The following is a 46,870-nucleotide window of genomic DNA, read 5'->3' on the forward strand; positions in this document are numbered from 1 at the left end:
GGGGGCGGCTCCGGCGGCGGCGGCGCCGGGGCCCGCTGGGGGGGGGGGGCGGGTGTGCGTCCCCGGCCCGCCACCGTCGGCCCCGGGCCGGCCGATCCCGGGCCGGATCTCGATTCAGTCGAACGCGGCGGCGAACATGCCCGGCTGGTAGGAGCCGCCCCGCTGATGCACGATCACGGCGAGGCGATTGGCCGCGTTGATCAGGGCGACCAGCGCGACCAGCGCGGCGACCTGATCGTCGTCGTAGTGCTTGCGCACCTCGGCCCAGGTCTCGTCGGACACGCCCTGGTAGGCGTCGGCGAGCCGGGTGCCCTCCTCGGTGAGCGCCAGCGCGGCCTGCTCGGCCTCGGTGAAGACGGTGGACTCGCGCCAGGCGGCGACCAGGTTGAGCCGGACCGCGCTCTCGCCGGCCGCTGCGGCCTCCTTGGTGTGCATGTCGATGCACCAGCCGCAGCCGTTGATCTGGCTGGCCCGCAGCGACACCAACTCCTGCGTGGCCCTGGGCAGCGGCGACTGCTGGATTACCAGGCCGGCGTTCGCGAACCGCTTGGCGAACTTTCCGGCGACCTCGTTGTCGAACAAGTTGAATCGGGCGTCCATGCTTCCGTCCTTCACTCCTGGAATTCGGTTGGACGAACACGAGATGCCGGCGTGCAGCGCCATGTGACGGCGCGGCCGGGGTGACGACTGCCACAACCGGAGGTGTCACAGAACGGTCCGGTCCGGCATCTGATGGGTGACGCAGTCGCGAGGAACAGGAGCCACCCATGGTGGGTACGCCGCAGACCGCCGCCGACGATCGCCCGGACCCGGCTACCGAGGCGTTCCTCGCCCACCGCAACCTGCTCTTCACCGTCGCGTACGAGATGCTCGGCTCGGCCGCCGACGCGGAGGATGTCCTCCAGGAGACCTGGCTGCGGTGGGCGGGCGTCGACCTGGGCACGGTCCGGGACCGGCGCGCCTACCTGGTCCGCATCACCACCCGCCAGGCACTCGTCCGACTGCGTACGCTCAGCCGCCGCAGGGAGTCCTACGTCGGCCCCTGGCTGCCCGAGCCGCTGCTCACCGCTCCGGACGTCGCCGAGGACGTCGCGCTGGCCGACAGCGTCTCGATGGCGATGCTGCTGGTGCTGGAGACGCTGGCACCGACCGAACGGGCGGTGTTCGTGCTGCGCGAGGTGTTCGACCTCGGTTACGACGAGATCGCCGAAGCCGTCGACAAGAACCCCGCCGCTGTCCGTCAGATCGCCCACCGGGCACGGGCACACGTCGCGGCGCGCCGGCCCCGCCGCGTCGTCTCCGCGGCCGAGACCCGGTACGCGCTCGACGCGTTCCAGCGGGCGGTCGAGACCGGCGACCTGCAGGGCCTGCTCGACATCCTCGCGCCGGACGTGGTCCTGCTCGGCGACGGTGGCGGCATCAAGCAGGCAGTCCCGCGGCCCATCCTCGGAGCCGACAAGGTGGCCCGCCTACTGGCCGGCGGGTGGGGCAAGGTCGCGGGCAGCACGTCGTGGCGGCCGGCACAGGTCAACGGCCACCCGGCGCTGATCGTCCAACTCAAGGGCGAGATGGACACGGTCCTGGCCGTGCGCATCGACGGCGGCCTCATCACCGGAATCTACGCCGTACGCAATCCCGAGAAGCTGTCGCACATGGAACGGGAGACCGTCCTGAGCCGGTGAGCCGGAATCGGCAGGGGTAGGTGACGCCGCTCGGCGGACGCAATTCGCCTCCGGTCCAGCTTGATATCGTGCCCCGTGCGTCCTTACCTCTGGCTGTTCGCCGGCGGCGCGTTGGGTCTTGCGCAATCAGCAAGCGGAGCCCGCATCGTCCTTCGTGACGCGCTTGACGCGGAGGCGATGTACGGCGGCGGAATGGATGTCGTCCTGCTGCTGATGCTGGTGGGTACCTCGGTGACCGGCGCGGCCGTTCTGTTCGCCGCCGGTGGGCTGCTGGTGCGTCATCGGGTCAGGCCCGGCCGCGCCCTGCTTTATCTGTGGACCGGTCCGATCCTCGTCCGGTCGGCATATGGCGGCTTTCTCGTGAGCGCCCCGAACGACGGTGGCCCGTTTCCGGCCTGGGCTGTCGTAACAGAGGTCGTCGCCGGTCCAGCTCTGGTTCTGACGGTGATCGCAGCAACGTGGTTGCTGTCTTGCGGTCCAGCCGTACGCGGCGACTCCACGGCCTGCCGCCCTGGCCTCGGCCCCGGGCCGAGTTGCGCAGGCACGTGGAAGGCCTGATCGGCGAGTACGTGACGCACGTCCGTACCAGTGCGACCCGCAACCGCCCCGCACATCGAGAAGTCGGCATCCGGGCCACGGTGAGCACGGCAGTTCTCACGCGTGGATCTGAGCGAAAGCTCCCTATCTGGTTCACCAACTACGGATCAGATGCCCGGCCGCACCGCCTCGCGCAGGGCGACAGGTGGTCGGTGGGTAGCGCACACCGCGCGCCGCCGGGCAGTGGCCGGTCACAGAAGACCCAATGGCACACGCCCTGCTGGTCCTCGGCTGAGACGGTGACCCCGCCGGGCTCGACGCGGGCGCCGAGCCGGGCAACATGCTCTTGAGATGGCGCAACCGATTCACTAGGTTCGATTGATAGGCGCGATCAGGGACCGTTTCAAATCCGGGAGAGTGACCCCATCGCACACATCGAACTAGGGGTGGACGAGGCCGAGTTCCCGGGCATCCGCGGGCCGCTGAGCTTCCGGCCGGAGACCGGTCAACCGTTGCTGGAACTGGTCGAGGTGCTGCTGCGAGGGCCGCACCCGCTCACGCCCGGCGAACGGGAACTGATAGCCGCGTACGTCTCCGGCCGCAACGAGTGCACCTACTGCTGCTCGGCGCACTCGGCGTACGCGGCGGCGCAGCTCGACGAGGGAATGACCCTGGTCGACCAGGTGCGCGCCGACCTGGACAGCGCACCGGTCTCCGCGAAACTCCGTGCCCTGCTGCGCATCGCCGGGGCCGTCCAGTTCAGTGGGCGTGAGGTCACCCCCGAACTGGTCGAGGCCGCCCGAGTCGAGGGCGCCACTGACCTGGAGATCCACGACACGGTGCTGATCGCGGCGGCCTTCTGCATGTTCAACCGGTACGTCGACGGCCTCGGCACCCGACCGGCGGCTGACCCCGGGTGGTACGCGCAGGCGTCCGAGCGCATCGTCCACGCCGGCTACCGCCGGGTCCTCTGACGCCGAGCCGACCGGCGCCACCGGCCCGAACTGAGCTGGGTTCTGTTCATGCGCCGTCTGCGGGCGGTGATGCCCAGGTCACGCCGACGTCGCTCTCACGGCCGTCCTCGCGCGCCGAGTGGCCGTGAGGCTCATCCGGCGATGGGCCTAGAAGTCCGTGGTGAAGCGCAAGATCGGCATAGGCCGGGCGTGCTGGTCGGGACCACGGCCGGTGTGGTGCCCTATGCTCGGCAGATGGGCGGGGCGGCGGAGCAGATGCGGCAGTTCGGGCACGATGAGGTGCTTTCGCCGCTGGCCGCGATTCCAATCGAGTCGATCGAGCACGGAGAGGTGTTCACCCGCCGCTGGGTCGTTGACCTGGTCCTTGACCTGGCTGGCTACACCGCTGACCGTGACCTCGCCGAACTGGTCGCGATCGAGCCGGCCTGCGGAGGCGGCGCCTTCCTGGCTTCGATGTCAGCCCGAATCAGTTCCTCATGCCGCAAGCACGACCGGCCACTTCTCGACGCGAAGGACGCCCTACGCGCCTTCGACCTGTTGGAACCGAATGTGGCGGCCAGCAGGCGGCTGGTTCGGGACGTTCTGGTCGATGAAGGCTGGCCCCTTGATGAGGCGCGCGAAGTGGCGGCGGCGTGGGTGCGGCAGGGCGACTACCTCCTCGATGCCTACCTCGATGAGAGCGTCGACTTCGTGGTGGGCAACCCGCCGTACGTACGGCTGGAGGATGTGCCGGCCGATCGGATGCTGGCCTACCGCGCCGCGTGTTCCACCATGACCGGCCGGTCCGATCTCTATGTCGGCTTCTACGAGCGTGGACTGCGCTCCCTGAAACCGGGCGGGGTGCTTGCCTTCATCTGTGCCGACCGTTGGATGCGCAACCAGTACGGCCGGCATCTGCGGGAACTCATCGCCACCCACTACAGCGTCGACGTCACCCTGACGATGCATGACGTGGACGCGTTCGAGACGCAGGTTGCCGCATATCCCGCCGTTACCGTGCTGCGCCGCGCCCCGCAGGGCACCGCTGTCGTGGCGGACACCCGGCGGGCCTTCGGGCCACAGGACGCCCCGGACTTGCTCGAGTGGATCGCCAACGCAGAGTCCGAGCCTAGGGCGAACGAGCGGTACGAGATCGCCCGGCTGCCTCACTGGTTCGGTGGGGGAGGATCCTGGCCATCCGGGTCTCCCTCACGGCTCGCCCTGATCGAGACATTGAACGAGCGATTTCCTCCGTTGGAAGACGTAACAACCGGTACCCGGGTCGGCATCGGCGTGGCGACGGGCGCGGACAGCGTCTTCATCACCACGGGCGCAGATGTCGAGCCGCGGCGGCTGCTGCCGCTGTCGATGGTCCGTGATACGACATCCGGCACCCTTTCCTGGTCCGGTCACTACCTCGTCGACCCTTGGGACGCCGACGGGCAACTCGTGGACCTGGACGGCCTCCCACGCCTGCAGGCGTACTACCAGCGGCACGCTGCGGCCCTGAAGCGTCGCCACGTCGCCGGCAAGCGGCCGGCGCACTGGTACCGCACGATCGACAAGGTGGACCACTCCCTGGTCGACCGCCCGAAACTGCTTTTCCCGGACATGAAGACCACCATCCACCCCGTCTTGGACGAGGGTGGCTTCTATCCGCACCACAACCTGTATTACATCGTCTCCGATGCCTGGGACCTTCGTGTCCTAGGTGGACTGTTGCTTTCCCGTGTCGCGCAAGCATTCGTGGAGGCGTACGCCGTTAAGATGCGCGGTGGCACCCTTCGATTCCAAGCCCAGTACCTCCGCCGGATCCGCGTTCCGCGGCCCGAGACGATCCCGGCCGCCGAGCGCGCCGCGCTAGCCGCCGCATTCGACAGGCGGGATACGCAGGCGGCGACGAAGGCTGCCCTACGCGTGTACGGGATTTCGGATCTGGAGGCTTCGATCAATGGACCAACGTGCGTTCGAGGAGGCGGTGCGTAGCTCCTGGGTGGTTCGGGAGTCGCAGGCCGCAAAGAAACTGCTCTCGGGCAGGTCCGACACCGGAGGACGGGGCGCGGTCACCGGCGGTGCCCATCTCGACGCGCTGACCGAACTGCTGGCGAATGTTTTCCGCGACGCCGGATTTCCGTCGGACGACGTGCGTTGTAAGTCCGGAGTCGAGCTGCCCGGCTACTTCCGGCCGACCAAGCAGTGGGACTTGGTGGTGCTTCACGAGGGCGAACTCTTCGCGGCCATCGAGCTGAAGTCCCACGTCGGCCCCTCGTTCGGCAACAACTTCAACAACCGGAACGAAGAGGCGATCGGCAGCGCGGTCGACGTGTGGCATGCCTACGAGCACGGCTTGCTCGGGCCGCTGAGGCCATGGCTAGGTTACGTGCTCCTGCTCGAAGAAGCGGAGGGGTCGACCCGCACGGGGAGGCCCAGAAGCGGCATGTTGCCGGTCGACCCGGTCTTCGCGGACACCTCCTACCTGGATCGGTACGCAATTTTCTGCAAGCGCCTGATGGACGCTGGGCTCTACGACGCCACCTGCCTCGTCACGTCGTCGCGCGAGACGGACGCGCCGATTCGCCAGCCCGATCCGGAAATTGGCTTCGCTGCCTTTGTCGGTGCCATCACCGCCCGCATCGAGCAGGTCACCGTCCCACGCCAGAGACGCAACTAGTCCGTCGTCGGCTTCGCCGACGGTGCTCGTTGAGGCGATGCGGAGGAGACAGCGATGCAGAGTGACACCCATCCGGATTTGCTCCACTATGCCTACCGCGTCACGTGGTCGGCCCAGGACGACGAGTTCGCTGCCACCTGCGCCGGTTCCCGTCCCTCTCGTGGCTCGCCTCCTCCAAGACGGCTGCTCTGCAAGGACACCAAGAGTTATTGCGGGAAGTCATGGCCGACATGCGGGAGCAGGGCGAGCAGGCGCCGTAGCCGAGCCCTGACGCCTCGAGATCAGTCGACCGTGGGGAGCTTCGGGCCGAGGACGTCGTCGGCGTCGACGATCGTGTACGCGTACCCCTGCTCGGCGAGGAAGCGCTGCCGGTGGGCCGCGTACTCGGTGTCGATGGTGTCGCGGGAGACGACCGTGTAGAAGTGCGCCTGTCGCCCGTCGGCCTTGGGCCGCAGGACCCGGCCGAGCCGCTGCGCCTCCTCCTGCCGCGAGCCGAACGTGCCCGACACCTGGATCGCCACGGCCGCCTCGGGCAGGTCGATAGAGAAGTTGCCGACCTTCGAGATGACCAGCGTGCGCACCTCGCCGGAGCGGAACGCGTCGAAGAGCCGCTCCCGTTCCTTGTTGGTGGTGGAGCCCTGCACGATCGGCGCGTCCAGGTATTCGCCGAGCTGGTGGAGCTGGTCGATGTAGCCACCGATGACGAGCACCTGGTCGTCCGGGTGCCGGTCGACAAGCGCCTTGACCACGGGCAGCTTGGTGCGGGCGGTGGCCGCCATCCGGTAGCGCTCCTCGGCCTCCGCCGTCGCGTACGACATGCGCTCCGCGTCGGTGAGCGTCACGCGTACCTCGGTGCACTCGGCCGGGGCGATCCAGCCCTGCTGCTCGATGTCCTTCCACGGCGCGTCGTACCGCTTCGGGCCGATCAGGCTGAACACGTCGCCCTCCCGGCCGTCCTCGCGTACCAGAGTCGCCGTGAGGCCCAGCCGGCGACGGGCCTGGAGGTCCGCGGTGAAGCGGAAGATCGGCGCGGGCAGCAGGTGCACCTCGTCGTAGACGACCAGGCCCCAGTCGCGGGCCCCGAACAGGTCCAGGTGGGTGAACGTGCCCTTCTTGCGCGAGGTGAGCACCTGGTACGTGGCGATGGTGACCGGGCGGATCTCCTTGCGCTCGCCCGAGTACTCGCCGATCTCCTCCTCGGTCAGCGACGTGCGCGCGATCAGCTCGCGCTTCCACTGCCGGCCCGCCACCGTGTTCGTGACGAGGATCAGGGTGGTCGCCTTCGCCTCGGCCATCGCCGCCGCCCCGACCAGCGTCTTGCCGGCGCCGCACGGCAGCACCACGACGCCCGACCCGCCGGCCCAGAACGCCTCCACGGCCTCCCGCTGGTACGACCGCAGCGTCCACGGCTTGCGGCCGTCCTTGCCGGCCTCGGCCAGCTCGATCGGGTGCGCCTCGCCGTCGACGTAGCCGGCCAGGTCCTCGGCCGGCCAGCCGAGCTTGAGCAGCGCCTGCTTGAGTCGGCCCCGCTCCGACGGGTGCACCGCGATCGTGTCGTCGTCGAGCTTCGCGCCGAGCATCCCGGCGAGCTTCTTGCTCTTCGCCACCTCGATCAGCACCAGCCGGTCCAGCGCCCGCAGGACGAGGCCGTGCGCCGGGTCGTTGGCGAGCTGGAGGCGGCCGTACCGGTCCATCGTCTCGGCCACGTCGACCAGCAGCCCGTGCGGCACGGGATAGCGGGAGTACTTGATCAGGGAGTCCACCACGCCCTCGGCGTCGTGGCCGGCGGCGCGCGCGTTCCACAGCCCGAGCGGGGTCAGCCGGTAGGTGTGCACGTGCTCCGGGGAGCGCTCCAGCTCGGCGAAGGGCGCGATGGCCATCCGGCACGCCTGCGCATCCGGGTGGTCGATCTCCAGCAGCAGGGTCTTGTCCGACTGCACGATCAGGGGTCCACCGCTCACGCCAGTGCCTCTCCTCCACCTCGGGTCGCCGGCTGTCCGGGAGGCGACTGACCCGCCCAGGCCGACCCACCAGTGTTGCACGCAGCCGGGTGACCGCAGAAAAATCTGGTCACCTGGAGCAACCGGAGCGGTACTCGCAACGTCTAGCAAAGGGAACACCTGTCAGGGGAGGCAGCATGAAACACGTCCGGATCAGCAGCCGGCTGCTCGCCCTGGCAGTGGTCACGCTGGTCGGTGCCGGTGCGTGCACGTTCGATCCGCAGGCCGGTGGCGGTGGGGGCGGGGGACCCGTCGCGGCCGGGGCTGCGGAGCGGGTAACGGGGGCGAGCGGCGCGCCCGGGCCGGACCAGCGGGCGCAGCCGACCACGGCGCCGCCGAAGCCCAAGGTCAAGCCGACGCGGAGCACGCCGCAACCGACGCGCCCCACGGTGAGGCCGACGCGCCCCGCGACGAAGCCCACCGCGTCGCCGTCCGTCGCCGGGTGCCCGCAGGGCGAGCACCAGCGCGAGGTGGAGGCGTACCTCGCCCGGCTGGGCGGGTTCGGGCGGGTGACCGTCGACGGCCGGCAGTCCGCCGCCGACTGCGCCGCCATCAAGAAGTTCCAGAAGCGGTACGACATCCGCCCCGCCCACGGCCGCGCCGGGCCCACTACGTACGACGTGGCGAAGCGGCTCGCCACCACCGACACGGCGCGCTGCCGGGCCGGCTCGGGCACCACCTTCTGCATCGACCTGACCCGGCAGACCACCTGGGTCATGCGCAACGGCAAGGTGCTCGTGAAGCCGACCGTCACCCGCACGGGCATGCCCGGCTACCGCACCCCCGCCGGCACGTTCACGATCAACTACCGCAACGTCAAGGAGTGGTCCGACCCGTACGAGGTGTGGCTGCCGTACTGGCAGCACTTCACCCAGGGCATGGGCTTCCACCAGACCACGACCTACCTGCACGAGAAGTCGATCGGTTCGCACGGCTGCGTCAACCTGCTGCCCGGCGACGCCGTCCGCTACTGGGAGCTGGGCAAGGTCGGCAGCAAGGTGGTGCTGGTGGGGCGGCGCCCCGGCACCTGAGCCGCCCGGCCGCCCACGCCACCCCGAGGTCGCACAACTCGTCCGATCGGGGTTTTATCCCCTGTCACTCCCGCCACGGCGGTGTCACGCTGGATGCCAGGCGTCGAACCGGACGGGGAGGCTGGAGATGACGGTCGACCGTGAAGTGATACCGGAGCACAGTCCCGCGCCCGACCGGTCGCCCGTCGAGGAGGTCTCCACCGCCACCGTCGTCGCGTACGGGGTGGCGGCGGTGGTGCTCGTCGGCTGGTTCCTCTTCGGCTGGCTGGTGCTCGAACAGGGCTTCGTCGACTCGGTCGGCGAGTCGGCCGGCGCCGGGTTCACGCTGCTGCTGATCGTCTCCGTCATCGGGACCGTACGCCGCAGCCGGCGCTGACCCGAACCGCTCAGTCCTCCAGCACCGCCGCCGTGATCCGGTGCAGGGCGAACGTGTGCAGCATCTCCGTCCTGTCGTCCTCGGCGCGCAGGTAGCCCGCGCCCATCGAGACCGGCCGGACGAGCCGGGACGCGGTCGCCCCGTGCGCGTCGACGTACCCGACCCAGACCCGCGCCCGGTCCCGGATCGCCTGCTGGAGCACCGCGAGGGCGTCGCTGTGGGAGGGCACCGGCGCCGGACCGGTGCGCCCGACCCCGCCCCGGACCACGGCCGGCGCCCGTCGCGCGGCCCGGGCCGCGGCGTCGCCCCGCCGGATCTGCTCCACCACGCCGAGCAGGCGGGGCATGGCCAGCTTCGGTGTGGTCAGCGGGTCGAGCGTCCGGGTCGTCACCGGCACCCGGGCCGGCGCCCGCCGGGTCTTCGGGCGGGCGAGCACCGCCGACCCGCTCGCGTCCTCCGGCACCGGGGCGTACCCGGCGTCGCGCAGCACCATCAGCATCCGACCCACCTGGTACGGCGTCGACAGCACCGTCGGCGCCAGCCGGCGCAACGCCAGCGGCTCCAGCCGCCGGTCGGCGAGCACCTCGGTCAGCAGCGCCTCGTCGTCGCTGCGCACGTACGCCCCGGCGGAGCCGACGCGCAGCCCGCCGTGCTTGCGGGCCACGTCGTCCACCAGGTACGTCAGCCCCTGCGGGACGGGGGTGCGGGACCGCCGGCGGAACAGGGTGTGCAGGTCGTCGGCCGAGTAGCCGGCGTCCAGGGCCCGGCGCACGCTGGCCGGGGTGACCCGGTGCACGCTGGCCCCGCCGGCAGACTCGTGCTCCGCCACCACCTCCAACTCGGCGGCCAGCGCCGGGTCGGGCGGGCCGGGCACCACGACGGTCAGGTCCGCCTGCACGAGGAAGTGGTCCACCGGGGCGGGCAGCAGCGCGTCCAGCGCGCGTACGGCGCTCGTCGGGTCGCCGCTCTCGGTGTCCGCCCGCAGCCCGAGCGGGTCGTCGCCGCCCCGCTCGTCGGCGGCGGTCACGTCGGCGAGCAGCAGCCGCCCGTACGAGGTGAGCGCCCCCAGCCCCGTCACGCCCAGCGTGGCCGCCTCGACCAGCACCTCCCGGTGCGCGGCCTCCCGTCCCCGGCTGCGCCGCGGCGCCCGCCAGTCGAGCAGGGCCAGCACCTCCTCGGGGGTGGGCCCGGTGGCCGGCTCCAGGTCGGCGAGGACCTCCAGCACGGCCCGTCGGGCGGCCGGCGCGCCGGCCCGCTCCGCCTCGGCGGAGAGCACCGTGATCGGCCGGTCCCGGTCGTCGCGCTGCCCGACCAGCCCGGCCTGCCGGGTCATGGTCAGCCAGGCCCGGGCGAGCTGCTCCCAGCGCTGCGCGAGCGTCCCCGCCCGCCACACCTCGTACCCGGCGGTGGGCAGGACCTGCTGGTCGGCGCCGTGCCGGGTGGTGGTGGCCCCGGGCAGGTCGACCTCGCCGACCAGCCCGCCCGCGTACGCCGCCTCCAGCAGCAGGGCCGCCGTCGACTCGTCCACCCCGACGGCCTTGGCGAGCCGGCGCAGGTCACGGACGCCCAGGCCGCCCGAGCGCAGCACCGGTGCCGGTTCGGCGGCGAGCTGCTCCAGCAGCGCCTCGGTGTGGCGTACCACCTCCATGGTCTGCCCGGCCCCGGCGGAGTCGGCGGCCTTCGGCTCGCGCGGCGCGGTGGCCACGGGCGGCGGGCTGCTGCGCAGCGGGCCGAGCGGGCCGCTGTCGCGGCGCAGCAGCAGGCCCACCTCGCGGGGCAGTTCGACGGTGCCCGTGGCACCGGCCCGGCCGCCGGAGACCGGCACCAGCAGGTGGTGGTCGACGAGCCAGCGCACCGGCGAGCCGGTCGGCACGCCGCCGTTCGTCGGGTCCGGGGGCAGGTCGGCCTCCGCACCGAGCGGGGGCGCCTGCAACGCGCCCGCCGGCACGCTGCCTACCGGCGGTCCGGCGGCCAGCCGGTCCAGGATCGCCCGGGCCGAGGGCGGCGCGGCCAGCAGCGTCCGCCGCAGCTTCGCCGGGTCCGCGCAGAGCGCCGCCGCCCGCGGGCCGAGCTCCGCCGCCGGTCGACCCAGGCCCGCCGGGTACGGGGAGACCTCGTCGACGCTCGCCACCACGCGCAGGGCGCTCTCGGGGCCGTACAGCACGAAGAGCGCGCGCAGCCGGTTCACGGCGGCGCGGACGGTGGTGGGGGCGGGCGGCTGCGGCCCGGCGGTCGCCATGGCGAGCACCGCGTCGGTGGAGGTGGTCTGCTCGGCCGCGTCCCGGGTCAGCCGGGCGGCGTCGAGCATCAGCAGGGTGAACTGGTCCAGCGCGTCGAGGGCGCGGGCCACCGAGACCCGCGACTGGGCCCGGGTGGCGAGCGCGGAGACGTCGGCCGGCACGGGCACGACGAGGTCCGGCCGCAACTGGAGGAGGGCGGCGAGCGACTCGTCGGGAAGTGACCGCAGGTGGTCGGCGAGTGAGGTGGTCATCGTCGTTCCACGCTAGCCCGGCAGAGGGTCCTCCCGCCCCTCGGACGTCCGGCTGACCCGGGGTTGGGCGGGTACGTTCTCCCGCATGGCAGCGCTGACGGTCGGCTTCGACCTCGACATGACCCTGGTCGACTCGCGTCCCGGCATTGCCGACACGTTCCGGGCGTTGACGGCCCGCACGGGGGTGCACGTGGACGCGGCGGCCGCCGTGGCGCGGCTCGGCCCGCCGTTGCGTACGGAGATCGCCCGCTGGTTCCCGCCGGAGCAGGTCGACGAGGCCGTCCGGACGTACCGCGAGCTGTATCCGGCGTACGCGATCACACCCACCGTCCCGCTGCCCGGGGCGGTCGCCGCGATCGACGCGGTACGCGAACGCGGCGGGCGGGTGCTGGTGGTCACCGCCAAGCAGGGCCGCCTGGCCCGGCTGCACCTCGACCACCTGGGCCTGGTGGTCGACGAGGTGGCCGGCGACCTGTTCGCGGAGGGAAAGGCGACCGCCCTGCGGCAGCACGGCGCGACCCACTACGTCGGCGACCACGTGGCCGACATGGTGGCCGCGGGAGCGGCGGGCGTACCCGGCATCGGGGTCGCCACGGGCCCGTGCACCGCCGACGAGCTGCGCGCGGCCGGGGCGGAGGCGGTGCTGGATGATCTCACCGGATTCCCGGCGGCGCTGGACGGCATGATCCGGCTAGCCTTGGAGCGGTAGACGTCTCAAGCTCAAGCGAAGCAGGGGTTCTCAGGTGCCGACGGGTCGAGTGAAGTGGTTTGACGCGGCCAAGGGATACGGATTTGTCACCAGTGACGAGGGTGGCGACGTGTTCCTTCCCAAGGGCGCGCTACCGACGGGTGTCACCGACCTCAAGGGCGGTCAGCGGATCGACTTCAGCGTGGTGGACAGCCGCCGGGGCGCGCAGGCGATGGGGGTCAAGCTGCTAGACGCCCCGCCGTCGATGGCGGAGCTGCGCCGCCGGCCGGCCGAGGAGCTGCACGGCCTCGTCGAGGACATGATCAAGGTGCTGGAGGCGAAGGTCCAGCCGGACCTGCGCCGGGGTCGCTTCCCCGACCGCAAGACGGCGCAGAAGATCGCTCAGCTGGTCCACGCGGTCGCCAACGAGCTGGAGGTCTGAGGCACCAGCCCGGCGTCGGCGGCCCGGCCGAGCAACGCCTCGACGGCGGCGAAGCCCGCGTCCCCCAGGTCGGCGGTGAACTCGTTGACGTAGAGCCCGATGTGGCGGTCCACCACGTCGGGCTCCATCTCCTGGGCGTGGGCCAGCACGTACTCCCGGCTGGCGGCCGGATCGGCCCAGGCCTGGCGTACCGACTCGCGGATCCACCCGGCGGCGGCCTCCGGGTCGACCGCGCCGCGCCGGGCCAGGATGGCACCGAGGGGGATGGGCAGGCCGGTGTCGGCCTCCCACCACTCGCCGAGGTCGACCAGGGCGGTCAGGCCGTGCCGTGGGTAGGTGAACCGGGCCTCGTGGATGACCAGCCCGGCGTCGTACCGTCCGGCCGCGACGCCCGGCATGATCTCGTGGAACGGCACGACCTCGATCCGCGCCGGGGGCCGGTCGGCCGCCCAGAGCCGGAAGAGCAGGTACGCCGTCGTCCGGTCGCCCGGCACCGCCACCGTGGCGCCGCTCAGGTCGGCGCGCCCGGGGCCACCGAGCCGGTCGGGCTGGAGCCGCCCGGGCCTGCCGAGGTCGTCGGGCTGGCCGAGCCGGTCGGGCTGGCTGGGGCCGTCGGGTCGGTCGGGGTGGTCGCCGCGGGTCAGCACCAGCGGGCCGCAGCCACGGCCCAGTGCGCCCCCGCAGGGCAGCAGGTGGTAGTCGTCCAGCAGCCACGGCAGCGCCGCGTAGCTCACCTTGACCAGGTCGAACGCACCCCGCTCGGCGGCCGTGTTGGTGACGTCCACGTCGGCGTACGTGACGTCGACCGGCGGTGCGCCGGGCACGAGACCGTGCACCAGGGCGTGGAAGACGAACGTGTCGTTGGGGCAGGGCGAAACAGCCAGCGAGAGCGCCACACCCTCACCGTATCCCCGTCGTCGTGGGCCCGGCCTCGCCCGGTCCCCACGACTGTGACCTGTTCCGCGAGGTGGCGCTGACTTGCAAGGTGGCGCTCACTTGCGAGGTCGCGCTGCCGCCCGGGTCGCACGCTCCTGCCTGGCCGCGCTGCCCCCTGAGCCGCCTGCCGCTGGCGCCTACCTCACTCTCTTGGCCGCGCTCGGCGGCCAGCTTGTCGAGGACCGGCGGGTAGCTCTGTTCGGCGCTGTCGAGCTGCCCTCACAGACGGGGCAAGCCCGTCGAGGAACACCCCGGCATGTTCGGCCTCACATGGCTTGCGGGGTATTCCACGTCGCTGGCGTCTCCGGCTCCGACCCCGCTTCTCCGGCTCCGGTCTGAGGTAAATCCGACCCGCTTCTTCGGCTCCAGTCTCAGGTAGACCGGTGTCGCGCCGGTCTCGCCAGCCGGCGCCGGGGCCGAGGTCGACGAGGCGGCCGCTCGAAGTCCTGCTTCTGCTGGCCGAGGGCGGTCTGCCCCAGCCTGGTCTCACAGACGGGGCAGCTCGACAGCGTGCCGAAGAGCACGGCGGCGGTAAGCCGTCTGTGCGGGGTGTCGAGGACGGCGGTGGCGCCGCCACCTAACCCAAACCGATTGTCCACAGGTTTATCCACAGGAAGACCGCACGTGTTGAACCGCATTCGTGCCGTCGCCACGATCGACACATGACGGAACGGGACGGATCGATCGAGGTGGGGAGGGCGCTTCGCGCTCTCCGACGCGGAGCAGACCTGAGCCAGCGGGAGTTGGCGCGCCGGTCGGGCGTACCCAAGAGCACGGTGGCGCGGATCGAGGCCGACCCGGGAGCCGACCCGAAGTTGCGGACGGTGGAGCGACTGGTCCGGGCCGCTGGCGGAGAGCTGGCGGTCCGCGTCCGGACCGCTGACCAGGGCACCACCGATGGCGGCCCGGGGACCGGCGTTGCGCTGCCGCCCGTACCGCACGAGGAACGACGCGACGAGGGAGGCCGCCGCTATCCCGCGCACCTGGACATCCGGGAGGTCCGGACGTTGAAGGACTGGCCGGCTGCGTGGTGGGGGCACTGGTACGTCTCACCGGCGCAGTGGCCGGTGCGGGTGCCGGAGAGGACGTACGACCTCTATCGCGGGCGGCGCGACGAGCGGCGGGTGCGGGAGCGGGCCCGCGCCGCCGTGCGTTTCCGTCGGGTGACGGAGGGGGTGCCGGACGGGTGCTGGCGGCTTGTGGCCGTACTGCCGGGCGGTGAACTGGTCGGCGAACTCCGGGCGCACGAACGCAGCGAGGATCTGTTGCTCGGTGAGGATCTGGGCGACCAGCGGGAGTTGGTGCTGGACGGTGTCCTCGTAGCCCCCCAGCTGCGCTTCCTGGGTATCGGCCGCCGATTGCTCGGGCTCCTCGGCGATGAGCTGGACCGGGCCGGCATCCGAACGGTGCGCGCCATCGCCGGGATCTCCGGCGTCGGTGGCGCCGATTTCCTGGTGGCCTGCGGATACCAGGTGGAGGCGAGCCGGCCGACGGCTCTGCGGTTCGACCGGCGACCGGTGCACAGAAGATGATCGCCGGGCCGGAGTGCAGGGGCAGGGACGGGCGGTAGCAGGCGGGCGGGCGGTTCAGTTCAGGGCCGTGGCGGCGGTGGTGAGGGCGGCGAGCGCCTCGCCCATGCGCCAGGCGTCGCGGTCGCGGGGGCCGATCGGGTTGGAGACGGTACGCAGCTCGACGAAGGGGACGCCGGCCTGCGCGGCGGCGACGGCCACGCCGTACCCCTCCATGGCCTCGGCGACCGCATCGGGGTGACGCCGGCGCAGGGCGTCGGTGCTGGCGGCGCTGCCGGTCACCGTGCTGACGGTCAGCACCGCGCCCACCGTGGCCGTCGGCAGCGCGGCCCGCAGGGTGGCCAGCAGGCCGGGGTCGGCGGCGAGCGCGATGCCCCCACCGAGCCACTCCGGGGGCATGCCCAGCTCGTCCACCGGGAGGAAGCCCGTCGGCGACTCGGCGCCCAGGTCGGCGGCGACGGACACGGCGCCCAGCACCGTCGCGCCGACCTCCGCCCGGCCGGCGAAGCCGCCCGCCACGCCCGCGCTGACCACGCCGCGGTACGGGCGCCCGGCCGCCTCGGCGAGCACCAGCAGCCGGGCGGTGGTGGCGGCGGCGACGGCGGGGCCGACGCCCACGGGCAGCACCGTCGTCGACGCATCCGTCAGGCCCGCGCGGACCGCCTCGGCCTCGGCGGGCACCGCCGTGACCACCAGCAGGCCCGTCACGGCAGGGGCCCCTGCGGCTCCCGCCGGGTCTCGTCGTCCGCCCCGCCCGGCCCGCCGACGGCCGACGACGGCCGGTAGATGTGGTACCCCGGCGGGGCTAGGGTCGGGTCGTCCAGCGGCGAGCCCTGCGCCGGGGCAGGCGAGACGGGCGCCACCCCGGTTTCGGCAGTGGTCTCCGCCTCGGTGCGTGCGCCGACGCCGCCGCCCGTGCCGCGCGTGCCGGTCGCGTCCGCCGCGCCAGCCCCGGTGTGCGCGCCGGCCGTGGTGTGCGCGCGGACCGTGGTGCCCGTGCCGTCCTTTCCGCCCGTGCGGTCGTCGTCCCCGCCGGTCTCGTCGGCCAGTTCGTCGTCGGCGAGCGGGCGACCGGCCAGCCGCTCGGCGCGCAGGCGGCTCGCCACCACCACGCCCCGGACGGCGGCCAGCGTGCCGGCCCCGGCGGCGACCGCGATCCCGATCCGGCCGTCGAAGGGTACGAGCCCCAGCCCGCCCCCGGCGACGAACGCGAGCATCAGCACGGTCTCGGAGTGGGCGAACGAGCTGGCCCGCAGCCGCTCCGGGATGCGCTCCTGGATCGAGGCGTCCACGGTGAGCTTGGCGATGCCGCTCATCAGCGCGGTCACCAGGCAGAGCAGGGCGACCATCGGCAGCGAGAACTTCAACGCGGCGAGGATCGCCACCCCACCCATGATGATCATGCCGCTGGACTGGATCGCGACGGGTCGGTGGATGCGCAGGCGGGTGCCGATCGCGGTGGCGAGGAAGGTGCCCACGGCCAGCGCGGCGCCGACGAGGCCCAGCGCCCCCTCGTCGCCCAGGTCCCGGCCGAAGACGACGGTGGTCAGGTCGCCGGCCTTGATCGCGAAGGCGAGGAAGAGCAGCAGGAACCCGTACAGCCCGCGTAGCGTCGCGGCACCGATCAGGGTGGCGATCACGAGTCGGCCGGCCGGCCGTCCCCGGCCCAGCGGGCGGTCGCCGGTGCGCCGCCAGAGCGCACGCAGCGGCCGGGGCACCCGCTCCGGTGGCTCGGAGTCGGCCTTCGGCGGCAGGCGCAGGGAGATCACCATGCCGACCAAGAAGATGATCGAGGCGACCCGGAGCGGCCACTGCGGCCCGAACCAGAAGGCGGCCAGCCCGATCGGAGCGACCAGGGCGCCGGCCACCGTGCCGTAGACGCTGGCCCGGGCGCCCACCTGGGAGAGCCCCAGCCCCTCCGGCAGCAGCCGTGGGACGGCCGCCGAGCGGGCCACCCCGTACGCGCGGGAGAGCGCCAGCACGCCGAAGGCCGCCGGGTAGAGGCCGAAGCCGTGGATGTAGTCGGAGATCAGCCAGGCCAGGAAGGCGCGGCCGAGCATGGTGGCGGCCAGCGCGTACCGGCGGCCGTGGCGGAAGTGGTCGAGCAGCGGGCCCACCACCGGGGCGAGCATGGCGAACGGCACCATGGTCACCAGCAGGTAGAGGGCGACCTTGCTGCGTGCCTCGCCGAGCGGGACGTTGAAGAAGATCGTCCCGGCGAGGCCGATGGCGATCAGCGTGTCCCCGGCGCAGGAGACCGCGTGCAGGTCGAAGAGGCGGACCATGCCGACCTCGCCCCCGGCGCCCCGGGTGCGGGCCCGGCCCGCCCGCCGGGTCATCCAGCGGCCACTGCTGACCGAGCCACGGAACAGCAGGCGGACGGCCTTGATGCCGGTGCCGACGGTCCGCCCGAGTACGGACCGCCCGGAGCGGGAGAACAGCGGCATGCCCACCATCCTCACCCATTCAGTCCGTCCGTGCCGCACCACTGTCCCAGAACGTCGTCGGCGGGTGCCTGTCGGTCGGCCGTACGCATGGGGAACAATGGTTGGGTGACCAGGCCTGCCTCCGCCCGTGCCGCTCGTCTCGACCAGGTCTGCGCCGCCGCCGTCGAGGTGGCGCGTGACGCCATCACCGAGGTCGACCCCTCGGACATCGGCGACCACCTGCAGGCCGTCGCGGAGGGTGACCGACTCGTCACCCACTACTTCGAGTGCCGGCTCGCCGGCTACCGGGGCTGGCGGTGGGCGGTCACCGTCACCCGCGTGCCGCGCAGCCGGCACGTCACCGTCTGCGAGACGGTGCTGATCCCCGGCACGGACGCGATGCTCGCGCCCGGCTGGCTGCCGTGGCAGGAGCGACTCAAGCCGGGCGACCTCGGCCCCGGCGATTTGCTGCCCACCCCGGCGGACGACGACCGGCTCCAGCCCGGCTACCTGCTCTCCGACGACCCGGCGGTCGAGGAGACCGCGTGGGAGCTGGGTCTCGGCCGGGCCCGGGTGCTCTCCCGGGAGGGGCGCAGCGAGGCCGCCCAGCGCTGGTACGACGGCGACCACGGCCCGTCCGCCGCGATCTCGGCCGCCGCCCCCGCCGCCGCCCGCTGCGGCACCTGCGGCTTCTACCTGCCGCTCGCCGGCGCCCTGCGGCAGTCCTTCGGGGCCTGCGGCAACTTCTACGCCCCCGACGACGGTCGGGTGGTCAGCGCCGACCACGGCTGCGGGGCGCACTCGGAGACCCTGATCGAGGCCGCCGAGACCCCGGTCGAGGAGATGCCGACGGTCTACGACGACAGCGCGGTCGAGCCCATGGCGGTCAGCCGGGCACCGGGCTCCGTCGAGGCCGCGGAGCCGGCGGAGCCGTACGGCCACCCCTGACGCCATTGGCGCGGCACCGGTCCGGCGGACCGGTGTCGTCGCAGGTCAGCGGCCGGCGCGGCGGCGACGTCGGTTGGCGTCGTGCCGCATCATCACGGCGAGACCGGGGAAACCCCACAGGAAACCGGCCAGGCAGGTCCACAGCCAGTCCTGGTGATCGTGCGCGCTCAGCCAGTCGCGGAAGAAGACCAGCAGCACCAGCCCGGCGGTCGCCCAGGCCGCCATCCCGGCGAGGGCGAACGGCACCATCGGCGGGTCGAGCGGCTCGGGCCGCGGGGGCTGCTCCTTCGGCACGCGGCAAGCGTACGCGATCAACTTTTCCTGCTGGCCGGTGATCTGCGACGATGCGCGCGACAACGGAAGATCCACCTGCGAGGACCTGATGGCAGTAGCGCCGCCCGAGAACGGCACACCACCCGACCCAGCGCACCCCCGGAACGGTTTCGACCGGTACTTCGAGATCTCCGCCCGTGGCTCGACGATGAGCCGCGAGGTACGCGGTGGCCTGGCGACCTTCTTCACGATGGCGTACATCGTGGTGCTCAACCCGCTCATCATCGGTGGTGCCGTCGACGGCGACGGCAAGAAGCTCTCCATCGCCGCCCTCGCTGCGGCAACCGCCCTGGTCGCCGGCCTGATGACCATCCTGATGGGCGTGGTCGGCCGGTTCCCGCTGGCGCTCGCCGCCGGCCTCGGCGTCAACGCGCTTGTCGCGTACGAGATCGCCCCGGAGATGACCTGGGCGGACGCGATGGGTCTCGTGGTGATCGAGGGTGTGATCATCGCGGTGCTGGTGCTGACCGGCCTGCGTACGGCGGTGTTCCGCTCGGTGCCGACGCAGATGAAGACGGCGATCGGCGTCGGCATCGGCCTCTTCCTGACCATCATCGGCCTGGTCGACGCCGGTTTCGTCCGCCGGGTGCCGGACGTGCAGAACACCACCGTCCCGGTCAGCCTGGGCATCGGCGGCAGCCTGGCCAGTTGGCCGCTGCTCGTCTTCGTGGTGGGTCTGCTGCTGACGATCGTGCTGATGGTGCGGCGGGTCAAGGGCGCGATCCTCATCGGCATCCTCGGCTCCACCGTGGTGGCGATCATCGTCGAGGCGGTGGCGAACATCGGGCCGTCCTTCGTCGACGGCAAGCCCAACCCGAAGGGCTGGGCGCTGAACGTCCCCGAGCTGCCGAAGACCTGGGTGGACGTGCCGGACCTGTCGCTGCTCGGCAACTTCAACCTGTTCGACTCGTGGGGCCGGGCCGGCTGGGTCGTCGTCCTGATGTTCGTGTTCACCCTGCTGATCACGGACTTCTTCGACACCATGGGCACGATGGTCGCGGTCGGCCAGGAGGGGAGCATGCTCGACGAGCGGGGCACCCCGCCGCGGGCCAAGGAGATCCTGCTGGTCGACTCGATCGCGGCGGCTGCCGGCGGTGCGGCGAGCACGTCCAGCAACACGTCGTACATCGAGAGTGCCGCCGGTGTGGCGGAGGGCGCCCGCACGGGCGTGGCCAACCTGGTCACCGGCTCGCTGTTCCTGCTGGCGATGTTCCTGGCGCCGCTGGTCGTGGTGGTGCCGTTCGAGGCGGCGTCGACGGCGCTGGTGGTGGTCGGCTTCCTGATGATGACCGCGGTGCGGACGATCGACTGGTCCGACTACGAGATCGCGATCCCGGCGTTCCTGACGATCGTGCTGATGCCCTTCACGTACTCGATCTCCAACGGCATCGGCGCGGGCCTGATCACGTACGTGGTGGTGAAGCTCGCCAAGGGCAAGGCCCGGGAGATCCACCCGTTGCTGTACGGGGTGGCCGCCCTCTTCGTGCTCTACTTCCTGCGTGGGCCGATCGAGTCCGTGGTGCTCTGAACACGGCCTGCTCCGGGCCGGTGACCGAACGGGGTACCCGGCCCGGAGCAGGACAAACTTCTCGTGAGCGTGCTCATATCAGTGGTCATTCGCCTGGCTAATTAGTTAGGCTAACTATCGTGACGGAGCGGACGGTGACGGCGAACCGCGTGCCACCGGCGCAGCTGGCACCGCAGCTGCGTGATGCGATCACCCGGCTGAACCGACGGGTCCGCCAGGCCCGGCCGGTCGGCGACCTCACGGTCACCCAGCTCTCCGCGCTCACCAGCCTCCGGCTGGCGGGTGCGCTGACGCCTCGGGAACTGGCCGACGTGGAACGGGTGCAGCCGCCCACGATGACCAAGATCGTCGCGAAGTTGGAGGAGCGTGGCCTCGTGCAGCGCACCCCCCATCCGACCGACGGCCGACAGGTCATCCTGGCGGCGACCGAGGGGGGACGGGCCGTGCTCGACCAGTTCGAGCGGGTCCGCGACGAGTGGCTGGCCCGCCGGCTGGCCGAGCTGACCGAAGCCGAGCGGGAAACCCTGCGGCAGGCTGCCGAGATCCTTCAGCAGCTCGCCCGCGCCTGACCCGCGCCTCGTGCCACCGCGCCGTCCGCCGTCGATGACGCGTACGACCGCGAGGAGGCGCACCAAGAGTGCAGGCGAAGCTGAGCACGATGTTCCAGTCCCTACAGGTCCGCAACTACCGGCTCTTCGCATCCGGGCAACTGATCAAGCTGATCGGCGTCTGGATGATGTTCATCGCCCAGGACTGGCTGGTCCTCGAGCTCTCCGACAACTCCGCCACCGCGCTCGGCGTGGTGACCGCGCTCCAGTTCACCCCGGTGCTGCTGCTCACCCTGCTCTCCGGGCGGCTCGCCGACCGCTACGACAAGCGGATGCTGCTCTTCGTCGCGAACGCGTTCTGGACCGTCCTGGCCCTCGCCATGGCCCTGCTGGTGATCACCGGCCTCGTGCAGCTCTGGCACGTCTTCGCGTTCGCGGCCCTGCTCGGCGTCGCCAACGCCGTGGAGACCCCCGTCCGGCAGGCGTTCGTCTCCGAGCTGGTCGGCACGTCGCTGCTGCCGAACGCGCTCTCGCTCAACGCGGCCGTGTTCAACTCCGCCCGGATCGTCGGGCCGGCCGTCGCCGGCCTGGCCATCGCCGCCTTCGACGTCGGGCCGGTCTTCCTGTTCACCGCGCTCAGCTCGATCGCCCCGCTGGTCACCGTGATCCGGATGCGCCCCGCCGAGCTGCACCGGGAGGCCCTGCCGCCGCGCGACGAGCGGGCGTCGGCCAAGGTCGTCGACGGCCTGCGCTACGTCTGGCGGCGGCCCGACCTGCTGCTGCCCATGGCGGTGATGTCGGTGATCGGCATGTCGCTGTTCAACTTCCAGCTCACCCTCGCCGCGCTCGCCAAGACCGTGTTTCAGACCGGCGCCGCCTCGTTCGGGCTGTTCAGCACCGCCCTGGCCGTCGGCGCGCTGGTCGGGGCGCTCGCCGGCACGGGGCGGCGCAGCCGCCCGTCGGTCTGGCTGGTGCTCGGCGCGGGGGTCGGCTGTGCCAGCTTCGGCACGCTGGTGGGGCTCGCCCCGGCGTACTGGATGGTGGTGACGCTGCTGCTGCCGACCGGGTTCTTCATGGTGTACTTCGCCCAGGCGGCCAACCAGCGGGTCCAGCTCGGCACGGACGCCGCCTTCCGCGGCCGGGTGATGGCCCTCTGGGTGCTGGTCTTCCTCGGCACCAACCCGGTCGGTGCGCCGCTCATCGGCTGGGTCGCCGAGACCTACGGCGCGGGCGCCAGCATCTGGAGCGGTGGGCTGATCTCGCTGGCCACCATCCTGATCGCGCTCACCTGGCAGCTGCGCCGCTCCGGCGCCCGGCTGCGCTTCCGCATCCTGCCGATGCCGCGCTTCTACGTCACCTCCGCCGACTGCTGAGCCCGTCGCCCGGGCGGGCCGACCGCTTCCCCGGCCGAGGGCGCGGATGACACGAAAGCGGTAGCGGTAAGGGGGAAAGCGGCTTAGCGTCGATACGTGGAGCTCGGACGCGCGCTGCTGCTGATCCTGGCCATCGTCGCCATGGCCAGCCTGCCGGCGCTGATCGCCCTGGTCTTCTGCGCGGACGAGATCATCGACCGGGTCGCCTGCGGGTACGCCGAGTGGCGTGAGCGCCGGCGGGAGCGGCGCACCATCGCCCGGCTGGACCGGGCCGTCGAGGCCGACGCGCTGACCCGCGACATCGACCTCACCGCCTTCGACCGGCCCGACCGGCGCCCGCTGGAGGAACTCGCCGCCGACCTGCGCCGCCTGCGCAGCCAGGGGGTGGGTTCCGACGGCCGCCAGCCCGTCTGGCACGGCATGGTCCTCCAGGCGTACGACGACCGGCTCCGGCTGGCCTGCCAGGCCCTCGGGCTGGCCGAGCACCTGACCGAGCTGGAGGGCGTCGACCTGGAGCTGGAACGCGTCCGGGTGGAGGGCCTGCTGCACGCCGCCGGGCTGACCCTGCCGGCCGCCCGGGCCGGTCACTGGCAGCGTCACCGCTGAGGGCGGGGCCGCGTGAGGCTCTTCGTCGCGCTCTACCCGCCGCCCGAGGCGGTCGCGCACCTCGGCGCGCAGGTCGCCCACCTGCGGATCGGCGCGGCGGCCGCCGCCGGGACCAACGTCCGGCTCGCCGACCCGGCCAACGCGCACGTCACCCTCGCCTTCCTCGGCGACGTCGAGGCGGACCGGCTGGTCGCCGTGGAGAGCGCGCTCGGGCTCGCCGCCGAGTGGTCCCGCGACGGCCGTCAGGCCGCGCCCCGGCTCCGGCTGGCCGGCGGCGGGCGGTTCGGGCGGGGCCGGTTCACCGTGCTCTGGGTCGACCTGCGCGGCGAGGTGGAGCCGGTGCTGGTGCTGGCCCGGCTGATCCGCTCCCGGCTGCGGCACGCCCGCCTGCCGCACGACGAGAAGCCGTTCCGCCCGCACCTGACCGTCGCGCGCCCCGGCGACCGGGTGCCCCCGGCCGACGTGGCCGCCGACGTAGCCACCCTCGACGACTACGAGGGCCCGGAGTGGCCGGCCGGCGAGATGGTCCTCGTGCGCAGTCACCCCGGCCCCCGCCCCACCTACGACCGCCTGGCCGCCTGGCCCCTCTGACGCTCCCCGGTCACCAGGCCCAGGCCTCGGGGCCGGGGCCGCCGTTGCCCACGGGCGGGAAGAGCTCGTCCAGGCGGGTGAGGGCGTCCTCGTCGAGGTCGACGGTCAGGGCGCCCAGGGAACGGTCGAGCTGGTCGGTGGTGCGCGGTCCGATGATCGGGGCGGTCACCCCGGGCCGGGACAGCAGCCAGCCGAGAGCCACGTCCGCCGGGTCGTGACCGAGGTCGCCGCAGAGTTTCTCGTACGCCTCGATGGTCGGCCGGTGCTCGGCGAGCGCGTCGGCGGAGCGGCCGCTGGCGCCCCGCGCGGCCCCGCCCTCGGCCATCTTCCGCAGCACTCCGGCGAGCAGCCCGCCGTGCAGCGGCGACCACGGGATGATGCCCAGCCCGTGGTGCTGCGCGGCGGGCACCACCTCCAGCTCGACGTACCGGGTCATGAGGTTGTAGATGCACTGCTCCGAGACCAGGCCGAGGAAGTGGCGCTTTCCCGCCGCCTCCTGCGCCACGGAGATGTGCCAGCCGGCGAAGTTGGACGATCCGACGTAGAGGACCTTGCCCTGGGCGACCAGGGTCTCCATGGCCTGCCAGATCTCCTCCCACGGCGTGCTCCGCGAGACGTGGTGCATCTGGTAGAGGTCGATGGTGTCGGTCTGGAGGCGGCGCAGCGAGTCCTCACAGGCCCGGACGATGTGCCGGGCGGAGAGGCCCTGCTGGTTGGGCCACTCGCCCATCTTGCCGTAGACCTTGGTGGCCAGCACGACCTTCTCCCGCCGGCCGCCGCCCTGGGCGAACCAGCGCCCGATGATCTGCTCGGTGATCCCCTCGCCGGTCTGCCAGCCGTAGACGTCGGCGGTGTCGAAGAAGTTGATGCCGTGGTCGAGGGCCCGGTCCATGATCGCGAAGCTGTCCGGCTCGGTGGTCTGCGGCCCGAAGTTCATCGTGCCGAGGCAGAGGCGGCTGACCGACAGGCCCGTACGGCCGAGGTTCGTGTACTCCATGAGGGCCACCCTGCCACGGCGGCAGTTGGAGCGCCTCGCGTTGACTCCGGCGACCGGGTGGTCGCCGGAGTCAGGCGGTCACGAGGACTCGCGCGCCGCCGGGCCGCTGCCGAAGAGCACGTCGTCCCAGCTCGGCAGGCGCTTGCGCGGCTTGCCACCGGCGTCGGTCGACTCGCCCGCCGCTGCCGCCGGCGCGCCCGTGCGACGGGGCCGGAGCACCGCCAGCGACGGCACGGCCGGCACCTCCTTGGGCGCGTCCGAGTCGTCGTCGAAGGCGGAACCCTGCCCACCGCCGAGCAGCGCCGCCGCCCCGCCGCCGACGGGCCGCTGGCGTGGCGCGTCCTGCCCGGCCAGGGCGGCCGGGGTGCGGGGTTCGAGCCCACGACCCGAGGTCGAGCCGAGCGGGCGGTCGAGCGAGGCGAGCAGGGCGTCCCGCCCGGCCCGGATCGGGTCGCGGCCGGGACGGCTGTGCTCCGCCGCCGCCGGCAGGCCGTGCCCGCCCCGGCTCGGCTCGCCGCGCGACGGGCCGGGCAGCGCGTGGCCGCCCCGCTCCGGCGCCGGCTCCTGGCCGAGGATCGGGGTGGGCCGCTCGGCGCAGAGGTATTGCGCCATGTCGTCGTGCGGGGTGACCGACTGCCGGGTCTTGTCGAGATCCCAGATCGCCTGCGCGGTCGCCTTGCCCGAGGGCCAGGTCGCCACGATCCGCCAGGTGCCGTCGTCGCGGCGCCACGCGTCCCAGGAGATCTTCTCGGTGTCGATCCCGTGCTGGGCCAGCCGGCCGTTGACCACCTCGGCGAGCGGGGTGGGCTTCTCCGCGCCCTTCAGCCGGGTGCGGCGGGCGTGCTGGGCGAGCATGGCCCGCTCCTGGAGCACCGGGCCCGCGTAGCGCAGCACGCGGTCGACCGGCACACCGGCGATCCGGGCGACGTCCTCGGCGGACTCGCCGGAGCGAATCTTGGCCTGGATGTCCCGTGGGGAGAGTGAGGGGATCGGGTCGGCGGTCGCCGCCGGGGCCACCGCGAGCGGCGGGGCGCCGGGCTCGGCGTGCAACGCGCCGGCGATCCGCTCGTCGATGGGCAGGGCGAGCAGTCGCCCGACCTCGTCGGCGAGCACCAGGGCCTGGCCGTCCTCGGAGAGGGCGACGAAGCGTACTGGGCGCATGGCGTAGCCTCCGTCCCGCTTCGCTGGCCGTCACGCCACGAGCCGGCCACCCGGGCGTCCTCGCACCACCGTACGCGCATCTGTCCGCAGGTGGGGGATGCGACACCCGCATGTCGCGACTGAGCTGCGACGATGATCACGGTCGGTGGCCGCCGACGCGTCCGGCGGCCACCGACCGTGACGGCGATCAGAGTCGCTCGACCACGTAGTCGATCGACGCGGTCAGCGCCTCGACGTCGGCCGGCTCGACGGCCGGGAAGAGCGCGACGCGGAGCTGGTTGCGGCCCAGCTTGCGGTACGGCTCCGTGTCCACGATGCCGTTGGCGCGCAGCGCCTTCGCGATCGCGGTGGCGTCGACGGACTCGGCGAAGTCGATGGTGGCGACCACGTTGGAGCGCAGCGCCGGGTCGGTGACGAACGGCGTCGCCACCTCGGAGCGCTCCGCCCAGCCGTACACGATCGCGGCGCTCTCGGCCGTGCGCTTGGCCGCCCAGGCCAGCCCGCCCTGGGAGTTCATCCAGTCGGTCTGCTCGGCGGCCAGGAAGATGGTGGCCAGCGCCGGGGTGTTGTAGGTCTGCTCCAGCCGCGAGTTGTCGATCGCGGTGACCAGGTCGAGGAAGGCCGGGATGTAGCGGCCGGACGCCTTGATCTCGCCGGCCCGCTCCAGCGCGGCCGGCGACATCAGGGCCAGCCACAGGCCGCCGTCCGAGCCGAAGCACTTCTGCGGGGCGAAGTAGTAGACGTCGGTCTCGCCGACGTTGACGTCCAGGCCGCCGGCGCCCGAGGTGGCGTCGACCAGCAGCAGCGAGCCGGGGTCGGCGCCGGCCACCCGGCTGATCGGCACCGCGACACCCGTCGAGGTCTCGTTGTGCGGGGTGGCGTAGACGTCCACCCCGGCCTCGGCGGTCAGGGTGGGCGCGGTGCCGGCCTCCGACTTGCGGACGGTGGGCTCGCCGAGGAACGGGGCGTCCTTGACGGACTTGGCGAACTTGGCGCCGAACTCGCCGAAGCTGGCGAACTGCGCCCGGTCGCGGACCAGGCCGAACGTCGCGACCTCCCAGAAGGCCGTGGTGCCGCCGTTGCCCAGCACCACCTCGTAGCCCTCGGGGAGGGAGAAGAAGTCGGCGATGCCGCGGCGCAGCCGGGCCACCTCGTCGCGGACGGTCTTCTGCCGGTGCGAGGTGCCCAGGTAGCTCGTCGCCACCTCGGCGAGGGCGGAGACCGCCGCCGGACGGACCTTGGACGGCCCGCAGCCGAACCTCCCGTCGGCGGGCTTGAGGTCGTCGGGAATCCGGATGGTCGGTGCGTCAGCCACGGTTGTCGAGATCCTTCCGCATGGGCGAGGGCGGGCCCGGTGTTCAGGCGGGCGCGGATCGACGGCGGACGCGCGCTCAGGCGCACGACGTGGCCGGGACCCGGGCCCGGTCCGGCGACACTGCCGGCCCTCATCCTCCCACCCGCGCCGGCCGCGCCGGCCGCTGATCCCACCAGCGACGTTGAGGCGTCCACCACAATCCGTGCCAGCGCGCCGCCCCCGATGTCGCACCCGACCGCACCCGGATGCGAGGAAGGGCCCCTTCCTGTACGCCAGGCGTCAGGAGGGGGCCCTTCCTCACATCTCAGACGCCGTGCGGGATGGCGTCCCAGCCCTCGACGTCGCTGGGCTTGCGGGTGCCCGGGCCGACGTAGCGGGCCGACGGGCGGACCAGCCGCTGGAGCTTCTTCTGCTCCAGGATGTGCGCGCTCCAGCCGCCCATCCGGGCGCAGGTGAACATGGAGGTGAACATGTGCGCCGGCACCTCGGCGAAGTCCAGCACCACGGCCGACCAGAACTCGACGTTGGTGGCGAGCACCCGGTCCGGCCGGCGGGCCTGGAGCTCGGCCAGGGCGGCCTTCTCCAGCGCCTCGGCGATCTCGAAGCGCGGCGCGCCCAGCTCCTTGGCGGTGCGGCGGAGCACCCGGGCGCGCGGGTCCTCGGCCCGGTAGACGCGGTGGCCGAAGCCCATCAGCCGCTCGCCCCGGTCGAGGACGCCCTTGACGTAGCCCTCGGCGTCGCCGCTGCGCTCGACCGCCTCCAGCATGCTGAGCACACGGGAGGGGGCGCCGCCGTGCAGCGGGCCGGAGAGGGCGCCGATGCCGGAGGAGATGCAGGCCGCGGCGTCCGCGCCGGTGGAGGCGACGATCCGGGCGGTGAAGGTGGAGGCGTTCAGGCCGTGCTCGGCGGCCGAGATGAAGTAGGCGTCGACCGCCTTGACGTGCCGCGGGTCCGGCTCGCCCCGCCAGCGCTTCATGAAGCGCTCGACGATGGTGGACGCCTTGTCGATCTCCTTCTGCGGCACGGCCGGCAGGCCCAGGCCGCGCGCCGACTGGGCGACGAAGGAGAGCGCGGTGACCGACACCCGGGCGAGGTCCTCGCGGGCCTGCTCGTCGGAGATGTCGAGCAGCTGGTTGAGACCCCAGTACGGGGCCAGCATCGCGACCGCGGACTGCACGTCCACCCGGATGTCACCGGAGTGCACCGGCACCGGGAACGGCTCCGCCGGCGGCAGACCCGGGCCGAACCGCCCGTCGACCAGCAGCGCCCACACGTTGCCGAAGGAGACCTGGCCGATCAGATCCTCGATGTCGACGCCGCGATAGCGCAGTGCGCCGCCCTCGCGGTCGGGTTCGGCGATCTCGGTCTCGAAGGCTACGACGCCCTCCAGCCCGGGTTTGAAATCGGCCATGTCGCTCTCCTGGATCTGCTCGGTGCGCCCGCCCGGGGCTCCGGTCCCGGCCCAGCCGGGCGAGCGCCTTAGGCGACCCTCAGGGATGTGTTCGTGACATCTTGCCTGCTGGGTAACCGGATTCGCGACCCACTGCGACTGTGCCGCACACGACATCCCCGGTCCGGGCGGCCCGGACCGGGTCGGCGACACTGTGCGGTGCGGGCTGGCCAGCGCCGCAGGCAGCGGGCCGGGTCGACGAGGAGGAGGGGGAACGTGACGGGGGACACAGTCCGGCCGGCGGGTATGCGTAACGAGTACGCCCCGGAGCTGGGCCTTTCCGAGGCGGACCTGGCTGCCGACTGGCACGGCCAGTTCGCCCGCTGGTTCGCCGACGCGGTCGCCGCCGGACTGCCCGAACCGAACGCGATGGTGGTCGGCACCGCCGACGCCGAGGGCCGACCGAGCGCGCGCACCGTGCTGCTGAAGGGGTACGACCCGGAGGGCTTCGTCTTCTTCACCAACTACGGGTCCCGCAAGGGCGCCGAGGCGGCCGTCAACCCGCACGTGAGCCTCGTCTTCCCCTGGTTCCCGCTGCACCGGCAGGTGGTGGTGGCCGGCCGGGTCGAGCGGGTCGACCGGGCGGAGACGGAGGCGTACTTCGCCAGCCGGCCGCGCGGCTCCCAGCTCGGCGCCTGGGCCAGCACCCAGTCCCGGGTGATCCCCGGGCGGGCCGTGCTGGACGAGGCGTACCGGGCGGCGGCGGAGCGGTTCGCCGAGGTCGAGCCGATCCCCGCCCCGCCGTACTGGGGCGGCCTGCGGGTGCGGCCGGAGTCGGTGGAGTTCTGGCAGGGCCGGGTCAGCCGGCTGCACGACCGGCTGCGGTTCCGGCTCACCGGGCCCGGGGAGTGGACCGTCGAGCGGCTGGCGCCGTGACCCAGCTCAAGGACGCGCGGTCGACCGGGCTGCGCCGCTTCGCGATCGACGTGCGCCCGCTGGCCGTGCCGGCGTACCGGCGGATGTGGCTCGGCAACGGCATCGCGATGTTCGGCATCCAGCTCACCGCGGTCGCCGTCCCGGTGGAGATGTACGCGCTGACCGGTAGCTCGCTCTGGGTCGGCCTGATCGGGATCGCGGCGTTCGTACCACTGCTGGTCTTCGGGCTCTGGGGCGGCGCGGTGGCCGACGCGCACGACCGGCGCAAGGTGCTGCTGGCGACGGCGGCGGTGCTCTGGGCCGCCACGTTCGGCCTGGCGGTGCAGGCGGTGCTCGGGATCGGCAGCCCGCTGCTGCTGCTCGTCCTGGTGGCGGTGCAGTCGATCGCCTTCGCGATCAGCTCGCCCACCCGCAACGCGATCCTGCCCCGGCTGGTGCCGGCGGAGCTGGTGCCGGCGGCGACCACGCTGAACTTCACCACCTACACGGCAGCCTCGGTGTTCGGCCCGCTGGCCGCCGGCCTGATCTTCGCCTGGTGGGGCACCGACCTCGGCCTGCCGATCGCCTACGCGGCCGACGCGGTGCTCTACGCGGTCGCCGTCTGGGCGACGGTGAAGCTGCCGGCCATGCCGCCGGAGCCGGACCCGGACGCGGACCCGGACGCCGCCCCACGGCGGGCCGGGCTGGCCAGCATCGTCGACGGCCTGCGCTATCTGGCCACCACCCCGGTGCTGATGCTCTCCTTCGTCATCGACCTGATCGCCATGGTGCTGGCCATGCCCCGGGCGCTCTTCCCCGAGATCGCCGAGTCCCGCTTCGGCGGCGGCGCGGCCGTCGGCTGGCTCTACAGCGCGATCGCGGCGGGCGCGATGCTCGGCGGGCTGACCTCCGGGTGGATCGGGCGACTGCGCCGGCAGGGGCTGGTGCTGGTGCTGGCGGTGGTCGGCTGGGGGTTGGCGATCGCGGCGGCCGGCCTCGCCGGCCAGCTCTGGCTGATGGTGCTGCTGCTCGCGGTGGCCGGGGCGGCCGACCTGGTCAGCGCCGTGCTGCGGCAGTCGATGCTGCTGGTCTACGCGCCGGACCGGATGCGCGGGCGGCTGATGGGCGTCAACACGGTGGTCATCGCCGGCGGCCCGCGCCTGGGCGACCTGCGGGCCGGTGCGGTGGCGGCCGGTTTCGGCGGCGGCGTCGCCTGGGTCGGCGGCGGGCTGCTCTCGGCGGCCCTCGCGGTGCTGCTCGCGGTGGCCTTCCCGGTGCTGCTGCGCTACCGGGCGGCGGACCCGCCCGGCGGTGACAAGGCGTGACGGGGCGGGTCGGGGCGAGCGACGGCGGGGCGGGAACCGTTAGGGTCGCCCGCATGGACACCCCCGACCAGCGTCCGCCCTCGGGCGCGCAGTGGACCATTTCCGCCGCCGGCCACGAGGCCGTCATCGTGGAGGTGGGCGGTGGGGTCCGGACATACCGGCACGACGGGACCGACCACCTCGACGGGTACGCCGACGACGAGATCTGTCCCGGCTGCGCGGGGCAGGTGCTGGCCCCCTGGCCGAACCGGATCCGCGACGGGCGCTACACCTTCGGCGAGCGGTCGTTGCAGCTCACCCTCAGCGAGCCGGACCGGGGCGTGGCCATCCACGGGCTGGTCAACTGGGTGCCGTGGCGGCTGGTGGAGCAGTCGTCCGACGCGGTGACCGTCGGCTACGACCTGCCGCCGCAGCCGGGCTACCCGTGGCCGCTGCGGCTGCGTACCCGGTGGAGCGTCGGCCCGGACGGGTTGCGCGCGGAGCACGAGGCGACGAACCTCGGCGCCGAGCCCGCGCCGTTCGGCTTCGCGGTGCACCCGTACCTGCGGGTGCCCGGGGTGGCGGTGGACGACCTGTCGATGCGGCTGCCGGCCCGCACGCGGTTGCAGGTGGACGGGCGGCTGCTGCCGATCGGGGGCACCCCGGTCGCCGGCACCGAGTACGACTGGACCAGCCCCCGCCGGATCGGCGGCGCCCGGCTCGACCTCTGCTTCGGCGACGTGATCCGCGACGACGACGGTGGTTCGGTGGTCAGCCTGGCGGCCCCGGACGGCGCGGCGGGCGTACGGATCTGGGCGGACCGGGAGTTCGGCTGGTGGCAGGTGTTCACCGGCGACGCCCTGCCCGGCGAGCGGCGGCGCCGTTCCGTGGCGGTGGAGCCGATGACCTGCCCGCCGGACGCGTTCCGTTCGGGCCGGGACGTGATCACCCTGAAGCCGGGAGCGACCTGGCGGGGTACCTGGGGCGTACGGCCCGGGGCCTGAGCGGGGGAGCGCATGGAGTTCGGCGAGGTGGTCCGGCGACGCCGGATGGTGCGCAACTACGACCCGGACCGTCCCGTCCCGCCCGACGTGGTGGAGCGGCTGCTCGACCACGCGGTCCGCGCGCCGTCGGCCGGCTTCGCCCAGGGCTGGGGTTTCCTGGTGCTGGAGGCGCCGGAGGACCGGGAGCGGTTCTGGGCGGCGACCACCCCGGGCGGCGGCGGCCGGGAGCGGTGGCTGGCGGGGATGCGCCGGGCCCCGCTGATCGTCGTCCCGCACGCGAACCGGTCGGCCTACCTGGAGCGCTACGCGGAACCGGACAAGGGCTGGGCGGACCGCTCGGCCGAGCGCTGGCCGGTGCCCTACTGGTACGTGGACACCGGCTTCGCCGCCCTGCTGATGCTGCTGACCGCCGTGGACGAGGGGCTGGGGGCCTGTTTCTTCGGCATCCCCGCGCAGCGCCTCGACGCCTACCGGGAGGCGTTCGGGGTGCCGGCGGAGTACGAGCCCGTCGGCGCCGTCACGGTGGGTTATCGCGCGCCTGACCACCGGTCACCGTCGCTGCGCCGGGGGCGTCGTCCGGTGGGCGAGGTGGTCCGGCGGGGGCGCTGGAGCTGACCGGCGCCGGATGTGCCGTCGGGTGTTTCGTCCGGTGGCGAACCGGACGGCGGGTGGTGAAACTGACATCGGGGAGCAGACCGCCGTGTGGTGCAGCCCGCTACGCTGGCACGGTCATCGGTGCTGCGGGTCGCGGTGCCGCGCCGCGACCCGACCCGGTGTCGTGGGTCGGCCCGGCGAGGGGGAGGGGAGCGTGCCGTCGTGATCTTCAGAGCGGTCCGGGACGGGCGTCCCTACCCGGAGCACAACCTGACGCTCAAGCAGTGGGCGGAGATCCCGCCGAGGCCGCTGCGCCTGGACCAGTTGATCACCACCAAGCGTGAGCTGGCGCTGGACAAGCTCCTCGCCGAGGACTCCACCTTCTACGGCGACCTCTTCCCGCACGTCGTGCAGTGGAACGGCGGGCTCTACCTGGAGGACGGGCTGCACCGCGCCCTGCGGGCGGCGCTCCAGCAGCGCAACCAGATCCACGCCCGGGTGCTCGTCCTCTCCGGCCCGATCGAGTGAGCGCGACCCGTCGGCCGTCCGACCCGTACTGACCTGCGGTTCTGTCGGATCGACGCGACGACGCGCCCTTCGACGAGCGGCTGTCGCACGGGAGCCGTACCGTCATCTCAGACGACGTGTCTGACGAGGACGGTGAGGGCCATGGCCCGCGACGGTGACATCAACGAGCCCACGACGGAGTTCCCCGGTTATCCGACCGGCGAGGCGCTCAAGGAGCGGTCGGCTGTCACAACCGAGCCGGATCCGGGTGCGCCACCGCCACCGGCGGGCGGGGCCGCGCGCGGCCTGCTCTGGGTGCTCGGCGCGGCGGCGCTGGCGGTGGTGGTGCTGCTCGGTGTGCAGGCCACCGGCCTGCTGCCGGACTTCCGCAACCCGTTCGCCAAGGAACAGACCGACCGCAGCCAGCCGCCGCTGCTCAAGTCGATCCAGGATCTCAGCCGCTACGTCGCGGCCGAGGGCAACTTCCAGGTGGTCGTCGATCTCCAGAACGACCGGCGCAACGTGCCCGACTGGCTGCTCAGCCAGCGCACCCTCTTCGTCGGGGCGGGCAGCGTGGAGGCGTACGTCGACTTCGCCAAGATCTCCGAGGGCGCGGTGGTCGAGTCGGCCGACGGCAAGTCGGTGGAGATCAGGCTGCCGGCGCCGCAGCTCGGCAAGACCAACCTCGACCTGGAGAAGAGCTACGTCTTCGCCGAGGAGCGCGGGCTGCTCAACCGGGTCGGCGAGCTGGTGAAGGGCGACCCCAACCGCCAGCAGCAGGTCTACCAGCTCGCCGAGGAGCGGATCACCACCGCCGCCCGCGACAGCGGCCTGACCCAGCGGGCCGAGGAGAACACCCGCAAGATGCTGGAGGGGCTGCTGCGCTCCCTCGGCTACGAGAAGGTGACGGTCACCTACACCGCCCCCTGACGACGGGCCCACGACGCGACGGCGCCCGCCCCGGTCGACGGGACGGGCGCCTCGTGCTCACCCCCGCCGCGGGCGGGGGCGGGTGGCTCAGTAGCGGGCGGCGGCGTGGCGGTCCTCGTTCGGCATCAGGACCCAGAGCACCAGGTAGACGATCACCTGGGTGCCGGGCAGCAGCAGCGACAGCAGGAACAGCAGCCGGATGAAGCCGGCCGACCTGCCGAAACGCTGGGCCAGGCCGGCACAGACGCCGGCGATCATGCGCCCCTGACGGGGGCGGACCAGTTTGCGACTCATCGTCGTACTCCCACTCTGCGGCGTTCGCCGCCTCTGCCCTCAACGGTAGGAAGGGGTGGCCACCGCGCCCTCGGTCCGGAGGAGGATCGGCGGTGCCCGTACCCGTAGGTGGTTACCCGGGAACCGGCCCCGCGACGCCCCCGGGACCCGCCGGGACGTGCCGACCGGTCGCGGCTGGCGGCAGGGGCTGAGCTGGGCGGGTAGGCTCGCCGGTCGGGCACCCACACCCCCGGGTGCCGGACGGCCGCCCCGACCGGGCCGGCCACGACCGTGCCGGAGACCCACGAGGTACGACGGCGAGGAAGTGCAGCCATGATCAGCGTTTTCGACCTCTTCAGTGTCGGCATCGGGCCGTCCAGTTCCCACACGGTGGGGCCGATGCGGGCCGCTCGTACCTTCGTCGCGGGCCTGAAGGCCGACGGGTTGCTGACCGGCACGGTCCGGGTGCGGGCGGAACTCTTCGGCTCGCTGGGTGCTACCGGGCACGGCCACGGCAGCGACCGGGCGGTGCTGCTCGGGCTGGCCGGCGAGGCCCCGGAGACGGTCGACACCGACACGGTCGACGCGCGGGTCGCCCGGATCCGTGCCGAGCGCCGGCTGAGCCTGCTCGACGCGCACGAGATCGACTTCGACCCGGACCGGGACCTGGTGCTGCACCGGCGCCGGTCGCTGCCGTACCACCCGAACGGGATGACCTTCGTCGCGTACGACGACCGGGGTGCGGAGCTGCGGGTCAGGACGTTTTACTCGGTCGGCGGCGGTTTCGTGGTGGACGAGGCGGCGGCCGGGGCGGACCGGATCAAGCCCGACGCCACGCGGGTGCGGCATCCGTTCCTCACCGGCGCGCAGTTGCTCGGTGTGACCGCGTCGACGGGGCTGTCGATCAGCGAGGTGATGCTGGCCAACGAGCTTTCCTGGCGCGGTGAGGGTGAGGTGCGCGCCGGCCTGTTGGAGATCTGGCGGGTGATGCGGGAGTGCGTGGAGCGGGGCTGCTCGCGTGACGGGGTGCTGCCCGGGGGGCTGAAGGTCCGCCGTCGGGCGGCCGAGCTGCGCCGCAGCCTGGAGACGGAGTCCGACCCCGCCGATCCGCTGCGGGCGATGGACTGGGTGACGCTGTTCGCTCTGGCTGTCAACGAGGAGAACGCGGCCGGCGGCCGGGTGGTCACCGCGCCGACCAACGGGGCGGCGGGCATCATTCCGGCGGTGTTGCACTACTACACCCGGTTCTCCCCGGGCGCCTGTGAGGAGGGGGTGGTGCGGTTCCTGCTGGCGGCGGGCGCGATCGGTGTGCTGTTCAAGGAGAATGCCTCGATTTCCGGTGCCGAGGTGGGCTGTCAGGGCGAGGTGGGCTCGGCCTGCTCGATGGCCGCCGCCGGGCTGGCCGAGGCGCTGGGCGGCACCCCCGCGCAGGTGGAGAACGCCGCCGAGATCGGCATGGAGCACAACCTGGGCCTGACCTGCGACCCGGTCGGTGGTCTGGTGCAGATCCCCTGCATCGAGCGGAACGCGGTGGCTAGCATCAAGGCGATCACGGCCGCCCGGTTGGCGCTGCGCGGCGACGGGGTGCACCACGTCTCGCTGGACAAGGTCATCAAGACCATGCGCGAGACCGGCGCGGACATGAAGGTGAAGTACAAGGAGACGGCGCGCGGCGGACTGGCCGTCAACGTGATCGAGTGCTGAGGGGGCGTTCGTTCATCGACTGCTAGCCTGTCGTCCGTCCGGTGAGGCGGGAGGCGGCGGTGACCTCTGGCGTCGCGGCGTTGTGGTCGCACCGCACCTCGCTGCGCATCCTCGTCCGGCGCGACCTCGCCGTGAAGTACCAACAGTCCGTGCTCGGATATTTTTGGTCGCTGATCGAGCCCCTCGGCCTGGGCGCCATCTACTGGTTCGTCTTCGGGGTGCTCTACTCCCGGGACACCAACCGCCACCTCGGCGACGCGGCCGACTCGTACCCGCTGTTCCTGCTCACCGGGATCTTCGCGTGGATGTGGACCAGCTCGGCGCTGAGCGAGGCGACCAACGCGCTGACCGGCCAGGCCCGGCTGATCACGACGATGAACGTGCCGCGGCAGGTCTTCCCGATCGGCCGGGTCACCGGCCGCTTCGCCGAGTACGCCGCCGGCCTGCCGATCCTGCTCGCCGTCGCCGTCGGGTACGCCGCGTCCGGCCGGGTCGAGCCGGGCTGGTCGCTGCTGGCCCTGCCGCTCGCGGTGGCGGTGCAGGCCGTCCTGCTGGTCGGGCTGGCGCTGCTGCTCTCGGCGGTCAACGTGCTGATGCGCGACGTCGAGCGCTTCATGCGGCTGGTCGTCCGGGTGCTCTTCTACGCCACCCCGATCATCTACCCGCTGAGCCTCGTACGCGACGCCGACCTGCCGGGCTGGCTGAAGGTCGCCTACGAGCTGAACCCGCTGGTCGGCATCTTCCAGCTGCACCACGCGGTCTGGTACCCGGACGAGTTCCCGGACGCCCGGCTGCTCGCCACCTCCGTCGGCGTCAGCCTGCTGGTGCTGGCCGCCGGCTGGTGGTCGTTCCGCCGGCTCGAACCCGCAGTGCTCAAGGAACTGTAGGGATGGCCGATCCGATCATCGAGGCGGAGGGGCTCGGCATCCGGTTCGTCCGCAACCGGCGGCGGCAGTTGCGGCTGCGCGAGCTGTTCATCCACCGGGGGCGGCGCGGCGCCGACGACGGCCGGTTCTGGCCGCTGCGGGACGTGTCGTTCTCGGTCCGGGCCGGGGAGACCGTGGGCGTGGTCGGGCGCAACGGCACCGGCAAGAGCACGCTGCTGCGGCTGATCGCCGGCGTGCTCATCCCCGACGAGGGCCGGATCCGGGTGCGCGGGGACGTCGCGCCGCTGCTGGAGCTCTCCGCCGGGTTCTCCAACGACCTGACCGGGCGGGAGAACCTCTACCTGGTCGGCGGCCTGCACGGGCTCCCGTCGGGCTACCTGCGGCGGCACTTCGACGACATCGTCTCGTTCGCGGGCGAGCAGGTGGAGCGGGCCGTCGACACGTCGGTGCGGCACTACTCGTCCGGCATGAAGGTCCGGCTCGGCTTCGCCATCATCTCGCACCTGCCGCACCCGATCCTGCTCATGGACGAGGTGACCGCGGTCGGGGACGAGGAGTTCCGCAAGAAGTGTTATGCGACGATCGACCGTCTGCTCGGGGAGGGGCGCACTCTGGTGCTGGTGTCACACAACGAAAAGGACCTGACCCGGTTCTGCCGTCGGGGGTTGTACCTCGACGGGGGCCGGGTGGGCGTCGACGGCACGATCGCCGAGGCGCTGCACGCGTACCACGTCGCGGTTCCGCGGTGACGCTCGCGATCGTGCTCGCCGCCGACGCACCGGCCGCGAGCCTGCCGACCCGCTCGGGCGAACACCTCGCCGACCGGCTGGCCGACCAGCTCCGCCGCGCCGGGGCGCACGAGGTGCGCCACGCCGCCGGACTGGACGAGCTGGCCGACCTCGTCGACGCGGCCACGCAGCCGGTGCTCGTCACCGGCGCCGACCTGGTCGCGCACACCGCCGTACTGCGGCACCTGGCCACCAGCCCCGTCGGGCCGACGGTCGCGTTGGTGCTCACCGACCCGCCCGGCGACGGCCACACGGCCGTGCGCGAGGAACGTGGCCAGGTGGTCGGGGCCGGACCGGCGCAGGCGCTGGACGGCGAAGCCACCGGCGTGTTCGGTGGCGCGCTGCGGGTCGGCGTCGACGACCTGCCGTCGCTCGCCGCCGCCGCGCGCGCGGCCGCCGCCGGGGTGGTGCCCGTCGGCGCGCCGTCGGCCGCCGTGCCGCCGCCGGCCGGGCCCGCCGTGGACCGGCTCTTCGCCGGCCTCGCCGGGCTCGGTGTGCTGACCTTCGCCCAGCGGGTACGCCTGCTCGTGGCGCACCGGGTGGGCGACCCGGCGGGGCTGGCTGCCGCGGAGGCGGCCGTGGCCGCCGTCGACGAGGACCGGGCCGAGCTGAAGCTCTCGGTGAAGGAGCGGGACGACTTCTTCACCACCTTCTTCGTCAGCACCTGGTCGCCGTACGTGACGAAGGCGTCGGCGAAGCTCGGGCTCGGCCCGACCGCCGTCACGATGATCTCGGTGGCCTTCGCGGTGGCCGCCGCCGTGCTCTTCGGTACGGGCGGCCGGCTGGCGCTGGTCGCCGGGGCGGTGCTGCTCTACCTCGGCTTCGTGCTGGACTGCGTGGACGGCCAGGTCGCCCGCTACACCCGGCACTTCAGCGCCTGGGGCGGCTGGCTGGACACGATGGCCGACCGGGCGAAGGAGTACGTGGTCTACGCCGGCCTCGGCTACGGGGCCACCCAGGCCGGCTTCCGGTACGGCTGGGCGCTGGCGATCGCCGCGATCACCCTTCAGACCGTCCGGCACATGACGGACACCTGGTACGGCGTGCTGCACGACGAGGCGGCGCGCCGACCGAAGGCGGTCGGCACCGCCGGCGGCGGCATCGGCGACAAGCTGAACGCCGCCTCCAACCGGGTGCAGGCCGACACGGGTTCCGTGTCGTACTGGCTGAAGCGCACGGTGGTCTTCCCGATCGGGGAGCGGTGGGCGCTGATCGCGATCACCGTGGCGCTGTTCGGCCCGCTGGTCAGCCTGTACGCGGTGTTGGCCTGGGGGGTGCTGGCCTTCGCGTACACCGGGGCGCTGCGTACGCTGCGGGCCCGCTGGATGCGGGTGCCGGTGCTAGACACGGTCGACGCCACCCTGCACCGCGACGACGGGCCGCTGGCCCGGCTCCTGCCGGCGCTCCGGCCGGTGGGCCCGCTGGCGCTGGCGGTCGTCGCGGCGCTGGGCCCGGCGGCGCTGCTGGTGGCGGCGCTGCTGACCCGCGACGGGGCGGAGGTCCCGTGGTGGGCGGTGCCGGTCGCGCTGCTGGTGCTGCTGGTCGCCGGCCTCGGCGCGGGCGCGACGCACGCCGGGCCGCTGGACTGGCTGGTGCCGGCCGCGCTGCGGGCGGGCGAGTTCCTGTTCGCCATCGGGGTCGGGGTGGTCGGCGACGTGCCGCCGTGGCTGATCTTCGGGTACGTCTTCGTGCTGACCCTGCACCACTACGACCTGACCGCCCGGCTGGAGAAGCGGCAGTCCGCCCCGCCCCTGCACGGCGGCACGCTGGGCTGGGACGGCCGGTCGGTGCTGCTGGCCCTGGCGGCGATCGTCGGTTTTGCGGGTATCGGGATGGCTACACTCGGTACGTACCTTCTCGTGGTTTTCGTGGGGAGTGTCGCCCTCGCCTGGGTCGTCCTGCCCGCCCGCGCCGCGCGGGCGTCGGTGGGCCTGGTCGGCGCGGGAGGTCGCTCGCCGGGCTGACGACAGGGGCCGGCCGATGACACTGATCAGCTTCGTCGTGCCGGCCTACCGGGTGCAGGGCTACCTGCGCGAATGCCTCGACTCCATCCTCGGGCAGCCCGTCACCGACATCGAGGTGATCGGCGTCGACGACTGCTCGCCCGACGACAGCGGCGAGATCCTCACCGAGTACGCGGCCCGCGACCCGCGGATGCGCGCCGTCCGGCTGACGGAGAACGTGGGGCTCGGTCCGGCCCGCAACATCGGGCTGGACCGGGCCGCCGGCGAGTACGTCTGGTTCGTCGACGGCGACGACTGGCTCGCCCCCGAGTGCCTCACCGAAGTGGTCGCCCGCCTCCGCGCCACCCGCCCCGACGTGCTCCTGGTCGACCACGTCCGGACGCACTGGAACGACGCCACCAGCCGCAGCGCGATGGCGGAGGTGTTCCCGGAGCCGCCCGGCGAGGAGACCTTCCGGCTGCGGGACCGGCCCGAGACGCTCCGGCTGCTGCACACCGCCTGGAACCGGCTGGTCCGCCGGCAGTTCCTGATCGAGGAGGGGCTGCGCTTCGCCCCCGGCTGGTACGAGGACGTCTCGTTCAGCTATCCCGTGCTGATGGCCGCCGAGCGGATCGGCGTGCTGGACCGGGTCTGCGTCAACTACCGGCAGCGCCGCACCGGGGCGATCACCAGGACCAGGGGCGAGCGGCACTTCGAGGTCTTCGACCAGTGGCACCGGGTGTTCCGGCTGATGGACGCCTGGGGGCCGGCGGTCGACGACCTGCGCCCTGCGCTGTTCGAGCGGATGATCTGGCACTACCTGAGCGTGCTCGGCAACGGGGAGCGGATCGACCCCGAGCTGCGGCCGGCCTTCTTCGCCCAGATCACCGCCGACCACGCGCGCTGGCTGCCCCCCGGCGGCTATCCGGCCCCGGCGGGCGCGGAAGGGCTCAAGCACCGGCTGGTGGCCGCCGGGCGCTGGCGTACCTTCAGCGCGCTGCGCACCGCCTACCGCGCGCGGGACGCCGCCCGGCGTACCGCGCGGAGCGCCACGCGGCGGGTCGCGCCCCCGGCCCGGCGCGCGGCACGGCTGGCCCGGGACGCCCTGCTGCGGGAGTACTACCGGGCCGAGCTGCGCCGGCCGGTCGATGAGACGCTGGCCGTCTACGCGGCCTACTGGTACCGGGGGTACTCGGACAACCCGGCCGCGATCTTCGAGGCGGCCCGGCGGCTGGCGCCGCAGGTGCGCGGGGTGTGGATCGTCCGGCGGGACCGCGTGCACACCGTGCCCGAGGGCGTCGCGTACGTGGTCGCCGGGACGCCCGCGTACTACCGGGCGCTGGCCCGGGCGCGGTGGCTGGTCAACAACGTCAACTTCCCGGACCACGTCCGCAAGCGGCCGGGCACCGTGCACGTGCAGACCCACCACGGGACGCCGGTGAAGGTGATGGGCCTGGACCAGCAGCGCTACCCGGTCGGCGCGGTCGGGATGGACTTCGCCGGGCTGCTGCGCCGGGTGGACCGGTGGGACTACAGCGTCAGCGCGAACAGCTTCTCCACCCAGATGTGGGAGCGCGCGTACCCGGCCGCGTACACCACGTTGGAGGTCGGCTACCCGCGCAACGACCGGCTGGTCACCGCGACCGCCGGGGAGGTGCGCCGGCTGCGTGCCGAACTCGGCCTCGGGCCCGGCGAACGGGTCGTCCTGTACGCCCCGACGCACCGGGAGCACCTGCCCGGCTACCGGCCGCCGTTCGACCCGGAGCGGCTGCTCGACGTGCTCGGCCCGGCCGGTCGGCTGCTGATCCGCAGCCACTACTTCCACGACCGGGAGCTACGCGCCCGGCGCCCCGCCGACCGGGATCGGGTACGCGACGTCAGCGGCCATCCGCGCGTGGAGGACCTCTACCTCGTCGCGGACGTGCTGGTCACGGACTACTCCTCGGCGATGTTCGACTACGCCGTGCTCGACCGGCCGATCGTCGTCTACGCCCCCGACTGGGAGGCGTACCGGCTGGCCCGGGGCGTCTACTTCGACGTGACGGCGGAGCCGCCGGGCGCGGTGGCCACCAGCTTCGCCGACCTGCTCGACCTGTTCCGCGCCGGCGGGGTCGACTCGGCGGCGGCGCGTACGGCCCGGCAGCGGTTCCGGGCCCGGTTCTGCGCGCTCGACGACGGCCACGCCGCCGAGCGGGTGGTCCGCCGGGTCTTCCTCGGCGAACCGGCCACCGTCAACCGGCCGGCGCGCGGAGCCGACGCGCTGGCCCCGGCGTCGCAGGCGGGAGGCGGACCCCGCTGACGCTGGCTCGTCCCGCCGGGTGGGCGTCACAGGGCCGTCACAAGCCGAACATGGCACGTTTACCCGATGTGCGAACCGCATGATCCTCGTCACAGTCATTCGGGATTCGGTCGACGAGGTGGGGGGAGGGCACGGTGACAACCGTCGCACTCAAGGATGTCACGAAGGTGTTCCGGGACGGCACCCTCGCCGTCGACAGCGTCAATCTCGACGTCAACGACGGCGAGTTCATGGTGCTGCTCGGCCCGTCGGGCTGCGGGAAGTCCACGGTGCTGCGGATGGTGGCCGGGCTGGAGGAACCGACGTCGGGCGCGGTGATGCTCGACGGCGAGCTGGCCAACGACCTGCCGCCGCGCGACCGGAAGATCGCCATGGTCTTCCAGGACTTCGCGCTCTACCCGCACATGACCGTCGGCGACAACATCGCCTTCCCGCTCAAGCTGGCCGGGTTGGAGCCCGAGCCGCGCGGTGAGCGGGTCACCGACGTGGCCAGCGCGCTCGGCATCGGCGACGTACTCGGCCGCAAGCCCAGCCAGCTCTCCGGCGGGCAGCGCCAGCGGGTCGCGATGGGCCGGGCGATCGTGCGCCGTCCGGGCCTCTTCCTGATGGACGAGCCGCTGTCGAACCTCGACAGCGGGCTCCGGGCCGAACTGCGCGCCGAGATCTCCGGCCTGACCCGCGAGCTGGGCGTCACCACCATCTACGTCACGCACGACCAGGCCGAGGCGCTGACCATGGCCGACCGGGTCGCCATCATGCGCAAGGGCGTGCTCCAGGACGTCGGCACCCCCACCCAGGTCTACGGTCGCCCGGCCACCCTCTACGTGGCCGCGTTCCTCGGCAGCCCGCGGATGAACCTGCTGGAGGCCTCGGTCTACGTCCACCTCGACCGCTACGTCACCCTCACCCTCGGCGACCAGGCGCTCCACCTGCCGTGGGACGACATCCGCAGCCGGGCGGTCGCGCACTACCACGGCGAGCGGATCGTGGTCGGGATGCGAGCCGAGGCGCTCACCCCGGTCGCGCCGGACACCCAGGGCGCCGTGTTGCACGGCCGCATCCGCTACCTGGAGCACCACGGGCACGAGTCGCTCGCCTTCCTCGACATCGGGGCCACCGCGATCGTGGTGGACGAGATGGGCACCCGGACCGAGGAGGCACCCACCGGCCAGCGTGGCCTGCGCCGCTTCGGGCAGGTGATGCAGCGGCTGACCGGGCGCGCCGCCGAGGAGGAGCCCGCCCCGGTCGCCGCCACCCGCACCAGCGTGCTCAACGACCCGGGCCGGCACCACCGGCGCCCCGCCGAGCTCGCGGTCCGGCTCGCGCCGTACCCGGGGATCGCCGCCGGGCACCCCCTGGCCGTCTCCGTACGCATGGACGCGCTGCACTTCTTCGACGAGCGCGGCGACCGCATCGACGTGGGCTGGCGCTGACGGGGGCGGCCCTTGCCGACGAAGTTACCGGCTAGTAACGTCGGGTCATGACCATCGACTCGCGCCAGGTGGCGGCCGGCATGCTGGAGGCTGTGCCGTTCGCCCGTACGCTCGGCATCGAATTCGTCGAAGTGGCCCCTGAGGCCGAGGGCGGGGTACGGGTGACCGTCCGGCTGCCCGACTCGCCGGCCACCCACAACCACGTCGGCGGCCCGCACGCCGGGGCCATGTTCACCCTCGGCGAGACCGCCTCCGGCGCGGTCGTGCTGGCCGCGTTCGGGCAGCTGCTCGACCGGGCCACGCCGCTGGCGGTGCGGGCCGAGATCGCGTACCGGAAGCTCGCCATGGGCCCCGTCCTGGCCACCGCTCGCCTCGACCGGCCGGTCGCCGAGGTGGTCGCGGAGCTGGAGTCCGGCCGCCGGCCGGAGTTCCCGGTCCAGGTGGAGATCGCCACCGAGGAGGGCAAGCCGACCGGCGGGATGACAGTGGTCTGGACGCTGCGCCCGAACTGAGCCGCGCGGCAAGCGGACCGAAAGCGGTTTACGGGCGCGGAGGTCTGGATAGATTCGTACCGTGCTGGGCCTGCCTGCTCACGTGACCGCCTGTCTCTTCGATCTGGACGGTGTGCTGACGCAGACCGCCCGGGTACACAACGCCGCGTGGACGGAGACGTTCGACGCCTTCCTTCGCCGCCACGCCGCCGCCACCGGCGCGGAGTTCCGTCCCTTCGACCCCGGGCCGGACTACAACCGCTACGTCGACGGCCGGCCGCGCGCCGACGGGGTGCGCACCTTCCTCGCCTCCCGGGGCATCGTGCTGCCCGAGGGGTCGCCCGACGACCCGCCGGACGCCGACACCGTCAACGGGGTCGGCAACAGCAAGAACGTGCTGCTGCTGGAGCGGCTGCGCACCCACGGCGTGGACGTCTACCCCGGCTCCGTCGCGTACCTGGAGGCGGCGCGCGCCGCCGGACTGCGCCGGGCGGTCGTCACGGCCAGCGCGAACGGCCGGGAGGTGGTCGCCGCCGCCGGGCTGGAACCGCTGCTGGAGGCGCGCGTGGACGGGCTCGTCGCCCGCGCCGAGGGGCTGCGCGGCAAGCCCGAGCCGGACACGTTCCTGGCCGGCGCGAGACTGCTCGGGGTCGACCCGCGCAACGCCGTCGTCTTCGAGGACGCCCTCGCCGGGGTCGCCGCCGGCCGCGCCGGCGGGTTCGGGTACGTGATCGGGGTGGACCGGGTCGGCCAGGCCGCCGAGCTGCTGGCCCACGGCGCCGACGTCGTGGTCACCGACCTCGCCGACCTGCTCGACCCCGGGCAGACCACGTGATCCGGGAACGGGCCTATCCGGTCGAGCCGTGGCACGTCCGGGAGATACGGCTGGACATGGACGTCCTGGCCCAGTCGGAGTCGGTCTTCGCCCTCTCGAACGGGCACGTCGGGCTGCGCGGCAACCTCGACGAGGGGGAGCCCCACGGCCTGCCCGGCACGTACCTCAACTCCTTCTACGAGCTGCGCCCACTGCCGTACGCCGAGGCCGGCTTCGGGTTCCCCGAGTCCGGCCAGACCGTCGTCAACGTGACCAACGGCAAGCTGATCCGGCTGCTCGTCGACGACGAGCCGCTCGACGTCCGCTACGGCGAACTCCTCGCCCACGAACGGGTCCTCGACCTGCGCGCCGGCACCCTGCACCGGGAACTGCACTGGCGCTCCCCGGCCGGCCGCGAGATCAAGGTCCGCAGCACCCGGCTCGTCTCGTTCACCCAGCGCGCCGTCGCCGCGATCAGCTACGAGGTCGAGGCGGTGGACGGCCCGCTGCGGCTGATCCTCCAGTCGGAACTCGTGGCGAACGAGGCGCTGCCCGCGCAGAGCGGGGACCCGCGGGTCGCGGCCGTGCTGGAGTCGCCGTTGCAGGCCGAGGAGGAACTCACCACCGCCGACGGCGGGCTGCTGATCCACCGGACCAAGGTCTCCGGGCTGCGGGTGGCCGCCGCCATGGAGCACGAGGTGTACGCCCCGGGGCGCACGACCAGCCAGTCCGAGGGGTACGAGGACTGGGTGCGTACCACGATCGGGTGCGTGCTCCAGCCCGGCGAGACGCTGCGCGTGGTCAAGTACCTCGCGTACGGCTGGTCGAGCCGCCGGTCGTTGCCGGCGATGCGCGACCAGGTCGAGGCCGCCCTGACGGGGGCGCGGATCGACGGCTGGGACGGGCTCCTCCGCGAGCAGCGCGAATACCTCGACGAGTTCTGGGACGCCGCCGACGTGGTGGTGGAGGGCGACCCGGAGATCCAGCAGGCCGTCCGGTTCGGCATGTTCCACGTCCTGCAGGCCGGCTCCCGGGCGGAGCGTCGGCCCATCGCCGCGAAGGGCCTGACCGGTCCGGGGTACGACGGGCACGCGTTCTGGGACACGGAGATGTTCGTCCTGCCGGTGCTCACCTACACCCAACCGGCCGCCGTGCGGGACGCGCTGCACTGGCGGCACGGCACCCTGGCCGCCGCGCGCGAGCGGGCCCGGACGCTCAACCTGGAGGGCGCGGCGTTCCCCTGGCGCACCATCGAGGGGCCGGAGTCGTCGGGGTACTGGCCGGCCGGCACCGCCGCCTTCCACATCGCGGCCGGCGTCGCGGACGCGCTGCGGCGCTACGTCCAGGTCACCCAGGACACCGAGCTGGAACGCGAGATCGGGCTGGAGTTGCTGGTGGAGACCGCCCGGCTGTGGCGGTCGCTGGGTCACCACGACCGGCACGGCCAGTTCCACATCGACGGGGTCACCGGCCCCGACGAGTACACGGCGGTGAAGAACGACAACATCTACACCAACCTGATGGCGCAGCGGAACCTGATCAGCGCGGCCGACGCGGTGATGCGCTACCGGGACGAGGCGTTCCACCTCGGCGTGACCGACGAGGAGGCGGCAGCCTGGCGGGACGCGGCGGCGTCCATGCACATCCCGTACGACGAGGAGATCGACGTCCACGAGCAGGTGGAGGGCTTCACCCGGCTCCAGGAGTGGGACTTCGTGCACACGCCGCCGGAGAAGTACCCGCTGCTGTTGCACTACCCGTACTTCGACCTCTACCGCAAGCAGGTCGTCAAGCAGGCGGACCTGGTCCTGGCCATGCACTGGCGGGGCGACGCGTTCACGCCGGAGCAGAAGCTGCGCAACTTCCTCTACTACGAGCGGCGTACGGTGCGGGACTCCTCGCTGTCGGCGTGTACCCAGGCGGTGCTGGCCGCCGAGGTGGGCCACCCCGAACTGGCGCACGTCTACCTGCGCGAGGCCGCGCTGATGGACCTGCACGACCTCAACGAGAACACCCGCGACGGGGTGCACATGGCCTCGCTCGCCGGCGCGTGGATCGCCCTGGTGGGCGGGTTCGGCGGGCTGCGCGACCACGACGGCAACCTCTCCTTCGCGCCGCGGCTGTCGAGCCGGCTCGGGCGGCTGGAGTTCTCCCTCCAGTGGCGCGGGATGCGGCTGCGGGTCGACGTCCGGCCGCACCAGACCACGTACGCGCTGCGCCACGGTGACCCGGGAGACGTGCTGGAGTTGCGGCACCACGGTGAGCTGGTCCAGGTCACCTGCGGGAAGCCGGTGACGATGCCGATCCCTGCGGCGGAGGTGTCGGGGCCCGTCCCGGAGCAGGCCCCCGGCCGGGCTCCCCTGCTCCGCCTGCCCGAGTCGACCGGCTCGTCGCACACCCAGCATCGCCAGCCGTCACGCCTCGCGACGTCA

42 protein-coding genes and 2 pseudogenes are annotated in these 46,870 nt (G+C 72.9%); 31 read left to right on the forward strand and 13 right to left on the reverse strand.

Features of this window, described 5'->3' with window-relative positions:
- Positions 1 to 114: 114 nt before the first annotated feature.
- A complete protein-coding gene (locus AB0B83_RS03475; protein ID WP_357576785.1) occupies positions 115 to 600 on the reverse strand; it encodes a carboxymuconolactone decarboxylase family protein in 486 nt (161 codons plus the stop codon).
- Between the two features lie 167 nt (positions 601 to 767).
- Here AB0B83_RS03475 and AB0B83_RS03480 point away from each other — a divergent pair, with 167 nt between their 5' ends.
- Entirely contained in the window at positions 768 to 1,682 is a 915-nt protein-coding gene (locus tag AB0B83_RS03480) for an RNA polymerase sigma-70 factor (RefSeq protein ID WP_357576786.1), read from the forward strand.
- 75 nt (positions 1,683 to 1,757) lie between these two features.
- Positions 1,758 to 2,240 (forward strand): hypothetical protein, encoded by a 483-nt coding sequence (locus tag AB0B83_RS03485; RefSeq protein ID WP_357576787.1) that lies wholly within the window; start codon positions 1,758 to 1,760, stop codon positions 2,238 to 2,240.
- 139 nt (positions 2,241 to 2,379) lie between these two features.
- Here the strand turns inward: AB0B83_RS03485 and AB0B83_RS03490 are convergent.
- Positions 2,380 to 2,602 (reverse strand): annotated as a pseudogene (locus AB0B83_RS03490) (hypothetical protein).
- 42 nt (positions 2,603 to 2,644) lie between these two features.
- Here AB0B83_RS03490 and AB0B83_RS03495 point away from each other — a divergent pair.
- The 3 genes from AB0B83_RS03495 to AB0B83_RS03505 all read left to right on the forward strand — a co-directional run bounded on the left by AB0B83_RS03495 (position 2,645) and on the right by AB0B83_RS03505 (position 5,843).
- Positions 2,645 to 3,193 (forward strand): carboxymuconolactone decarboxylase family protein, encoded by a 549-nt coding sequence (locus AB0B83_RS03495; protein ID WP_357576828.1) that lies wholly within the window; start codon positions 2,645 to 2,647, stop codon positions 3,191 to 3,193.
- A 189-nt stretch (positions 3,194 to 3,382) separates the two neighbouring features.
- On the forward strand, positions 3,383 to 5,158 hold the full coding sequence (locus AB0B83_RS03500) for an Eco57I restriction-modification methylase domain-containing protein (RefSeq protein WP_357576788.1): 1,776 nt from the start codon (positions 3,383 to 3,385) through the stop codon (positions 5,156 to 5,158).
- Complete coding sequence (locus AB0B83_RS03505) at positions 5,124 to 5,843, forward strand: PaeR7I family type II restriction endonuclease (RefSeq protein ID WP_357576789.1); 720 nt, start codon at positions 5,124 to 5,126, stop codon at positions 5,841 to 5,843. The genes AB0B83_RS03500 and AB0B83_RS03505 overlap by 35 nt, the downstream gene beginning before the upstream one ends.
- Before the next feature lie 281 nt (positions 5,844 to 6,124).
- On the opposite strand, the gene AB0B83_RS03510 is transcribed toward AB0B83_RS03505, so the two are convergent.
- Complete coding sequence (locus AB0B83_RS03510) at positions 6,125 to 7,804, reverse strand: DNA repair helicase XPB (RefSeq protein ID WP_151456858.1); 1,680 nt, start codon at positions 7,802 to 7,804, stop codon at positions 6,125 to 6,127.
- A 176-nt stretch (positions 7,805 to 7,980) separates the two neighbouring features.
- On the opposite strand from AB0B83_RS03510, the gene AB0B83_RS03515 reads away from it, so the two are divergent.
- On the forward strand, positions 7,981 to 8,874 hold the full coding sequence (locus AB0B83_RS03515) for a L,D-transpeptidase family protein (protein ID WP_357576790.1): 894 nt from the start codon (positions 7,981 to 7,983) through the stop codon (positions 8,872 to 8,874).
- 127 nt (positions 8,875 to 9,001) lie between these two features.
- Entirely contained in the window at positions 9,002 to 9,250 is a 249-nt protein-coding gene (locus tag AB0B83_RS03520) for a hypothetical protein (protein ID WP_357576791.1), read from the forward strand.
- Between the two features lie 10 nt (positions 9,251 to 9,260).
- Here the strand turns inward: AB0B83_RS03520 and AB0B83_RS03525 are convergent, their stop codons facing one another.
- Complete coding sequence (locus AB0B83_RS03525) at positions 9,261 to 11,741, reverse strand: helicase-associated domain-containing protein (RefSeq protein ID WP_357576792.1); 2,481 nt, start codon at positions 11,739 to 11,741, stop codon at positions 9,261 to 9,263.
- Positions 11,742 to 11,826: 85 nt separating this feature from the next.
- On the opposite strand from AB0B83_RS03525, the gene AB0B83_RS03530 reads away from it, so the two are divergent.
- Together AB0B83_RS03530 and AB0B83_RS03535 are read left to right on the forward strand one after the other, a co-directional pair.
- Positions 11,827 to 12,450, forward strand: a complete 624-nt coding sequence (locus AB0B83_RS03530) for an HAD family hydrolase (RefSeq protein WP_357576793.1) — start codon at positions 11,827 to 11,829, stop codon at positions 12,448 to 12,450.
- Positions 12,451 to 12,484: 34 nt separating this feature from the next.
- Positions 12,485 to 12,871 carry a cold shock domain-containing protein gene (locus tag AB0B83_RS03535; RefSeq protein WP_132231948.1) on the forward strand — a complete coding sequence of 129 codons (387 nt, stop codon included), beginning with the start codon at positions 12,485 to 12,487 and terminating at the stop codon, positions 12,869 to 12,871.
- Here AB0B83_RS03535 and AB0B83_RS03540 read toward each other — a convergent pair.
- A complete protein-coding gene (locus tag AB0B83_RS03540; RefSeq protein WP_357576794.1) occupies positions 12,832 to 13,767 on the reverse strand; it encodes a 1,4-dihydroxy-6-naphthoate synthase in 936 nt (311 codons plus the stop codon). The two genes, AB0B83_RS03535 and AB0B83_RS03540, sit on opposite strands and share 40 nt — an antisense overlap.
- Positions 13,768 to 14,469: 702 nt before the next feature.
- Here AB0B83_RS03540 and AB0B83_RS03545 point away from each other — a divergent pair.
- Positions 14,470 to 15,339 carry a helix-turn-helix transcriptional regulator gene (locus AB0B83_RS03545; protein ID WP_357576795.1) on the forward strand — a complete coding sequence of 290 codons (870 nt, stop codon included), beginning with the start codon at positions 14,470 to 14,472 and terminating at the stop codon, positions 15,337 to 15,339.
- A gap of 54 nt (positions 15,340 to 15,393) precedes the next feature.
- Here the strand turns inward: AB0B83_RS03545 and AB0B83_RS03550 are convergent, their stop codons facing one another.
- Together AB0B83_RS03550 and AB0B83_RS03555 are read right to left on the reverse strand one after the other, a co-directional pair.
- Entirely contained in the window at positions 15,394 to 16,044 is a 651-nt protein-coding gene (locus AB0B83_RS03550) for a futalosine hydrolase (RefSeq protein ID WP_357576796.1), read from the reverse strand.
- Between the two features lie 326 nt (positions 16,045 to 16,370).
- Positions 16,371 to 17,783 (reverse strand): annotated as a pseudogene (locus tag AB0B83_RS03555) (MFS transporter); the annotation flags it as partial.
- A gap of 87 nt (positions 17,784 to 17,870) precedes the next feature.
- Between AB0B83_RS03555 and AB0B83_RS03560 the strand changes: the two are divergent.
- Positions 17,871 to 18,710, forward strand: coding sequence for a DUF3027 domain-containing protein (locus AB0B83_RS03560; protein WP_151454151.1), 840 nt, complete (start codon positions 17,871 to 17,873; stop codon positions 18,708 to 18,710).
- A 45-nt stretch (positions 18,711 to 18,755) separates the two neighbouring features.
- Here AB0B83_RS03560 and AB0B83_RS03565 read toward each other — a convergent pair whose 3' ends face one another.
- On the reverse strand, positions 18,756 to 19,004 hold the full coding sequence (locus AB0B83_RS03565; protein ID WP_357576797.1) for a DUF2530 domain-containing protein: 249 nt from the start codon (positions 19,002 to 19,004) through the stop codon (positions 18,756 to 18,758).
- 88 nt (positions 19,005 to 19,092) lie between these two features.
- Between AB0B83_RS03565 and AB0B83_RS03570 the strand changes: the two genes are divergently transcribed.
- The 5 genes from AB0B83_RS03570 (at position 19,093) to thpR (ending at position 23,689) form a co-directional block, all read left to right on the forward strand.
- Positions 19,093 to 20,571 carry an NCS2 family permease gene (locus AB0B83_RS03570; protein WP_357576798.1) on the forward strand — a complete coding sequence of 493 codons (1,479 nt, stop codon included), beginning with the start codon at positions 19,093 to 19,095 and terminating at the stop codon, positions 20,569 to 20,571.
- A gap of 119 nt (positions 20,572 to 20,690) precedes the next feature.
- The gene (locus AB0B83_RS03575) at positions 20,691 to 21,140 is read left to right on the forward strand and encodes a MarR family transcriptional regulator (protein ID WP_357576799.1); all 450 of its coding nucleotides are present in this window, start codon (positions 20,691 to 20,693) and stop codon (positions 21,138 to 21,140) included.
- A gap of 68 nt (positions 21,141 to 21,208) precedes the next feature.
- A complete protein-coding gene (locus AB0B83_RS03580; protein WP_311410522.1) occupies positions 21,209 to 22,492 on the forward strand; it encodes an MFS transporter in 1,284 nt (427 codons plus the stop codon).
- A gap of 96 nt (positions 22,493 to 22,588) precedes the next feature.
- Positions 22,589 to 23,098: a hypothetical protein gene (locus AB0B83_RS03585; RefSeq protein ID WP_357576800.1), complete on the forward strand. Its 510-nt coding sequence runs from the start codon at positions 22,589 to 22,591 to the stop codon at positions 23,096 to 23,098.
- A 12-nt stretch (positions 23,099 to 23,110) separates the two neighbouring features.
- The gene (gene thpR, locus AB0B83_RS03590; RefSeq protein WP_357576801.1) at positions 23,111 to 23,689 is read left to right on the forward strand and encodes an RNA 2',3'-cyclic phosphodiesterase; all 579 of its coding nucleotides are present in this window, start codon (positions 23,111 to 23,113) and stop codon (positions 23,687 to 23,689) included.
- Between the two features lie 10 nt (positions 23,690 to 23,699).
- On the opposite strand, the gene AB0B83_RS03595 is transcribed toward thpR, so the two are convergent.
- The 4 genes from AB0B83_RS03595 to AB0B83_RS03610 form a co-directional block, all read right to left on the reverse strand.
- Positions 23,700 to 24,686, reverse strand: a complete 987-nt coding sequence (locus AB0B83_RS03595) for an aldo/keto reductase (RefSeq protein WP_357576802.1) — start codon at positions 24,684 to 24,686, stop codon at positions 23,700 to 23,702.
- Between the two features lie 78 nt (positions 24,687 to 24,764).
- Complete coding sequence (sepH, locus tag AB0B83_RS03600; RefSeq protein WP_357576803.1) at positions 24,765 to 25,847, reverse strand: septation protein SepH; 1,083 nt, start codon at positions 25,845 to 25,847, stop codon at positions 24,765 to 24,767.
- A 187-nt stretch (positions 25,848 to 26,034) separates the two neighbouring features.
- Positions 26,035 to 27,162, reverse strand: coding sequence for a phosphoserine transaminase (gene serC / locus AB0B83_RS03605; RefSeq protein WP_151454143.1), 1,128 nt, complete (start codon positions 27,160 to 27,162; stop codon positions 26,035 to 26,037).
- Positions 27,163 to 27,466: 304 nt separating this feature from the next.
- Positions 27,467 to 28,573, reverse strand: coding sequence for a citrate synthase 2 (locus AB0B83_RS03610; protein ID WP_089002315.1), 1,107 nt, complete (start codon positions 28,571 to 28,573; stop codon positions 27,467 to 27,469).
- Between the two features lie 285 nt (positions 28,574 to 28,858).
- Between AB0B83_RS03610 and pdxH the strand changes: the two genes are divergently transcribed.
- The 6 genes from pdxH to AB0B83_RS03640 all read left to right on the forward strand — a co-directional run bounded on the left by pdxH (position 28,859) and on the right by AB0B83_RS03640 (position 33,806).
- Positions 28,859 to 29,488, forward strand: coding sequence for a pyridoxamine 5'-phosphate oxidase (pdxH, locus tag AB0B83_RS03615; protein WP_357576829.1), 630 nt, complete (start codon positions 28,859 to 28,861; stop codon positions 29,486 to 29,488).
- The gene (locus AB0B83_RS03620) at positions 29,485 to 30,792 is read left to right on the forward strand and encodes an MFS transporter (protein ID WP_357576804.1); all 1,308 of its coding nucleotides are present in this window, start codon (positions 29,485 to 29,487) and stop codon (positions 30,790 to 30,792) included. Before pdxH ends, AB0B83_RS03620 begins: the two co-directional genes overlap by 4 nt.
- 53 nt (positions 30,793 to 30,845) lie before the next feature.
- Positions 30,846 to 31,775 carry an aldose 1-epimerase family protein gene (locus AB0B83_RS03625; RefSeq protein WP_357576805.1) on the forward strand — a complete coding sequence of 310 codons (930 nt, stop codon included), beginning with the start codon at positions 30,846 to 30,848 and terminating at the stop codon, positions 31,773 to 31,775.
- A gap of 12 nt (positions 31,776 to 31,787) precedes the next feature.
- Entirely contained in the window at positions 31,788 to 32,390 is a 603-nt protein-coding gene (locus AB0B83_RS03630; protein ID WP_357576806.1) for a nitroreductase family protein, read from the forward strand.
- A 201-nt stretch (positions 32,391 to 32,591) separates the two neighbouring features.
- Entirely contained in the window at positions 32,592 to 32,897 is a 306-nt protein-coding gene (locus AB0B83_RS03635) for a type II toxin-antitoxin system VapB family antitoxin (protein ID WP_089002310.1), read from the forward strand.
- A 141-nt stretch (positions 32,898 to 33,038) separates the two neighbouring features.
- Entirely contained in the window at positions 33,039 to 33,806 is a 768-nt protein-coding gene (locus tag AB0B83_RS03640; RefSeq protein ID WP_357576807.1) for a DUF4230 domain-containing protein, read from the forward strand.
- 87 nt (positions 33,807 to 33,893) lie between these two features.
- On the opposite strand, the gene AB0B83_RS03645 is transcribed toward AB0B83_RS03640, so the two are convergent.
- Positions 33,894 to 34,100 (reverse strand): PspC domain-containing protein, encoded by a 207-nt coding sequence (locus AB0B83_RS03645; RefSeq protein ID WP_091623842.1) that lies wholly within the window; start codon positions 34,098 to 34,100, stop codon positions 33,894 to 33,896.
- Between the two features lie 312 nt (positions 34,101 to 34,412).
- Here AB0B83_RS03645 and AB0B83_RS03650 point away from each other — a divergent pair, with 312 nt between their 5' ends.
- From AB0B83_RS03650 to AB0B83_RS03690, 9 genes are all read left to right on the forward strand, one after another.
- Positions 34,413 to 35,783: an L-serine ammonia-lyase gene (locus tag AB0B83_RS03650; RefSeq protein WP_357576808.1), complete on the forward strand. Its 1,371-nt coding sequence runs from the start codon at positions 34,413 to 34,415 to the stop codon at positions 35,781 to 35,783.
- Positions 35,784 to 35,842: 59 nt separating this feature from the next.
- Positions 35,843 to 36,670, forward strand: a complete 828-nt coding sequence (locus AB0B83_RS03655; RefSeq protein WP_357576809.1) for an ABC transporter permease — start codon at positions 35,843 to 35,845, stop codon at positions 36,668 to 36,670.
- A gap of 2 nt (positions 36,671 to 36,672) precedes the next feature.
- Positions 36,673 to 37,419 (forward strand): ABC transporter ATP-binding protein, encoded by a 747-nt coding sequence (locus tag AB0B83_RS03660; RefSeq protein WP_357576810.1) that lies wholly within the window; start codon positions 36,673 to 36,675, stop codon positions 37,417 to 37,419.
- A 41-nt stretch (positions 37,420 to 37,460) separates the two neighbouring features.
- Positions 37,461 to 39,422, forward strand: a complete 1,962-nt coding sequence (locus tag AB0B83_RS03665) for a DUF5941 domain-containing protein (protein ID WP_357576830.1) — start codon at positions 37,461 to 37,463, stop codon at positions 39,420 to 39,422.
- A 16-nt stretch (positions 39,423 to 39,438) separates the two neighbouring features.
- Positions 39,439 to 41,700: a bifunctional glycosyltransferase family 2 protein/CDP-glycerol:glycerophosphate glycerophosphotransferase gene (locus AB0B83_RS03670; RefSeq protein WP_357576811.1), complete on the forward strand. Its 2,262-nt coding sequence runs from the start codon at positions 39,439 to 39,441 to the stop codon at positions 41,698 to 41,700.
- Between the two features lie 134 nt (positions 41,701 to 41,834).
- Positions 41,835 to 43,133, forward strand: a complete 1,299-nt coding sequence (locus tag AB0B83_RS03675) for an ABC transporter ATP-binding protein (protein WP_357576812.1) — start codon at positions 41,835 to 41,837, stop codon at positions 43,131 to 43,133.
- A gap of 47 nt (positions 43,134 to 43,180) precedes the next feature.
- The gene (locus AB0B83_RS03680; RefSeq protein WP_311410536.1) at positions 43,181 to 43,645 is read left to right on the forward strand and encodes a DUF4442 domain-containing protein; all 465 of its coding nucleotides are present in this window, start codon (positions 43,181 to 43,183) and stop codon (positions 43,643 to 43,645) included.
- A 61-nt stretch (positions 43,646 to 43,706) separates the two neighbouring features.
- Positions 43,707 to 44,459 carry a beta-phosphoglucomutase family hydrolase gene (locus tag AB0B83_RS03685; protein WP_357576813.1) on the forward strand — a complete coding sequence of 251 codons (753 nt, stop codon included), beginning with the start codon at positions 43,707 to 43,709 and terminating at the stop codon, positions 44,457 to 44,459.
- Positions 44,456 to 46,870 (forward strand): glycoside hydrolase family 65 protein (locus AB0B83_RS03690; RefSeq protein ID WP_357576814.1); only part of this gene is annotated, 2,415 nt, incomplete at its 3' end. The genes AB0B83_RS03685 and AB0B83_RS03690, both read left to right, overlap by 4 nt.

Origin of the sequence: Micromonospora sp. NPDC049060 (genome assembly GCF_040649055.1) — a bacterium.
In the GTDB taxonomy this organism is placed as follows: Bacteria; Actinomycetota; Actinomycetes; order Mycobacteriales; family Micromonosporaceae; genus Micromonospora; species Micromonospora reichwaldensis.

Excerpts from the sequence above, each read along its gene's own strand:
- AB0B83_RS03475 (WP_357576785.1), bottom strand. The coding sequence starts at position 600 with ATGGACGCCCGATTCAACTTGTTCGACAACGAGGTCGCCGGAAAGTTC.
- AB0B83_RS03480 (WP_357576786.1), top strand. The coding sequence starts at position 768 with ATGGTGGGTACGCCGCAGACCGCCGCCGACGATCGCCCGGACCCGGCT.
- AB0B83_RS03505 (WP_357576789.1), top strand. The coding sequence starts at position 5,124 with ATGGACCAACGTGCGTTCGAGGAGGCGGTGCGTAGCTCCTGGGTGGTT.
- AB0B83_RS03515 (WP_357576790.1), top strand. The coding sequence starts at position 7,981 with ATGAAACACGTCCGGATCAGCAGCCGGCTGCTCGCCCTGGCAGTGGTC.
- AB0B83_RS03520 (WP_357576791.1), top strand. The coding sequence starts at position 9,002 with ATGACGGTCGACCGTGAAGTGATACCGGAGCACAGTCCCGCGCCCGAC.
- AB0B83_RS03525 (WP_357576792.1), bottom strand. The coding sequence starts at position 11,741 with ATGACCACCTCACTCGCCGACCACCTGCGGTCACTTCCCGACGAGTCG.
- AB0B83_RS03530 (WP_357576793.1), top strand. The coding sequence starts at position 11,827 with ATGGCAGCGCTGACGGTCGGCTTCGACCTCGACATGACCCTGGTCGAC.
- AB0B83_RS03545 (WP_357576795.1), top strand. The coding sequence starts at position 14,470 with ATGACGGAACGGGACGGATCGATCGAGGTGGGGAGGGCGCTTCGCGCT.
- AB0B83_RS03560 (WP_151454151.1), top strand. The coding sequence starts at position 17,871 with ATGGGGAACAATGGTTGGGTGACCAGGCCTGCCTCCGCCCGTGCCGCT.
- AB0B83_RS03570 (WP_357576798.1), top strand. The coding sequence starts at position 19,093 with ATGGCAGTAGCGCCGCCCGAGAACGGCACACCACCCGACCCAGCGCAC.
- AB0B83_RS03595 (WP_357576802.1), bottom strand. The coding sequence starts at position 24,686 with ATGGAGTACACGAACCTCGGCCGTACGGGCCTGTCGGTCAGCCGCCTC.
- sepH (WP_357576803.1), bottom strand. The coding sequence starts at position 25,847 with ATGCGCCCAGTACGCTTCGTCGCCCTCTCCGAGGACGGCCAGGCCCTG.
- AB0B83_RS03610 (WP_089002315.1), bottom strand. The coding sequence starts at position 28,573 with ATGGCCGATTTCAAACCCGGGCTGGAGGGCGTCGTAGCCTTCGAGACC.
- pdxH (WP_357576829.1), top strand. The coding sequence starts at position 28,859 with ATGCGTAACGAGTACGCCCCGGAGCTGGGCCTTTCCGAGGCGGACCTG.
- AB0B83_RS03625 (WP_357576805.1), top strand. The coding sequence starts at position 30,846 with ATGGACACCCCCGACCAGCGTCCGCCCTCGGGCGCGCAGTGGACCATT.
- AB0B83_RS03630 (WP_357576806.1), top strand. The coding sequence starts at position 31,788 with ATGGAGTTCGGCGAGGTGGTCCGGCGACGCCGGATGGTGCGCAACTAC.
- AB0B83_RS03640 (WP_357576807.1), top strand. The coding sequence starts at position 33,039 with ATGGCCCGCGACGGTGACATCAACGAGCCCACGACGGAGTTCCCCGGT.
- AB0B83_RS03645 (WP_091623842.1), bottom strand. The coding sequence starts at position 34,100 with ATGAGTCGCAAACTGGTCCGCCCCCGTCAGGGGCGCATGATCGCCGGC.
- AB0B83_RS03650 (WP_357576808.1), top strand. The coding sequence starts at position 34,413 with ATGATCAGCGTTTTCGACCTCTTCAGTGTCGGCATCGGGCCGTCCAGT.
- AB0B83_RS03660 (WP_357576810.1), top strand. The coding sequence starts at position 36,673 with ATGGCCGATCCGATCATCGAGGCGGAGGGGCTCGGCATCCGGTTCGTC.
- AB0B83_RS03670 (WP_357576811.1), top strand. The coding sequence starts at position 39,439 with ATGACACTGATCAGCTTCGTCGTGCCGGCCTACCGGGTGCAGGGCTAC.
- AB0B83_RS03680 (WP_311410536.1), top strand. The coding sequence starts at position 43,181 with ATGACCATCGACTCGCGCCAGGTGGCGGCCGGCATGCTGGAGGCTGTG.